The 56,875-nt window shown below is 65.7% G+C and carries 51 protein-coding genes and 1 tRNA gene (2 of these 52 only partly in view); 24 read left to right on the top strand and 28 right to left on the bottom strand.

Features of this window, described 5'->3' with window-relative positions:
• Positions 1–783 carry the 3' portion of an amidohydrolase gene (locus QM672_RS12690; RefSeq protein ID WP_415082967.1) on the top strand. The gene continues 660 nt to the left of window position 1, outside the view, so 783 of the gene's 1,443 nt are visible here — the last part of the coding sequence; its start codon lies off the left edge, out of view; its stop codon occupies positions 781–783.
• Positions 784–819: 36 nt separating this feature from the next.
• Here the strand turns inward: QM672_RS12690 and QM672_RS12685 are convergent, their stop codons facing one another.
• The 3 genes from QM672_RS12685 to QM672_RS12675 all read right to left on the bottom strand — a co-directional run bounded on the left by QM672_RS12685 (position 820) and on the right by QM672_RS12675 (position 2,910).
• A complete protein-coding gene (locus QM672_RS12685; protein WP_415082965.1) occupies positions 820–1,521 on the bottom strand; it encodes a uroporphyrinogen-III synthase in 702 nt (233 codons plus the stop codon).
• Between the two features lie 66 nt (positions 1,522–1,587).
• Positions 1,588–2,511 carry a hydroxymethylbilane synthase gene (gene hemC / locus QM672_RS12680; RefSeq protein ID WP_311939174.1) on the bottom strand — a complete coding sequence of 308 codons (924 nt, stop codon included), beginning with the start codon at positions 2,509–2,511 and terminating at the stop codon, positions 1,588–1,590.
• Between the two features lie 162 nt (positions 2,512–2,673).
• Entirely contained in the window at positions 2,674–2,910 is a 237-nt protein-coding gene (locus QM672_RS12675; protein ID WP_311939003.1) for a hypothetical protein, read from the bottom strand.
• Positions 2,911–3,366: 456 nt separating this feature from the next.
• On the opposite strand from QM672_RS12675, the gene QM672_RS12670 reads away from it, so the two are divergent.
• From QM672_RS12670 to galE, 3 genes are all read left to right on the top strand, one after another.
• On the top strand, positions 3,367–4,311 hold the full coding sequence (locus tag QM672_RS12670) for an alpha/beta hydrolase (protein ID WP_311939001.1): 945 nt from the start codon (positions 3,367–3,369) through the stop codon (positions 4,309–4,311).
• A gap of 101 nt (positions 4,312–4,412) precedes the next feature.
• On the top strand, positions 4,413–5,543 hold the full coding sequence (locus QM672_RS12665; RefSeq protein ID WP_311939000.1) for a serine hydrolase domain-containing protein: 1,131 nt from the start codon (positions 4,413–4,415) through the stop codon (positions 5,541–5,543).
• 304 nt (positions 5,544–5,847) lie between these two features.
• Positions 5,848–6,828 (top strand): UDP-glucose 4-epimerase GalE, encoded by a 981-nt coding sequence (gene galE, locus QM672_RS12660; protein ID WP_311938998.1) that lies wholly within the window; start codon positions 5,848–5,850, stop codon positions 6,826–6,828.
• Between the two features lie 41 nt (positions 6,829–6,869).
• Here the strand turns inward: galE and QM672_RS12655 are convergent, their stop codons facing one another.
• Together QM672_RS12655 and QM672_RS12650 are read right to left on the bottom strand one after the other, a co-directional pair.
• Entirely contained in the window at positions 6,870–7,856 is a 987-nt protein-coding gene (locus QM672_RS12655) for a 3'-5' exonuclease (protein WP_415082962.1), read from the bottom strand.
• 117 nt (positions 7,857–7,973) lie between these two features.
• Complete coding sequence (locus tag QM672_RS12650; RefSeq protein ID WP_415082960.1) at positions 7,974–8,951, bottom strand: GlxA family transcriptional regulator; 978 nt, start codon at positions 8,949–8,951, stop codon at positions 7,974–7,976.
• 126 nt (positions 8,952–9,077) lie between these two features.
• Here QM672_RS12650 and QM672_RS12645 point away from each other — a divergent pair, with 126 nt between their 5' ends.
• The 4 genes from QM672_RS12645 to QM672_RS12630 all read left to right on the top strand — a co-directional run bounded on the left by QM672_RS12645 (position 9,078) and on the right by QM672_RS12630 (position 12,382).
• The gene (locus tag QM672_RS12645) at positions 9,078–9,716 is read left to right on the top strand and encodes an HD domain-containing protein (RefSeq protein ID WP_415082958.1); all 639 of its coding nucleotides are present in this window, start codon (positions 9,078–9,080) and stop codon (positions 9,714–9,716) included.
• A 202-nt stretch (positions 9,717–9,918) separates the two neighbouring features.
• Positions 9,919–11,013 carry a tRNA (adenosine(37)-N6)-threonylcarbamoyltransferase complex transferase subunit TsaD gene (tsaD, locus tag QM672_RS12640; protein ID WP_311938991.1) on the top strand — a complete coding sequence of 365 codons (1,095 nt, stop codon included), beginning with the start codon at positions 9,919–9,921 and terminating at the stop codon, positions 11,011–11,013.
• A complete protein-coding gene (locus QM672_RS12635) occupies positions 11,010–12,005 on the top strand; it encodes an NAD(P)H-dependent glycerol-3-phosphate dehydrogenase (protein ID WP_415082956.1) in 996 nt (331 codons plus the stop codon). The genes tsaD and QM672_RS12635 overlap by 4 nt, the downstream gene beginning before the upstream one ends.
• Positions 12,006–12,031: 26 nt before the next feature.
• Positions 12,032–12,382, top strand: coding sequence for a RidA family protein (locus QM672_RS12630; RefSeq protein WP_068292912.1), 351 nt, complete (start codon positions 12,032–12,034; stop codon positions 12,380–12,382).
• 142 nt (positions 12,383–12,524) lie between these two features.
• Here the strand turns inward: QM672_RS12630 and QM672_RS12625 are convergent, their stop codons facing one another.
• The 3 genes from QM672_RS12625 to QM672_RS12615 form a co-directional block, all read right to left on the bottom strand.
• A complete protein-coding gene (locus QM672_RS12625) occupies positions 12,525–13,490 on the bottom strand; it encodes a tyrosine recombinase XerC (protein ID WP_311938986.1) in 966 nt (321 codons plus the stop codon).
• 53 nt (positions 13,491–13,543) lie between these two features.
• Positions 13,544–14,830: a multidrug effflux MFS transporter gene (locus tag QM672_RS12620; RefSeq protein ID WP_068292901.1), complete on the bottom strand. Its 1,287-nt coding sequence runs from the start codon at positions 14,828–14,830 to the stop codon at positions 13,544–13,546.
• Positions 14,831–14,984: 154 nt separating this feature from the next.
• The gene (locus QM672_RS12615; RefSeq protein ID WP_415082953.1) at positions 14,985–15,920 is read right to left on the bottom strand and encodes a helix-turn-helix domain-containing protein; all 936 of its coding nucleotides are present in this window, start codon (positions 15,918–15,920) and stop codon (positions 14,985–14,987) included.
• Between the two features lie 192 nt (positions 15,921–16,112).
• Between QM672_RS12615 and QM672_RS12610 the strand changes: the two genes are divergently transcribed.
• From QM672_RS12610 to QM672_RS12585, 6 genes are all read left to right on the top strand, one after another.
• Complete coding sequence (locus QM672_RS12610; RefSeq protein WP_415082951.1) at positions 16,113–17,393, top strand: ABC transporter substrate-binding protein; 1,281 nt, start codon at positions 16,113–16,115, stop codon at positions 17,391–17,393.
• Between the two features lie 240 nt (positions 17,394–17,633).
• The gene (locus QM672_RS12605) at positions 17,634–18,494 is read left to right on the top strand and encodes a sugar ABC transporter permease (protein ID WP_311938981.1); all 861 of its coding nucleotides are present in this window, start codon (positions 17,634–17,636) and stop codon (positions 18,492–18,494) included.
• Positions 18,491–19,324 carry a carbohydrate ABC transporter permease gene (locus tag QM672_RS12600; protein WP_311938979.1) on the top strand — a complete coding sequence of 278 codons (834 nt, stop codon included), beginning with the start codon at positions 18,491–18,493 and terminating at the stop codon, positions 19,322–19,324. The genes QM672_RS12605 and QM672_RS12600 overlap by 4 nt, the downstream gene beginning before the upstream one ends.
• Positions 19,325–19,344: 20 nt before the next feature.
• Positions 19,345–20,433 carry an ABC transporter ATP-binding protein gene (locus QM672_RS12595; RefSeq protein ID WP_415082948.1) on the top strand — a complete coding sequence of 363 codons (1,089 nt, stop codon included), beginning with the start codon at positions 19,345–19,347 and terminating at the stop codon, positions 20,431–20,433.
• Between the two features lie 43 nt (positions 20,434–20,476).
• A complete protein-coding gene (locus tag QM672_RS12590; protein ID WP_415082946.1) occupies positions 20,477–22,486 on the top strand; it encodes an aldo/keto reductase in 2,010 nt (669 codons plus the stop codon).
• A gap of 324 nt (positions 22,487–22,810) precedes the next feature.
• A complete protein-coding gene (locus QM672_RS12585; RefSeq protein WP_415082944.1) occupies positions 22,811–24,529 on the top strand; it encodes a VanW family protein in 1,719 nt (572 codons plus the stop codon).
• An 18-nt stretch (positions 24,530–24,547) separates the two neighbouring features.
• On the opposite strand, the gene kdgT is transcribed toward QM672_RS12585, so the two are convergent.
• The 4 genes from kdgT to QM672_RS12565 form a co-directional block, all read right to left on the bottom strand.
• A complete protein-coding gene (kdgT, locus tag QM672_RS12580; protein ID WP_415082942.1) occupies positions 24,548–25,546 on the bottom strand; it encodes a 2-keto-3-deoxygluconate transporter in 999 nt (332 codons plus the stop codon).
• Between the two features lie 197 nt (positions 25,547–25,743).
• Positions 25,744–26,514 carry a 2-dehydro-3-deoxy-D-gluconate 5-dehydrogenase KduD gene (gene kduD / locus QM672_RS12575; protein WP_415082940.1) on the bottom strand — a complete coding sequence of 257 codons (771 nt, stop codon included), beginning with the start codon at positions 26,512–26,514 and terminating at the stop codon, positions 25,744–25,746.
• An 11-nt stretch (positions 26,515–26,525) separates the two neighbouring features.
• Positions 26,526–27,371: a 5-dehydro-4-deoxy-D-glucuronate isomerase gene (gene kduI / locus QM672_RS12570; RefSeq protein WP_415082938.1), complete on the bottom strand. Its 846-nt coding sequence runs from the start codon at positions 27,369–27,371 to the stop codon at positions 26,526–26,528.
• 33 nt (positions 27,372–27,404) lie between these two features.
• Positions 27,405–28,166 (bottom strand): GntR family transcriptional regulator, encoded by a 762-nt coding sequence (locus QM672_RS12565; protein ID WP_415082936.1) that lies wholly within the window; start codon positions 28,164–28,166, stop codon positions 27,405–27,407.
• Positions 28,167–28,356: 190 nt separating this feature from the next.
• On the opposite strand from QM672_RS12565, the gene QM672_RS12560 reads away from it, so the two are divergent.
• Entirely contained in the window at positions 28,357–29,397 is a 1,041-nt protein-coding gene (locus QM672_RS12560; RefSeq protein WP_415082934.1) for an alpha/beta hydrolase family protein, read from the top strand.
• A gap of 12 nt (positions 29,398–29,409) precedes the next feature.
• On the opposite strand, the gene QM672_RS12555 is transcribed toward QM672_RS12560, so the two are convergent.
• From QM672_RS12555 to acs, 3 genes are all read right to left on the bottom strand, one after another.
• Entirely contained in the window at positions 29,410–31,206 is a 1,797-nt protein-coding gene (locus QM672_RS12555; protein WP_311944919.1) for a chloride channel protein, read from the bottom strand.
• 127 nt (positions 31,207–31,333) lie between these two features.
• Positions 31,334–32,071 carry a DUF4241 domain-containing protein gene (locus QM672_RS12550; RefSeq protein WP_415082932.1) on the bottom strand — a complete coding sequence of 246 codons (738 nt, stop codon included), beginning with the start codon at positions 32,069–32,071 and terminating at the stop codon, positions 31,334–31,336.
• 22 nt (positions 32,072–32,093) lie between these two features.
• Positions 32,094–34,040 (bottom strand): acetate--CoA ligase, encoded by a 1,947-nt coding sequence (gene acs, locus QM672_RS12545; protein WP_415082930.1) that lies wholly within the window; start codon positions 34,038–34,040, stop codon positions 32,094–32,096.
• Positions 34,041–34,395: 355 nt separating this feature from the next.
• On the opposite strand from acs, the gene QM672_RS12540 reads away from it, so the two are divergent.
• The gene (locus tag QM672_RS12540) at positions 34,396–35,223 is read left to right on the top strand and encodes a class I SAM-dependent methyltransferase (RefSeq protein ID WP_415082928.1); all 828 of its coding nucleotides are present in this window, start codon (positions 34,396–34,398) and stop codon (positions 35,221–35,223) included.
• 12 nt (positions 35,224–35,235) lie between these two features.
• Here QM672_RS12540 and QM672_RS12535 read toward each other — a convergent pair whose 3' ends face one another.
• The 7 genes from QM672_RS12535 to QM672_RS12505 form a co-directional block, all read right to left on the bottom strand.
• Positions 35,236–38,415, bottom strand: a complete 3,180-nt coding sequence (locus tag QM672_RS12535; RefSeq protein ID WP_415082926.1) for an efflux RND transporter permease subunit — start codon at positions 38,413–38,415, stop codon at positions 35,236–35,238.
• A gap of 2 nt (positions 38,416–38,417) precedes the next feature.
• Entirely contained in the window at positions 38,418–39,725 is a 1,308-nt protein-coding gene (locus tag QM672_RS12530) for an efflux RND transporter periplasmic adaptor subunit (protein ID WP_415082924.1), read from the bottom strand.
• Positions 39,726–40,029: 304 nt separating this feature from the next.
• Entirely contained in the window at positions 40,030–41,457 is a 1,428-nt protein-coding gene (locus QM672_RS12525) for a DHA2 family efflux MFS transporter permease subunit (protein ID WP_311934720.1), read from the bottom strand.
• On the bottom strand, positions 41,454–42,116 hold the full coding sequence (locus QM672_RS12520; RefSeq protein WP_311934721.1) for a TetR/AcrR family transcriptional regulator: 663 nt from the start codon (positions 42,114–42,116) through the stop codon (positions 41,454–41,456). Before QM672_RS12520 ends, QM672_RS12525 begins: the two co-directional genes overlap by 4 nt.
• 154 nt (positions 42,117–42,270) lie before the next feature.
• Positions 42,271–43,083, bottom strand: coding sequence for a molybdate ABC transporter substrate-binding protein (gene modA, locus QM672_RS12515; RefSeq protein ID WP_311934722.1), 813 nt, complete (start codon positions 43,081–43,083; stop codon positions 42,271–42,273).
• 241 nt (positions 43,084–43,324) lie between these two features.
• The gene (gene msrA, locus QM672_RS12510) at positions 43,325–43,978 is read right to left on the bottom strand and encodes a peptide-methionine (S)-S-oxide reductase MsrA (RefSeq protein WP_311934723.1); all 654 of its coding nucleotides are present in this window, start codon (positions 43,976–43,978) and stop codon (positions 43,325–43,327) included.
• A gap of 119 nt (positions 43,979–44,097) precedes the next feature.
• Positions 44,098–44,418 (bottom strand): hypothetical protein, encoded by a 321-nt coding sequence (locus QM672_RS12505; protein WP_311934724.1) that lies wholly within the window; start codon positions 44,416–44,418, stop codon positions 44,098–44,100.
• 260 nt (positions 44,419–44,678) lie between these two features.
• Here QM672_RS12505 and QM672_RS12500 point away from each other — a divergent pair.
• Positions 44,679–44,768 (top strand) — tRNA-Ser (locus QM672_RS12500).
• A gap of 29 nt (positions 44,769–44,797) precedes the next feature.
• On the opposite strand, the gene QM672_RS12495 is transcribed toward QM672_RS12500, so the two are convergent.
• Positions 44,798–45,691 (bottom strand): LysR family transcriptional regulator, encoded by an 894-nt coding sequence (locus QM672_RS12495; protein ID WP_311934739.1) that lies wholly within the window; start codon positions 45,689–45,691, stop codon positions 44,798–44,800.
• A gap of 142 nt (positions 45,692–45,833) precedes the next feature.
• Here QM672_RS12495 and QM672_RS12490 point away from each other — a divergent pair, with 142 nt between their 5' ends.
• From QM672_RS12490 to QM672_RS12480, 3 genes are all read left to right on the top strand, one after another.
• On the top strand, positions 45,834–46,781 hold the full coding sequence (locus tag QM672_RS12490) for an alpha/beta hydrolase (protein WP_311934740.1): 948 nt from the start codon (positions 45,834–45,836) through the stop codon (positions 46,779–46,781).
• Between the two features lie 54 nt (positions 46,782–46,835).
• On the top strand, positions 46,836–47,798 hold the full coding sequence (locus QM672_RS12485; RefSeq protein ID WP_415082919.1) for an alpha/beta hydrolase: 963 nt from the start codon (positions 46,836–46,838) through the stop codon (positions 47,796–47,798).
• Positions 47,799–47,951: 153 nt separating this feature from the next.
• Positions 47,952–48,587, top strand: coding sequence for a class I SAM-dependent methyltransferase (locus QM672_RS12480; RefSeq protein WP_311934742.1), 636 nt, complete (start codon positions 47,952–47,954; stop codon positions 48,585–48,587).
• A gap of 80 nt (positions 48,588–48,667) precedes the next feature.
• On the opposite strand, the gene QM672_RS12475 is transcribed toward QM672_RS12480, so the two are convergent.
• Positions 48,668–49,054: a YybH family protein gene (locus QM672_RS12475; RefSeq protein ID WP_415082917.1), complete on the bottom strand. Its 387-nt coding sequence runs from the start codon at positions 49,052–49,054 to the stop codon at positions 48,668–48,670.
• Between the two features lie 401 nt (positions 49,055–49,455).
• Between QM672_RS12475 and QM672_RS12470 the strand changes: the two genes are divergently transcribed.
• Positions 49,456–50,862 carry a purine-cytosine permease family protein gene (locus tag QM672_RS12470; RefSeq protein ID WP_415082915.1) on the top strand — a complete coding sequence of 469 codons (1,407 nt, stop codon included), beginning with the start codon at positions 49,456–49,458 and terminating at the stop codon, positions 50,860–50,862.
• 247 nt (positions 50,863–51,109) lie between these two features.
• On the opposite strand, the gene QM672_RS12465 is transcribed toward QM672_RS12470, so the two are convergent.
• Positions 51,110–52,018, bottom strand: coding sequence for a LysR substrate-binding domain-containing protein (locus tag QM672_RS12465; protein ID WP_415082913.1), 909 nt, complete (start codon positions 52,016–52,018; stop codon positions 51,110–51,112).
• 163 nt (positions 52,019–52,181) lie between these two features.
• Here QM672_RS12465 and QM672_RS12460 point away from each other — a divergent pair, with 163 nt between their 5' ends.
• The 3 genes from QM672_RS12460 to QM672_RS12450 are packed head-to-tail and all read left to right on the top strand — an operon-like array spanning position 52,182 to position 54,411.
• On the top strand, positions 52,182–52,832 hold the full coding sequence (locus tag QM672_RS12460) for a DsbA family protein (protein WP_415082911.1): 651 nt from the start codon (positions 52,182–52,184) through the stop codon (positions 52,830–52,832).
• A gap of 26 nt (positions 52,833–52,858) precedes the next feature.
• Complete coding sequence (locus QM672_RS12455) at positions 52,859–53,755, top strand: MBL fold metallo-hydrolase (RefSeq protein ID WP_415082909.1); 897 nt, start codon at positions 52,859–52,861, stop codon at positions 53,753–53,755.
• Between the two features lie 47 nt (positions 53,756–53,802).
• Positions 53,803–54,411 carry an NAD(P)-dependent oxidoreductase gene (locus QM672_RS12450; RefSeq protein WP_415082907.1) on the top strand — a complete coding sequence of 203 codons (609 nt, stop codon included), beginning with the start codon at positions 53,803–53,805 and terminating at the stop codon, positions 54,409–54,411.
• A 155-nt stretch (positions 54,412–54,566) separates the two neighbouring features.
• Here QM672_RS12450 and QM672_RS12445 read toward each other — a convergent pair whose 3' ends face one another.
• The 3 genes in view from QM672_RS12445 to QM672_RS12435 are tightly spaced (at most 3 nt apart) and all read right to left on the bottom strand, a layout consistent with a single transcriptional unit that may run on beyond the window.
• On the bottom strand, positions 54,567–55,661 hold the full coding sequence (locus QM672_RS12445; RefSeq protein ID WP_394314854.1) for a hypothetical protein: 1,095 nt from the start codon (positions 55,659–55,661) through the stop codon (positions 54,567–54,569).
• A 3-nt stretch (positions 55,662–55,664) separates the two neighbouring features.
• A complete protein-coding gene (locus tag QM672_RS12440; protein ID WP_415082906.1) occupies positions 55,665–56,450 on the bottom strand; it encodes an ABC transporter ATP-binding protein in 786 nt (261 codons plus the stop codon).
• On the bottom strand, positions 56,447–56,875 hold the 3' end of the coding sequence (locus QM672_RS12435; protein ID WP_311934751.1) for a hypothetical protein. It continues 828 nt past the right edge of the window; only the last 429 of its 1,257 coding nucleotides appear in the window; its start codon lies beyond the right edge, outside the window; its stop codon occupies positions 56,447–56,449. The genes QM672_RS12440 and QM672_RS12435 overlap by 4 nt, the downstream gene beginning before the upstream one ends.

Below are 56,875 nucleotides of genomic sequence, written 5' to 3'. Positions count from 1 at the left end.
ATGAACATCGCCGTCAATTATATGCGCGAACATATGCCGGCAGAGGCACGCATCCACTACGCCGTCACCAATAGCGGCGGCATCGCGCCCAATGTTGTACAGGCCAATGCCGAGGTGCTCTACCTGGTGCGCTCGCCCGATATCGCGGAGACCAAGCGCCTGTTCGAACGGGTCAGGAAGGCGGCCGAGGGCGCCGCTCTGATGACCGAGACGCAAGTCCGTTACCAGGTGACCGATGCCGGGCTCAATCTGGTGCCCAACGAGACCCTGCTCGAAGCCATGCACGACAATATGGTCCGCATCGGCGCCCCGACTTTCGACGGCGACGACCGCGATTTCGCCGACCGGCTGCGCCGGGCCAGCCTGTCGGACGAGGACATCGCGGCCAGCGTGGCCTCGCATGATCCCACCCTGGCCGCCCACAGCCTGCACGAAGGCATCCTGCCCCTGGCCAGGCATGCCAGCGTGCAGATGGGCAGCACGGATGTCGGCGATGTCAGCTGGATTGCGCCGACGGTACAGTGCCACACCGCCTGCTTTGCGATCGGCACCCCGTTCCACAGCTGGCAATTGGTGACGCAGGGCCTGGAACCGGCAGCCCACAAGGGCATGGTCGCGGCCGCGAAGGCGCTTGCCAGCACGGCGGCCGACTGCCTGAGCAAGCCGGACCTGATCGCCAGGGCGAAGGCGGAACTCAAGCGGCGCACCGGTGGCCGGCCCTTCGAAAGCCCGATTCCGCCGGAAATCCTGCCCGAGCACCTCCATTCGAGCCAGGGCCGCTGATCGCAGCTTACTCCAGCGCGCGAGCCTGGGAAGCGCTCAGATCAACGCCAGCAGCGCATCCTCCTCCGGACGCGCCGGAAAGACGACCCCGGCGGCACCGGTGGCCGATATCACTTCGGCCACCTTGCGCGACAGACACAGATGCCGCACCGGCAGGCGCGCCACAGCCTCGGCGCCACCGGCGCAGGCGATGAAGGCCTCCGCCGTGCGCGCGGAATAATGCAGCACGCCATCGAGCTTGCCCTGAGCCAGCGCGGCCGCGATCTCGGGCCGGAATCGCGCCGCCTGGTGCGCGGTGTAGACGACGGCAAGGTCGATGCGGTGCCCCATTCCCCCCAACGCCCCGACGAGATCGCCAGTGCGGTCGGCCCCGGCCAGATAGAGAGCCCGATGCGGTTCACGCCAGGCCTGCCGGACATGGGAGATCAGGCTGGCGACGTCGCGCCCGAAGGTCTCGACATCCTCAAAGCCCATGGCGCGGGCGACGGCCCCGGTGCGACGCCCCACCGCGATCAGCGGCGTTGCGGTCAGCCCATGGAACTCCGGCCTCTCGTAAAGGGCTGCCAGGGCATTGCCGCTGGTGACGATGAGGGCATCGAAGCGCCCCGCCGGCAAGGCATCGCCGCCGAACACGATCTCCAGCATCGGCTCGATCACCGGCTCATGGCCCAGAAGCGCAAGGGCCTGCGCCGTCTGCCTTGCCTCCTCGATCGGCCGGGTGACGAGTATGCGCGCCATGATCATCCCTCCGCCGAAAAGCCGCCGGTCGCGCGGTCTGCGCGGCAAGGGGGGCCATTTCGGCAATCAGCCGGCAAAGAATCCTTCGCCGCCCAATGCGCGCAGCTCCTCGCCGGCCGAGCGTCCGAGCGCCTCCGCATCGGCGACGCTACCGCTGCGCCGGGCCTCGTGCACCTGGCTGCCGTCCGGCTTGAGGATGAGGCCGCGGAAGCGGATGGCATCCCCCTCCACCACCGCGTGGCCGGCGATCGGCGTGCGGCAGGACCCGTCCAGCACGGCGAGGAAGGCCCGCTCCAGCCTCACGGCGAGATGGGTGTCGCGGTGATCGATGCCGGCGACATAGCCGTTGGTCTCGCCATCATCGGCCCGGGTTTCCAGGCAGATGGCGCCCTGGCCGACGGCCGGCAGGAAATCCTCTTCGGACAGGATGGCGCTTGCATGGGCGATGAGGCCGAGCCGCTTCAGGCCGGCCACGGCCAGCAGCGTGGCATCGGCCTGCCCCTCGGCAAGCTTGCGCAGGCGCGTCTCGACATTGCCGCGGAACAAAACGGTCTGGAGATCGGGCCTGAGATGTTTGACCTGGGCCTGGCGCCGAAGCGCCGCCGTGCCGACCACGGCGCCCTGCGGCAACTCGGCGAAGGAGGCGATGCCGGGCGCGATCAGCGCATCGCGGACATCCTCGCGTTCCAGGAAACCCGCGAGCATGAGGCCGTCGGGCAGCACGGTCGGCATGTCCTTGGACGAGTGCACGCCGATATCGATATCGCCGTCTTCCAGCGCCCGCTCGATCTCCTTGGTGAACAGCCCCTTGCCGCCCACTTCCGACAGCGGCCGGTCACGGATCATGTCGCCGGAGGTCTTGATCACCCGGATCTCGATACGCTCGGGCGCGATCGCCAGGAGACCGGCCAGCAGGGCCTGCGTCTGCCGGGCCTGCGCCAATGCAAGCGGACTGCCTCGCGTGCCGAGGCGCAACAGAATGGACACGATCGATATTTTTCCCAAAAAGCTCGCGGCTGCTTAGCGCCGGAGGTTGGGGGAGTCAAAGGCGACCTCACGGAAGAAGATCACAATGCCCGCATGACGGTGGCCGATATGCCCTGGATATCAACCGGCGCGCCGAAGTCCGCGAGAGGCTGAATAGGGTCTGCGCTAGTGACGCACCGGCGGGGGCGCCCCGGTGGTGGCGAGCCAGAGGCCGAGGGCGGTGTGCAGGGCCTCGGCGGCCTCGGGCGAGAGAGGCACCTTCAAGACGGCGTCCCCATCGAAATGAAACTCGGCGAGCACGAAACGACCGCTGGGGGGCGAGGCGAGGCGCAGCAGGCTGGTCAGCACCGGTGCTTCGATCGCTCCGCTCTTGCCCTCGAGGTCATCGATATCATCCATCATGTCGACCTACCTTGTTCCCCGGCCCAGGCACGTTCCCGCGGCACTGTCTGCGTTCGGCGTGAGATCAACGTGAAACACCGGCCTGCGTCAGCGGCCTGCATCACACGAATTTTGGTCTTGACCAAGCCGCTCGCCTTGCTTCGAGCCGGCTATTTCACTTAACCGGATCGGAAACAAAAAATTCAACAGAGCCATACAGTTAGCATCTTGTACGGATTTATAACACCGCTTGTCGTTCCTTCGATAGAGCAAAATCGCCACAGTCCTTTGCAAATCGACTCACCCCCCCGCATTCCTCTCCAGCCGGCCGGCTGCGCGACGCAAAAAAATCGCTCGTCCAATGTCGGCCAGGCCCACCTGCCGGCGTCCTCTGCCCGACACCTCGCGAGCGAAGAACGGCTCGCGCGGCGAAATCGGAACCATCGACCCCACCCGTCGAGACAGGAGTGACGAACCATGCCGAAAGCCTCCATCCTCAAATCCCTGCTGGCCGCCCTGGTGATCGGCGCCGGCAGCCTGGCCGCCACCGCAGGCGCCGCCATGGCTGCGCAGGCAGCGACGAACGACCAGGCCCCGGCCAAGAGCGGCCATGTCGAGGCCGGCGGCGTGAATTATTACTACGAGATACGGGGCAGCGGCGAACCGCTCCTCCTGCTGCATGGCGGCCTCGGCTCGATCGACATGTTCCAGCCCGTCATGCCGGTGTTCACAGCCCACCGCCAGATCATCGCCGTCGATCTCCAGGGCCATGGTCGCACGCCGCTCGGCACGCGCCCGATAGACCTCAAGGCCATAGGCGACGACATGGGCCAGATCCTCGCCAAGCTCGGCTACGGCCAGGTCGACGTCTTCGGCTATTCCATGGGCGGCGGCGTCGCCTTCCAGCTCGCCGTCCAGCATCCCGACAAGGTGCGCCGGCTGGTGCTGGTCTCCGCGGGCTTTGCCCAGGACGGCTTCTATCCCGAAATGCTGCCGATGCAGGCCCAGGTCGGCGCCGGCATGGCCGAGATGATGAAGGCCACGCCGATGTACCAGTCCTATGTCAAGGTCGCGCCCGATCCGGCCGAATTCCCGCGCCTGCTCGACGCCATGGGCACGCTGATGCGCAAGCCCTATGACTGGTCGTCCGACGTGCCGAAGCTGACCATGCCGGTGATGCTGATCTTCGGCGACAGCGACATGTATCGTCCCGAGCATGTGGTCAAATTCTACCAGCTGCTCGGCGGTGGCCTGCGTGATGCCGGCTGGCAGCGCGAGCACATGGCCAAGAACCGCCTCGCCATCCTGCCGGGCCTGACCCACTACGATATCTTCCTGTCGCCGCAGCTCACGGCAGCCGCCCTGCCCTTCCTCGACGGCAGGAGCGAGAACGCCAATTGGAGCGACCAGGCCGGCAAGTGACCGCCGCGGAGTGACCGCCGCGGAGCGCCCTCCGGAAAGGACTTGTACGAAGCGGGATTGTTGCCGATTGTCCGGCACTATCCCGCTTCGGAGCTTCCCTCATGCACGGCCAACCTTCCCCCACCCTCGACCAAGCCCGTACGGAGCGCCTCGATGCCGTGATCGACGCCGCCATCGCCGAGGAGCGCATCGTCGGCACCGTGGTGCTGGTGGCCGAGGCGGGCGAGATCGTCTATCGCCGCAGTGCCGGCCATGCCGATCGCGAGGCGGGCACGCCGATCGCGGAGGACACCATCTTCCGCCTCGCCTCGGTGACCAAGCCGATGGTGGCCGCTGCCGCCCTGGCGCTGGTCGAGGCCGGGCAGCTCCGGCTCGACGACCCTGTGACCCGCCATCTTCCGGCTTTCCGACCCAAGCTCGCCGACGGCAGCGAGCCGGTGATCACCGTGCGCCATCTCCTCAGCCACACGGCCGGCCTGCGCTATGACTACGATGACGCCGCCGACATCTCCAGCGGTCTCGACCGGCCCGGCCGCGGTATGGCGGAGAATCTCGAAAAGATCGCCGCGCAACCGCTAGCCTTCGCACCCGGCAGCGCCTGGCGCTACTCGATGGCGATCGACGTGCTAGGCGGGCTGATGGAGAAGGCTACCGGCAGGAGCCTGCCCGAGATCGTCGCCGAACGCGTCACCGGGCCGCTCGGCATGGCCGACACCGAATTCGTGGCCGGCAAGCCCCATCGCCTGGCGACCGCCTATGCCGATGGCGAGCCCCGGCCCGTGCGCATGGGCGAGATCCAGCGTGTATGCCACAATGGCTGGTGGCTCACCTTCGCGCCGCAGCGGGCTTTCGACCCCACGGCCTTCCCCTCCGGCGGCGCCGGCATGGTGGGCACGGCCGGCGACTTCCTCACCTTTCTGGAAGCGGTCCGCAGCGGCGGGGCACCGATCCTCTCGCCGGAGAGCCAGCGCCTTCTGAACGAGGATGCGGTCGCCGATCTCGACATCGAGGACCCTGGCTGCGGCTTCAGCCTCGGCTGGTCGATTCTGCGCGATCCCGCCATTGCCGGCCTGCCCGGCTCGCCCGGATGCTGGCAATGGGGCGGCGTCTATGGTCACAGCTGGTTCGTGGATCCCGCGCGCAGGCTTTCGGTGGTGATGTTCACCAACACGGCGGTCGCCGGTGTCGGCGGTGCCTATCCCGAGGCCCTCCGTGCCGCGGTTTACGGCTAGAAGCATCCTGCGGCCTGGCGTTCCACCACGCCTCGCCGGCACGGCTGGCCTTCCTGCCCGGTGGGAGGTCGGTCCCATCGCCGCCGTCGAAATGAGCGGGTGGCTCAATCTTTTGGGAGGGGGGACGGGCGGGCAGCCCCTTATCCTTTCGGTGCGGCGATACCGCTCATTCCCAGCTAGCCGGGCCGGCGATCTGGGGGTACATCTTGGTTAACAGCAGTGACGCACCTGACAGGCCAATCGCAGTGAGAAGTCCCGATACGCGGGACCGGGCCGATTGAGCCCTGCAAGTATGGGAACCAACATGACTCGTGTTCTGGTAACGGGTGGCGCCGGCTATATCGGCAGCCACGCCTGCAAGGCCTTGGCCCTGGCGGGTTACGACCCCGTCGTCGTCGACAATCTCTCCCTGGGCCATGCCGATGCGGTCAAATGGGGTCCGCTGGAAGTCGGCGACATCCGCAACAGCGCCTTTCTCAACAAGGTGATCACCCACTACAAGCCCGAAGCGGTGATGCATTTCGCGGCCAGCTCCACGGTGGGCGAATCGGTCGCCGATCCCGCCAAATACTATTCCAACAATGTCGTGGGCTCGCTGACCCTGCTCGAGGCCGTGCGCCAGAACGAGATCGAGACCTTCATCCTGTCCTCGACCTGCGCGACCTATGGCGTTCCCACCTGCCTGCCGATCCTGGAGAACGCCCCGCGCAACCCGATCAGCCCCTATGGCGCGACCAAGCTGGCGGTCGAGCATGCCCTGGCCGACTACGGCACCGCCTATGGCTTGAAATGGGCGGCAATGCGCTATTTCAATGCCGCCGGGGCCGATCTCGACGGCGAGCTGGGCGAGCGCCATGAGCCGGAAACCCATGTCATCCCGCTCGCCATCCAGGCCGCCCTCAGCCATCGGCCCATCTTCAACGTGCTGGGCCGGGACTATCCCACGCCCGACGGTTCGGCCGTCCGCGACTATGTGCATGTCGCCGACATCGCCGACGCTCATGTGCGGGCGATCGACTATCTCAAGGCCGGCGGCGAAAGCTCGGCCTTCAATCTCGGCACCGGCATCGGCACCTCGGTGATCGAGATCCTCGAGGCGGTGCAGCGCTGCACCGGCCGCAAGCTCGACATCCGCTTCCAGCCGCGGCGGCCCGGCGATCCCGCCAGTCTCTACGCTGCCGCCACCAAGGCCGCCGAATTGCTGGGCTGGCATCCCCAGCACCGCGGGATCGATACCATTGTGGGCAGCGCGGTTTCCTGGTTCCGGCACAATCTGGCGGCCTGAACGCTCCGAAGACAGGCGGCCGGAGGAGCAAGCCCACCCGGCTACGCCTTGAACCGATCCGTCGCGGCCAGGCGCTGCGTCAGGGGCCTGGCCTCCGGCCATTGATAGATCTCGGCGCGGAGGAATTTCAGCTCCGCCTCCGCGTCCTCTTCCCCGACTTCGGTCCACCAGCTCTTGGGCTGGCCATTGCTGCCGTCGTTCCAGCGATAGCCACGCGCCTTGAGCCGATCCTTCATGTCGAAAGGGCTGTTGGTCGCCGAGATCCTGATCCGGGCGCGTTCCGAGGCCTTCAAAAGTTCGGCGAAAGGCGCGGTCTTGCCCGGCCCGCTCGGCCGGACAAGCACCTCCAGCAGCGCATGGCAATCGTCGACCGCGCGATGCCCGTTGTGGAAATAGCCCGATTGTCCCAGGAGATAGCCGAGCTTGGTACCCTCGAAGCCACGGTCGGACCAGGCGATCTCCACATTCGAGCAGGCCCAGGGCTTGGGCGAGAACCCCGGCGCGAAGCGTTCGCAGAAGGGGCGATCGAACCGCGCATTATGCGCAATGACCAGGTCCGCGGGCTCGATGAAGGCCTCGACTTCGGCCGGCGAGATATGCTTGCCGGCCACCATGGCGTCGGTGATGCCGGTCAGCCTGGTGATCTCGGGCGGGATCGGTTCCCCGGGCTGGCGTAGGGCATTGAAGACGCCCACGACGTCACCGACCTGGCCGGCCGGATCATAGGTGACCGCCACCATGCCGAGCTCGATGATCTCGTTCTTCTCATGGTCGAGACCGGTGGTCTCGGTATCGACGACGACCGCCAGGCGCGAAAACCGGCTCCTGTCCCGTGGGATGACGGGGCGCGGCTCCAGCTTGCGCAGGATGCGGTAGCGGCCGGTTGCTTCGAGCATGCTGACCAGGGCAGCCTCGTCGAGCGCCTCGTGCTGGCGGGCCGGTGCGGGAAGGGCACGCTTGGCCCGGGTGGCCGGTGGACGCCTCTCCGGCAGCGCCTCGGTCCGAAACATGTCGAATTGTTCGCCCATGCTTCCCCCTTTCTCGCCGACTCAATGATCCGGCAGTGGTGAAACGTTTAGCGTTTCCGACGGCAGCCAGGCAAACCCCGGCCGGCCGTTTTCCCCCGCCAAGGCCGATGGCGCCGGTCAATCCTCCGGCGTGAAGCGCCGGCGATAATCGGCAGGCGTGACACCGACATGCCGCATGAAGGCCCGACGCAACACGTCGGCATTGGCGAACCCACAAGCCGCCGCCACCTGTTTGGGCGGGTTTTGACCTGTCTCGAGCAGGCGCCGGGCCACGGAGATACGAGCCGCCTCCACCCAACCCGCCGGCGTCACGCCGACCTCCGTGGCGAAGAGCCGGGCGAAATGACGCGGGCTCAGATTGAGGCGCCTGGCCATGCTGGCGACGCTGTGCCGCTCGGCAGGATTGGCGGCCACCCAGCGTTGGAGCTCCTGTAGGGCCGAGCGCCCGGCGGGAAGGGCTTCCTCGCGGCGGCTGAACTGCATCTGGCCGCCGGGCCGCTTGAAGAACATCACCAGTTGCGCGGCGACGCGCATGGCGATGTCCCGTCCCAGATCCTCCTCAACCAGCGCCAGGGCAAGGTCGAGCCCGGCCGTCACGCCGGCCGCGGTGCGCAGGCGCCCGTCGCGGATGTGGATGGCGTCGGGGTCCACGGCAATGTCGGGATAGGCCCGGGCCAGCCGATCCGCCACGGCCCAATGGGTGGCGACCCGCCGGCCCGCCAGCAACCCGGCAGCGGCCAAGACGAAGGCTCCGGCGCAGACCGACCCATAGCGCCGCGTCGTGGCGGCCACCCGCTTCAGCCAGGCGAGCACGGCCGCATCGGGTTCGGTCACCGCTGCGTTGGGGCTGCCGGCGACGAGAAGCGTGTCGACGGGCTCGCCGCCATCCGCCCCGATCACGATGTCGGGCAGCAGGCGGGCGCCCGAGGAACTGCGGATCGCCTCCTCGCTTCGGGACGCGACAAGGAGGCGATAGACCTCCCGGCCGGCCTGCGTATTGGCCTCAGCGAACACATCCATCGGCCCGGATACGTCGAGCAGCTGCACGCCCTGCAGGGCCAGTATCGCAATGGTCCTGGTCTCGTTCCCAGACATGAGCATTCCTGACATCGGCGTCCGCTTGCAACCGGCTTTGGCAGAAATCGGCGTAATACATCAATTGAAGACATACCTAGGGTGAGCCTAGGCTCTGCGCCAGCGAAATCCACTGGAGACATCGAAATGACCGCCATTTCAGGCATCGAAATCCCGGACAGCCGCCTGTGCCGCGACATCACCGCCTTCATCCGCGATACCGAAACCCCGCTCCTGTTCCACCATTCCAGCCGGGTGTTCTATTTCGGCGCGCTGGCCGGCAGGCGCCGCGGGCTCAATTTCGATCCCGAGCTCCTCTATGCCGGCGCCATGTTCCACGACATCGGCCTGATGCCAGCCCATAGCAGCGCAACCGAGCGCTTCGAAGTCGACGGCGCCAATGCCGCCCGCGACTTCCTGGCGAGCCGCGGCATCACGCCTGCCGACATCGACCTCGTCTGGGCGGCGATCGCGCTGCACACCACGCCTGGCATTCCCGAGCACATGCATCCCGTGGTCGCCCTGGTGACGGCGGGCGTCGAGATGGACGTTCTCGGCTTGACCTATCATCAATATGGCGATGCCGAACGCGAGGCCGTGGTCGGTGCCCATCCGCGCACGCCGCATTTCAAGGAGGACATCATCCAGGCCTTCTACGAAGGTATCCGGCACAAGCCCCAGACCACCTTCGGCAATGTCAAAGCGGACGTGATCGCCGACAAGGAGCCGCATTTCGAGCGCGGCAATTTCTGCTCGGTGATCCGCTGCTCGCATTGGCACGGCTGAAACGGGAGCCTCCCGTGCTGGGCGGGCATGGCCTCGCCCCTATCCCGGCGGGCGGATCGTGCTATAGGGTGGACCATCAGCTCCAAAAGCAAGGGCACGTTTCGGCGTAAGCGTATCTTTGCTGTGGCTTTCCTTTGCAACGCGTCTTTGCGATTCCTGGTGATCCATCACATCGCAAAGCACTTAGGTACCCGCCCGCCCCATGCTCGTTCTCGGCATCGAAACCACCTGCGACGAAACTTCCGCCGCCATCGTCGCACGCAATCAGGACGGCGAGGGCGAGATTCTGTCCAATGTCGTGCTGTCGCAGATCGCCGAGCATGCCGCCTATGGCGGCGTGGTGCCGGAGATCGCCGCGCGCGCCCATGTCGAGGTGCTCGACCACATCATCGAACAGGCCCTTGAAGAGGCCAATGTCCGCTTCGACAAGCTCGACGGCATCGCCGCCGCAGCGGGGCCGGGCCTGATCGGCGGCGTGATCGTCGGCCTCACCACCGCCAAGGCGCTCGCCCTCTCGCTCGGCAAGCCGCTGGTCGCGGTCAACCATCTGGAGGCGCATGCGCTGACGCCGCGCCTCACCGACCAGGTTACCTTCCCCTATCTCCTGCTGCTCGCCTCCGGCGGGCACACCCAGCTCCTGGCCGTGCGCGGCCTCGGCGACTATGTCCGGCTCGGCACCACCATTGACGACGCCATCGGCGAGGCCTTCGACAAGACCGCCAAGATGCTGGGCCTGGGCTATCCCGGCGGCCCCGCCGTCGAGGCGCAGGCGATGAGCGGCGATGCCGCCCGCTTCGCCTTTCCGCGCCCGCTGCAGGGCCGGCCGGATCCGAATTTCTCGCTGTCGGGCCTGAAGACGGCGGTCCGGCTCGAAGCCGAGAGGCTGGCGCCGCTCGCCGCCAAGGATATCAGGGACCTCTGCGCCTCCTTCCAGGCGGCGGTGGTGGACATGGTGGTCGACCGCACCCGCGTCGGCCTGAGGCGATTCCGCGACACCGCGGGACAATCCCCCAGCGCCCTGGTGATCGCGGGTGGTGTTGCCGCCAATCTCGCCATCCGTCGCGGCCTGCAGCGCCTCGGCGCGGAGACGGGCCTGCGCATCGTCATGCCGCCGGCTGCCCTGTGCACCGACAATGGCGCCATGATCGCCTGGGCGGGGGCGGAGCGCCTCTCCGCCGGCATCACCGACGGCCTCGACGTCAGCCCGCGGGCGCGCTGGCCGCTCGACCCCAACGCACCGGGAGCGGGCAAGCAGGGCCTCGGCAAGGCCGGCGTCGGCAAGGGAGCCAAAGCTTGAGTGCCTCGGGATTGAAGAGCATCGGCGTGATCGGCGCCGGCGCTTTCGGCGCCGCCTTGGCTTGCGCCGCCGCACGCGCCGGCCGTGATGTCAGCCTGTGGGGGCGCGATGCCACGGCCATGGCCGAACTGGCGGGGACGCGCCGGCTGCCAAGGCTCGACGGCCTTGCCTTGCCCGAAGCCATCCATCCCACCGCCGATCTCGCAGAAGCAGCGCGCGCCGATGCCCTGATCCTGGCAGTTCCGACCCAGGCCTTGCGTGACGTCTGCGGGCGGCTGGCTGGCATGGTTGCAGCTAATCTCCCGCTCATCCTGGCCGCCAAGGGCATCGAGCGCTCGAGCGGCGAATTCGTCTCGCAGATCGCCACCGAGATCCTGCCGGGCTGCGTTCCCGCCGTACTCTCCGGGCCGGGCTTTGCCGCCGACATCGCCAAGGCCTATCCGACCGCCCTGACGCTGGCCTGCGCCGACGGTTCGCTCGGCGAGCGCCTTGCCCGGCTGATCGGTTCCCCGACCTTCCGGCTCTACCACACAGACGATCTGCGCGGCGTCGAGATCGGCGGAGCGGCCAAGAACGTGCTCGCCATCGCGGCCGGCATCGCCGCCGGGCGTGGCTTCGGCGAAAGTACGGTGGCCGCTCTCCTTGCACGCAGTTTCGCAGAGCTCACCCGTTTCGGCCTCGCCTTCGGCGCCCGCCCGGAGACGCTGGCGGGCCTGTCCGGCCTCGGCGACCTCATCCTCACCGGCACATCCTCGCGCTCGCGCAACCGGCGCTTCGGCGAGGAACTCGGCAAGGGCATCGGCCTGGAAACGGCGATCGCCGATGTCGGCCTGGCCGAGGGCGTCTGGACCGCCCCGATCCTGGCCGATATGGCGAGGAAGAGGCATGTCGACATGCCGATTGCCGCCGCCGTCTCCGACCTGGTGGCCGGCAAGGCCAGCATCGACCAGGCCATCAAGCAATTGCTGTCGCGCCCTCCGCGCGCGGAGTAACCCGTTCAACCAAACTGGAGACTGACATGACCCTGAAGCGTATCGGCGCCGGCAACCGCATGAGCGATGCCGTCATCCATGGCGACAAGATCCACCTGTCCGGCTATGTCGCCGAGACCACGGTCGGCAAGTCGGTCAAGGAGCAGACCGCCGACATCCTGGCCCAGATCGACGAGACGCTGAAGCAGGCCGGCACCGACAAGACCAAGGTGATCAAGGCCAATATCTGGCTCACCGATATCGGCACCTGGGCCGAGATGAACGAGGCCTGGGACGCCTGGGTGGTCGCCGGCCAGGCCCCGGCCCGCGCCACGGTGGAAGCCAAGCTCGCCGGCCCCGGCCTCGACGTCGAGATCATGGTCGAAGCAGCGCTGTAAGCAGACTATTCCCGGGTGCACGGACATCCTGCCCGTGCACCCGGAGCAGCTCAACTTCGCGCTCCATGGTGTTTTGCGATCGGGCGTAATCGCCAAGAATCGCAAAGACGTGTCCAAACAAAGAGCGACAGCAAATAAGCGTTCACACTTGAACGCGTTTTGCTCGAGGATGGGCCGACTGGTAGACCCGCATCAACTCGGTGGCGTCGACCTTGGTGTAGATCTGCGTGGTCGACAGGCTGGCATGGCCAAGCAGTTCCTGGATGGACCGCAGGTCGCCGCCGCGCCCGAGCAGATGGGTGGCGAAGGAATGGCGTAGCGCATGCGGCGTGGCGCTGTCCGGCAGGCCCAAAGCCCCCCGAAGATGCTGCATGGCATATTGGATGATGCGGGGCGACAGGGGGCCACCCCGCGCGCCGACGAAGAGCGGATCGTCCGGACCGCCCGGATAGGGCAGTATTTTCAGATAATCCTCCACAGCCTGCACCACCGGCGCGATCACCGGCACCGAGCGCATCTTGTTGCCCTTGCCGATGACGGTGAGGCTGTCGCGCCCGCTGACCGGCGCATCCTTGCGCGTCAGGCCGAGAGCTTCGGAAATACGCAGGCCTGCGCCATAGCACAGCGCCAGCACGGCGGCATCGCGGGCCAGGATCCAGGGCTCGCGCGCCTCGCCCAGGCGCGTATCGGCGGAAGCCACCTTGCGGGCGGCCTCGGGCGACAGTGGCTTGGGCAGGCTTTGCGGCAGCTTGGGACCACGCACCGCCGACAGCGCCGCGCTGGCGCCATGGCCCTGGCGCTCGAGGAAGCGGGCAAAGGCCCGCGTCGCCGCCAGGGCCCGCATCAACGAGCGCGGCTTCAGCCCATCGGCCCGGCGCGCGGCCAGGAAGGCCCTGACGTCGCGCGGAGCGAGGGAAGCGATGTCGTCGAGCCCCGGCGGCTCGCCGAAATGGCCGGTCAGGAAGCGCAGGAAGGTGGTGACGTCGCGGTCATAGGCCTCCACCGTCTTGGGGCTCATGCGCCGCTCGACGGCAAGATAGGCCAGCCATTGCACCTTGGCGGCAGCAAGGTCGGCGGCGGCGACGAGGATGGGCGGCGAAGCGTTCATTCCGCCAGTGTGGCTGGAAAAGATGAGCAGGAGGTTAGGACCTCCCGCTCTGCTCACTCCCCCGCCACCAGCGCCGGGGTCGCTGCCGGATCGGGAACCGCCGCCTCGCGTTCGCTCGACCACACCAGCACCAGCATGCACAGGCTGGAGAGGCCGAGATAGCCGCAGGCGAGCGGGAAGATGGTGCCGTCATAGGCTTCGCCGATCACCGCGCCGATCACCGCGCCCATCAGCGTGGTGACGCAGCCGATGAAGGAGGAAGCGGTGCCGGCGATATCGCCCACCGGTTCCATCGCCAGCGCGTTGAAATTCGGCATGGTGAGGCTAAGCAGGAAATGCGCCACACCCATGACGATGCCGAAATAGATCAGCGGCGGCCGGCCCTGGAACAGCACGGCGAGGCCGAGCAGCAGCATCGCCATCAGCCAGAAGCCGACCATGCCGAAGCGCGACAGCCGGTGCATGCCGAGCCGCCTCACCAGGCGGGAATTGGCGAAGGAAGCCAGGCCCATGCAGATGGCGATCAGTGCGAAGGCCAGCGGGAAGAGCGGGCCGAGCTTGTAGATGTCGGTCTCGAAGATCTGCTGGGACGAGCCGAGATAGGTCATCAGGCAGCCCATGGCCAGGCCCATCGCCAGCATGTTGGCGAAGGAGGCGCGTGTGGTCACCACCCGGCGCATGCCGCTGGCGACGGCGGGCAGCGACAGCGGCCGGCGATATTCGGGATGCAGCGTCTCGGGCATGCGCAGGCCGAACCAGAACACCACCACCAGCACCAGACCCAGCATGCTCATGAAGATGGTGCGCCAGTCGCCCAGCATCAGGAAGGCGCTGCCCGTGGCCGGCGCGATCACCGGCACGATGATGAAGATCATCAAGGTGAGCGACATCACCCGCGCCATTTCGCGGCCCTCGTAGCGGTCGCGCACGATGGCAATGGAGAGCACGCGCGCCGAGCCGGCGCCGAGGCCCTGAATGGCGCGGGCGGCCAGCAACACCTCATAGCTGGGGGCGAAGATCGCCAGGAGCGTGCCGGCCGTATAGATGCCCAGGCCGATCATCAGCACCTTGCGGCGGCCGATCGAATCGGAGATCGGCCCCCAGGCCAGCTGCATGATGGCAAAGCCCGCCATATAGGCGGTGATGATCAGCTGCATGCGGTTGGCATCGGCAATGCCGAATTCCGACCGCACGGCGGAGAAGGCTGGCAGGAGATTGTCGATGGAGAGGGAACTGAGCCCCATCATCAGGGCAATCACGAGAACAAACTCGGCGAAGGACGGCTGGGGCTCCCGCCGCACGGCAGGCTCCAGCGCCGCGCCGGCAACGGGACGGGGCATGGAAAACTCGGAAATGTGAAAATCTATAACCGGCGGGGCAATAAAGCGGCGCTCAGATGAGGGATCTGTAGCATATCAATCGTGACGAAAAGGTGATTTTTTCGCCACAGAGGGCAAATATTTCAAGTGAATTGACGAATTTTGATGGGAAACGTCAGGCCTGAGGCGCCGTTCCCGGTTCGACCGGAGCAAGTATGGGGCGCTCGCCCTGTCCGCTGCGCCGGAAATCGGAGGGCGACATGCCGGCGATCTTGCGGAAGCTCTTGTTGAAGCCCGAGAGGGAACCGAAGCCCGACTCCATCGCCACCCGCAGGATATTGCCGTCGCCGCTGATCAGGCGCGCCTGCGCATAGGACAGGCGCAGCAGGCTGACATAGTCGTTCAGCGTCATGCCCGTGCATTTCTTGAACAGGCTCATGGCATATTTGGGATGGAGGTCGGCGGCCGCCGCGATGTCGGCGCTGTCGATGTCGTCGAGGAAATTGTCGGCGATGAAGTCGCACAGGTTGCGCACATGGCGCAGGGCCTGCGGATCGGCGGCGCTGGCCTGGCCGGCATGGGCATCGAGGCTGGGCAACAGGGCATAGGGCTCGAACCGCACCCGTTCCAGCCGCAGCAGCAATTCGCTCACGGCGTGCTGCGCACGCACCATGTCGCCCGAGCGGGTGTAGCCGTTCCAGCGTGCGAAATTGGCGCCATCCGACGAGTCGGTCTCGCGGATGAGCAGGGTCGCGCCGGCCATCAGCCGGGCCGGCACCTCTTCGGGCAGCCGCAGCCGGAAGAAATGCACCAGCGGCAGATGCGCGCCGGCATAGATGGCCTCGTCGGAGGCATCGTCCATCTGGTGCGGCAGGCCGCCCCAGAACAGCACCATGTCGCCCGCCGCCAGCCTGAGCTCGTAGCCGGCCATGCGATAATGCACCCAGCCCTGGACGATGAAGTTCACCTCGACCTGGGCGTGCCAGTGGGGCGAGAGCATGACGCGCGGCGTATTGTGGAAGGTCTGCAGCACCGTCGGCAGGTTTTCGACGCTGTTGGCCGTCGGCTGATAATAGGAGCGTTCCTGCATCTTACTTTCAGGCAAGTCCATCTTCCCTTTATCGCAGACAGACCGCGCTGCCTGCCTAAAGTAGCTTCCCGCCACACAAGAGCAAATGAAAAGGGGAGGAATGGAATGCGCAAGACGATCGGCTGCGCCGCGCTGGCACCTAGCGGAATTGCCCGACTTTGCGAACCAGTTCGTAAAATCGGGCAATTCCGCGGATATTTAACGCTTTGCAGAGTGCGGTGGATCGCATCCACTGCACTCTGCTTGGCCGCGGGCCTTCATGCGTCGACGGCCTTGGCCCAATCGGGGGAAATCCGAGTCTGGAGCTGGGACATTGCCGCCGCCTCGCTGAAAGCCAATATCGAAGGCTTCAACAAGCAATTCCCCAATGTGAAGGTCACGGTGGAGGATCTCGGCAACGCCCAGGTCTTCTCCAAGACCCAGGCCGGCTGCGCCGCCGGCGGAGCGGGCCTGCCCGACGTCGTCTCGATCGAGAACTACAAGGCGGAGAGTTATTGGAACCAGTTCCCCGACTGCTTCGCCGATCTCAAGCCGCTCGGTTACACGGCGGAGGTCGCCGGCAAGTTCGCCGATTTCAAGCGGGCGGAACTCGAAAAGGGCGAGGCCGCCTATGCCATGCCCTGGGATTCGGGCCCGGTGGTGATGTATTACCGGCGTGACTTCTACGAGAAGGCCGGCGTCGATCCGGCGAGCATCAAGACCTGGGACGATTTCATCGCTGCCGGCAAAAAGGTGGCGTCAGCCAATTCCGGCGTGACCATGAGCGCCACCGATCTCGACGGCGACGGCACTACCGAATGGTTCCGCATGGTCGGCAACGAGCAGGGTTGCAACTACTTCGCCGCGGACGCCAGCGCCGTCACGGTCAATGCGCCCGCCTGCATCGCCGTCTACGACAAGCTCAAGCAGCTCAAGGACGCGGGCACCATCATCTCGGCCGGCTGGTCCGACAAGATCCAGGCCCTGAAGGCCGGCAAGGTCGCCACCATCATGTTCGGCGGCTGGTACGAAGGCACGATCCGCACCAACGCCCCCGAGCTTGCCGGCAAATGGGGAGTCTACCGCATGCCGAGCCTCACGGCGGACGGCCCGCGCGCCGCCAATATCGGCGGCTCGTCGCTGGCGATCCCCACCGGCTCGAAGAACAAGGAAGCGGCCTTCGCCTTCGTCAAATACGCCCTCTCCACCGATGAGGGCCAGGTCACCATGCTCAAGGCCTATGGCCTGGTGCCCTCGCTGAATTCGGCGCTGGAGGACCCCTATGTGAAGCAGGGCCAGCCCTATTGGGGCAACCAGGCGATCTGGACCGACATTCTTGCCACCCTGCCCAAGATCAAGTCCACCCACGGCACCGCCTTCCTCAACGATGCCGAGGCCGCGCTGAAGACCGTGCAGACCAAGTTCCTGGGCGGCGGCTACCCCGACGCCAAGGCGGCGCTGGATGATGCCGCCAACCAGATCTCGTCAGCCTCGGGCCTGCCGATGGCGCAGTAGCGGGGAAGGGCGCGACCTACCTTCTCCCCTTGCGGGAGAAGGTGCCCCGAAGGGGCGGATGAGGGGAGAAACGCATCCCTTGTTGGTTGATCACCAACACCCCTCATCCGTCATTGCTCCGCAATGCCACCTCTAGTCAACTCAAGAGGGTTGACGACACCCGCAAGGGGAGAAGGCTGGTCGTGCCACATTCTGTTTAGCCTCCGGTCAAACGTCCTCTTCCCCAGCGGAGTCCCTCCGATGCAGCGGCACAATCGCGCGGCCTATGGCTTCCTCGCGCCCTATCTGGCGATCTTCCTCGCCTTCTGGATCTGGCCGATCATCTCCTCCTTCGTGATCTCGCTGCATCAGACCCGGGTGTCGCCCTGGCAGTTCAGGCCGGCAGCCAATTGGGGGCGCCTGATCTCCGATCCCGCCTTCTTCAACGCCCTGAAGAACACGCTGATCATCCTGGTCATCCAGGTGCCGGTGATGATCGGCCTCGCCACCGTGATCGCCGTCTTCCTCAACTCGCCTTTGCTCAAGGCCAAGGGCCTGTTCCGCTTCGCCTTCTTCGCCCCCGTCGTGGTGGGCGAGGTCGCCTATTCGGCGGTGTTCCGGCTGATCTTCGCCCAGGATTTCGGCGTGGTGAACAAGCTCGCCGCCGCCATCGGCCTGCCCGCCATCGACTGGCTCTCCAATCCGACGGCCGCGCTGGCCCTGGTGATGATAGCGCTGACCTGGCGCTGGACCGGCTACAACGCCATCATCATCCTCGCCGGCCTGCAGTCGATACCGGGCGACGTCTACGAGGCGGCCACGCTCGACCGCGTCTCCAAGCTGCGCCAGTTCTTCCACATCACCTTGCCGCTCCTGAAGCCGGTGATCACCTTCTGCGTGATCCTGTCGATCTCCGGCACCATGCAGCTCTTCACCGAGCCCTTCCTGATCACCAATCACGGCGGGCCGGGCGGGGCGACCGAGACCCTCGGCCTGCTGCTCTACCGCCAGGCCTTCCTCTCCGGCAATGTCGGCTATGCCTCCGCCATCGCCTACACCATCGCGGCCCTGGCGGTGATCGTCTCGCTGGTCCAGCTGCGCCTGTCGAGGGAACCGCGATGACCCGCTCCAACCGCCAAAGGCTCAACGCCGTCATCCTGCACGCCTTGATCGCACCGATGGCGCTCGTCTGGCTGTTTCCGCTCTGGATGATGGGCGTGTTCGCCACTATGCCCGACTACGGCATCTACGCGCCAGGCCTGTCGTTCTGGTTCGGCGCGAATTTCCTCGACAATCTCGCCAATCTGCAGCGCACGACCAACTTCCTGCATGCCATGACCGTCTCGATCGTGGTCGGGCTCGCCTATACCGTGCTCTCGGCCGGGCTGACCGCCATGGCCGGCTGGGCCCTCGCGCGCTACCGCTTCTTCGGCCGCGGCGCGGTGCTCGCCATCATCCTCGGCACCATCTCCCTGCCCTTCTTCGTGGTGATCATCCCGCAATTCATCCTGGTCGCGCGCGACCTCGGCATGGCCAATAGCTGGTTCGGCCTGATCGTGCCGCCCCTGTTCAATTCGCTCGGCGTGCTGTTCATGCGCCAGGCCTTCACCATGATGCCGGTGGAGCTGTTCGACGCCGCGCGGGTGGAAGGCGTCAGGGAGTGGCGCATCTTCCTGTTCGTGGCCCTGCCGCTGGCGCGCCCGACCCTGGCAGCGCTCTGCATCATCCTCTTCCTGACGAGCTGGAACAACTATCTGTGGCCGCTCCTGATCGCCGGCGACAAGGCGATGTTCACCGCGCCCGTGGCGCTGGGCAGCCTGATCGGCATCTCCAATGTCAGCTGGGGCGGCATCATGGCCGGAGCCGTGCTGCTGACCGCGCCGATGCTGGCCGTCTTCCTCCTCCTGCAGCGCCATTTCATCGCCGGCATCGCGGCCGGCGCCGTGAAATAAACAAAAGAAGAGCGACCGATATGGCAGGCCTTGCGCTCCGTTCCGTCACCAAACGCTATGGCAGTTTCGAGATCATCCACGGCGTCGACCTCGACATCGCCGATGGCGAATTCGTGGTCTTCGTCGGCCCTTCGGGCTGCGGCAAGTCCACATTGCTGCGCATGATCGCCGGGCTCGAGGACATTTCCGGCGGCGAGATCAGCATTGGCGGCCAGGTGGTCAACGAGGTCGAGCCGGCCGATCGCGGCATCGCCATGGTGTTCCAGTCCTACGCCCTCTATCCGCATATGACGGTGGAGCGAAATCTCTCCTTCGGCCTGAGGATGAACGGCAATCCCAAGGCCGACACCGACCGGCGGGTGACACGGGCGGCCGAGATCCTGCGCATCACCGATCTCATGCAGCGCCGGCCCAAGCAGCTCTCGGGCGGCCAGCGTCAGCGCGTGGCGATCGGCCGGGCGATCGTGCGCGATCCCCAGGTCTTCCTGTTCGACGAGCCCCTGTCGAACCTCGACGCCGAATTGCGGGTGCAGATGCGAGTGGAGATCGCGAGACTCCACCGCGAACTCGGCGTCACCATGATCTACGTCACCCACGACCAGACCGAGGCGATGACCCTGGCCGACAAGATCGTGGTGCTGCGCGGCGGCAATGTCGAGCAGGTCGGACGTCCGCTCGAGCTCTACGAGGATCCTGCCAACCGTTTCGTCGCCGGCTTCATGGGCAGCCCCAAGATGAACTTCCTGGCGGGCCGCACCGTCGCGGCCGAAGCCGGCGGCGTGACGGTCGAACTGGTCAACCAGAAAGGCGCGCGCCTTGCAGTGCCGCTCTCCGGCCCGGCGCCGGCAACAGGCGCCGAAGTCAGCATCGGCATCCGCCCCGAACATTTCGGGCCTGGAGGCAGCGGCGACGCCGATCTCGCCATCGAGGTCGACATGGCCGAGCATCTGGGCGCCACCTCCTATGTCTATGCCGGCACCGCCTCCGCCGAGCCGCTGATCATCCAGCGCGACGATTCCCGCCAATGGGCCGAGGAGCGCCAGCTCACCGTCGCCATCCCCCGCCACCGCGCTCTGCTGTTCGACAAGGACGGCCGGCGCCTGCGCTGAAGCGCAGCATCCCCATGTCCTGAAAGTGTTTGGAAAGACCGACATGACCGAGAAAGACAAGATCCGCTGGGGCATCATCGGGCCCGGCGCCATCGCCAAGGCCTTCACTGCCGGCCTGGCCGATTCCGAGAGCGGCGTCCTCGCGGCGATCGGCACCCGCGATCCCGACCAGCCGGGCCTTGCCGAAGCCTTCTCCGGCGCCCGCATCCATCGGGGCTATGAGGCCTTGCTGGCCGATCCCACGATCGATGCCGTCTATATCGCCGTACCTCATCCCGGCCACGCGCAATGGGCAATCAAGGCAGCCGAGGCCGGCAAGCATGCGCTGGTGGAAAAGCCCATGGGACTGACGGCCTTCGAGGCCGACGCCATGATGCATGCCGCCCGCAAGGCCGGAACCTTCCTGGGCGAGGCCTTCATGTATCGACAGCACCCGCAGACCCTGAAGCTGGTGGAACTGATCCGGTCAGGCACGATCGGCGAGATCAGGTTGATCCGCTCCAGCTTCGGCTTCGCCATGCCGGCGTTCAAGCCCGAGCACCGGCTCTATGCCAACGATCTGGCGGGCGGCGGCATCCTCGACGTCGGTGGCTATCCCGTCTCGATGGCGCGGCTGATCGCCGGTGCCGCCTCGGGCAAGGATCTCGCGGAACCCGACAGCGTCTCCGGCGCCGGCCATCTCGGCCAATCCGGCGTCGACGAATGGGCCTCGGCCCTGCTGCACTTCCCCGGTGGCATCCTCGCGGAAGTCTCCTGCTCGATCTCATTGAAGCAGGACAATGTGCTGCGCATCCTCGGCACCAAAGGCCGCATCGAGGTGCAGGACTTCTGGTTTGCCGGCGGCGTGCAGGGCGGCACCGGCGAGATCCGCATCATCGGGCCCGATGGCACGAGCGAGACGGTGACAGTCGAGGAGACGCGGCATCTCTATGCCTTCGAGGCCGACGCCGCGGGCAGGGCCATTCGCGAAGGCCGCCAGGAATTCGCCTGGCCGGGCATGGACTGGGCAGACAGCCTGGGCAATCTGCGCGTGCTCGACAAATGGCGCCAGGCGATCGGGCTCGAATACGGCATCGAGAAGCCCGAGCGGCGGAAGGAGACCCTGAAAGGTGGAGCGCTCAGGCAGGGCAGCGGGCCGATTCCCCGGCGCCGCATCCCCGGCCTCGAACCGGCCGCCTCCGCCGTGGCGCTCGGCTTCGAGGATTTCAGGACCTTCTCCAGCGCCGCCATCCTGCTCGACGCCTTTTTCGAGAAGGGCGGCAACCTGTTCGACACCGCCTTCGTCTATGGCGCCGGCATCACCGAAAAGCTGTTCGGCGACTGGCAGGCCTCACGAGGCGTGCGCAAGGAGAGCGTGGTGATCGGCAAGGGCGCGCATACCCCGCTCTGCCGCCCCGAATTCATCGGCCAGCAGCTCACTTTGTCACTCGAACGGCTGAAGACCGACCATGTCGATGTCTATTTCATGCATCGCGACAATCCCGACGTGCCGGTGGGCGAATTCGTCGACGCCATGGACGCCGAGGTCAGGGCCGGCCGCATTCGCGGCCCGTTCGGTGGCTCGAACTGGACACGCGAGCGTTTCGACGAGGCGGTCGCCTATGCAGAACGGACAGGCAAGCAGAAGCCGGGAGCGCTCTCCAACAATTTCGCCCTCGCCGAAATGCAGGACGTGATCTGGGCCGGCTGCGTCTCGGCCTCGGACGATGACTGGAAGGCCTGGCTTGCCGCCCGGCAGGTCCCCAATTTCGCCTGGTCGAGCCAGGGGCGCGGCTTCTTCACAGACCGGGCCGGACGCGACAGGCAGGATGACAAGGAGCTCGTGCGGGTCTGGTATTCCGAGCGCAATTTCGCGCGCCGGGACCGGGCGGTCGAGCTGGCGCGCCAGCTGGGCAAGCGCCCGATCCATGTCGCCCTCGCCTATGTGCTGTCGCAGCCCTTCCCGTCCGTACCCCTGATCGGGCCGCGCACGCTCGCCGAGCTCGATGACAGCCTCGAGGCCTTCGACATCACCCTGACACCGGAACAGGTCGCCTGGCTTGATCGGGGATAGAGGCCGCGATAGCAGCTTATGAGGAAGGGCGCGCCGCCGACCACCCCTTCTCCCCGTTCTGACGGGGAGAAGGCCGGGATGAGGGGCAGCGCAACACGTAGAAAACTGAACTCTGCGAAGCCCCTCACCCTTACCCTCTCCCCGCAAGTGGCGGGGCGAGGGGGCTTGAGCGTCGCGGCCTCACGTCACCTTCATCACCCAGCCCAATCCTTCATTCTGTTCCCGCGACAGCCAGAATTGCCCTCCGCGTGCCAGCGCGCACGGCGGGCCTGGCGGGGGTCCGTTAAGGTCTCGGCAAGTTCTCAGCCGAGCCAGGATCCCGCCATGATCGCCCTCCCGCAGCGCCGCGTCCCCGATTATGCCGACAGCCTCGCCTTCGAGGCCAAGGCGATGGCCTTGCGGGGCCTGCGCTTCCTGCGCGAGAAATTCACAGCCGAACCCGTGGCCCGCCATGGCCGCTCAGCCCGGCTGGCCGCCGCGCCCGTGCTCGGCCGGGCCGGCTCGCCCCTGTGGACCCATCTCGCTGGGGCCAGGGACCGCGAGCTCACCGCCGGCAAGGTCCAGAATTTGCGCATGGCCCTGAAGGGGCTCGACGGCGTCGAGGTGCCGGCCGGCGCCATACTTAGTTTCTGGAAGCAGGTCGGCCGGGCCAGCCGGGCGCGCGGTTACGTCCCCGGCCGCGAGCTGCGCGAAGGCTGCCTGATCACCAGCGTCGGCGGCGGCCTCTGCCAGCTTTCCAACGCCCTCTACGAGGCCGCCCTCGCGGCCGGGCTGGAGATCGTCGAACGCCACGCCCATAGCCGCGTGGTACCCGGTTCGCGTGCCCAGCTCGGCCGTGACGCCACCGTGTTCTGGAACTATGTCGATTTCCGCATCCGCAGCCCCCACGCCTTCCGCATCGAAGCCTCGATGAGCCGGGACAGGCTGGAGATCGTGCTGCGCGGCCATGGCCGCGCCAAGGCCGCCGAGCTGCCGGTGGAAAAGCCATCCGCCGAGCCGGTGGTGCATGACTGCACCCAATGCGGCCAGGAAGATTGCCATCGCAACGATCCCGAACGGCCCTTGCGCGCCGGCGTGCCGACGGCCTGGCTCGTCGATGCCTGCTGGCCGGAATTCGCCGCCCTGCTGAAGCAGAGGGCCGGCAGCGAGGATGCCCTGTTCCTGCCCTCCCGCCATCTCGGCGCCGCGCGCTATGGCTGGCCGGCCGGTATTGCCGGCAGCGAGACCACGGCCACCATCGCTACCCTACGCCGCTCGCTGGCGCTACGGGGCGCCACGGGCGGCAGCCTGCAGGCGAAGGCCCTGCAGGGCGATGCCCGGCTCGCCGCCGCCTATGCCGCCAGACTGTCGCACCGGCACACGCATCTCGTGGTCTCGCAGAACCTGCTGCCGCATCTGTGGCTGTCGGGTGCCCTGCAGGGCCGCAGCTTCGAGGTGCTGATGGAGCGCCTGCCGCTCGCGGTCCTGCAGGCAAGGCTCGATGCCGCTGCTGCACACCACCCGGAAAGCCCCACCTTGGCCGACTTCCGGGCGCCGGAAGCGATCGTGGCAGCCGAAAGCGCCGCCCTGGCCGCCGCCGACCGGCTGCTGACGCCGCATGCGGAGATCGCCGCCCTCGCCCCCGGCAGAACCCATCTGCTCGACTGGTCCCCCGCCCGGCCACTCCCGGCCGCGAAAGGCGGCCGCACCCTGCTTTTTCCGGCCTCGGCCCTCGGCCGCAAGGGCGCCTATGCCCTGCGCGAGGCGCTTTACGGTCTGCCCATCGAGCTTGCCGTCAAGGGGCGTGCGCGCGAGAGCCTCGGCTTCTGGGGCAATATGCCCGTCCGCCTGTTGGCGCCGGGCGAGATGCCCGCCACCCTTGCCGGCGTGGTGCTGCCGGCCGTGGTCGAGCACCAGCCGCGCCTGCTCCTCGCCGCCCTTGCCGCAGGCCTGCCGGTCATCGCGACTCCGGCCTGCGGCCTCGCCGCGCGTCCCGGCTTGACCCTGGTGCCGGAGGAGGATCCGGCGGCCCTGCGCCGGGCCATCGAAACGCTGTTCGGCTGAGGCGAAGCAACGGCCGCCTCAGATCGGCTCCACGCCAGGCCGGTGCACGGCTTCCGCCTGCGGGGCCGGGAACCTGCCCATCCGCTTGGCCCACAGCGCCGTCAGGATTGGCACCAGGATCGCCGTCACCAGGCAGGCCGTGGCCACCAGGGCGGTGGCTGCCGGCACCACGGGCTTGAAACTCGGGATCATCTCGCCGATCAGCGTCGGGTTGGCGATCGCCGCCCCCGCCGTGCTGGAAGCCGCCAGCCCGGCCGTGCCGTTGCCGCCGCCGATGAACCTGTCGGCCAGCATCAGGGGAATGCCGGTGACCACGATCACCCCGAGGCCGAGCAGCACGCCGGCAAGGCCGCTCTGCGCGATGACCTTGAGATCGATGCCGTTACCGAGGGCGAAGCCGAAGAACGGGATCAGCGGATGGACGCAGCGCCCGAACAATTCGCGCAGGTCGCGGTCGAGATTGCCCAGGGCAAAGCCGATCAGGAAGGGCAGCACCGCGCCGACGAACAGGCGCGGCTCGAACACGGCCACGCCGGAGGCACCGAGGATCAGCATACTGACCAATGGTCCCGATTCGACCGACATCAGCACGAAGGCGCCGGCCTCCTCCCTGGTGCCGTATTGCTGCATCACCGCGGCGTAGAGGCCGCCATTGGTCATGTCCATCGAGGCGGTGATCGCCAGCACCGACAGGCCCGCGAACAGGCCGGAGGTGATGCCGCCATCGGGAATGAAGCGCGCCGCGATCATGGTGGCGACCCAGGCCACGATGATCTTGGTGACCAGGAGCGTGCCCGATTTGCGCAGCACCACGCCGGTCGCCCTCAGGTCAATGGTGGCGCCCATGCAGAAGAACCAGACGGCGAGGATCGGCACGGTGCCGGTGATCAGCCCGTTGCTGAACGACCCCAGATAGCTGCCGGCTCCCGGCGCAAAGGTCTTGCACAAAGCGCCGAGCACCAGCGGCACCAGCATCAGCCCGCCGGGAATCCTATCGATGACCTTCAATATCTTCATGGACTGCCTCCCAGATTGTATTTTTGGCGAACGGCCAGACGTGGCCGCTCCGCAAATTCCTTCTCCCCTTGCGGGAGAAGGTGGCATTGCGAAGCAATGACGGATGAGGGGTGCTGGCGAACACTCGTGGGGTTTGTGCATCTCCCCTAATCCGCCCCTTCGGGGCACCTTCTCCCGCAAGGGGAGAAGGAAATCGCTCAGCGCGCCAGCCAGCCGCCATCCACCGGGATGGTGATGCCGTGGACATAGGCGGAGGCCTCGGAGGCCAGGAACACGGCAGCGCCGCCGAGATCGGCGGGGGCGCCCCAGCGCCCGGCCGGAATGCGCGCCAGGATCTGGGCATTGCGCTCGGCGTCGGCCCGCAAGGGCGCGGTGTTGTTGGTCGCCATGTAGCCGGGGGCGATGGCGTTGACGTTGATGCCCTTGGCGGCCCATTCGCAGGCGAGCAGCTTGGTCAGCCCCATCAGCCCGCTCTTGGCCGAGGTGTAGGAGGCGACGCGGATACCACCCTGGAAGGACAGCATCGAGGCGATGTTGATGATCTTGCCGCCGCGTCCGCCCGCAAGCATGACGCGGGCCGCCGCCTGGGCCAGGAAGAAGGCCGATTTGAGATTCACGTCGACGACGGCGTCCCAATCCTCTTCGGTGAAGTCGAGGGCGTCGGCGCGACGGATGATGCCGGCATTGTTGACCAGGATATCGAGGGCGCCGAAACGATCGAGCGCGGCCTGGACGATGGCGGGCAGGCCCGCAGTGGTCGCGAGATCGGCGGTCACAGGCAGGAAGATGCCGCCCTGCGCCTCGATCGCCGCACGGGTTTCGTCGGCGGGGCCGCGATCGACCCCGACGATGCTGGCGCCAGCCTGCGACAGGGCGATGGCGATGGCCTGCCCGAGCCCAGTGCGCGATCCCGTCACCATCGCCACCTTGCCGGTGAGATCGAAGGGATTGGCGAAAGCCGTGTTCATCGTGGCCGGACTCATCGCAGATCCGCCGTCGCGACCATGTCCATGTCGGCATAGTCCTGGTTGTCGCCGGCCATGGCCCAGATGAAGGTATAGGCGCCGGTGCCGACGCCGGAATGGATCGACCAGGGCGGCGAGATCACCGCATCGCCCTCGCCCACCACCAGATGGCGGGTCTCCTGCGGCTCGCCCATGAAATGGAAGACGCGCGCCTCGGGCGCGAGATCGAAATAAAGATAGACCTCGTTGCGCCGATCATGGGTGTGGCAGGGCATGGTGTTCCACACCGAGCCCGGCGCCAGCGTGGTCATGCCGAAGACGAGCTGGCAGGACTCGACGGCGCCCGGGATCAGCATCTGGTGGATGCTGCGCTCATTCGCGGTGCTCTTGTCGCCGAGTTCCAGGATGCGCCCGACCGAGGCGTCGATCCGGCGCGTCGGATAGCTGCGATGGGCGGGCGCCGACAGAAGATAGAAGCGCGGCGGCACAGCGCCATTCCCGGCTTCGAACACCACCTCGCCCGCCCCCATGCCGACATAGAGAGCCTCGCGGGTGCCGATGTCATGAACCTCGCCGTCGACACGCACGATGCCCGGACCGCCGATATTGATGACGCCGAGTTCACGCCGGGCCAGGAAGCTCGACTGCCCGACCTCCTTCGGCGTCTGCAGGGCCAGGGGCGCATCGACCGGGCAGGCACTGCCGATGATCATGCGCTCGACATGGGAATAGACCAGCTTGATGCGGCCGGCGGCGAACAGGTCGGGGATCAGGAATTCGCGGCGCAAGCCCTGCGTATCCAGGCCCTTGGCGGCCTCGGGGTGGCTGGCGTGGCGAATTTCGAGGGATTGATGGGACATGAGAACTTTCTGGATTGTCCAAGTCGCGAGGCGCTAGCGAAACAGCAGCGTCTCGAAGGCGGCGGAGATGCCGGCGGCATCCCCCGAGAAATAGTCGGGGTTGTGATCGCGGATGGAGGCCAGGCTCCGCCGCAGCCCATCGAGATGATGGTCCATGGCAAGGCCGGCCTTCTCGGCATCGTGGGCCTCGATGGCGTCGACGATGGCACCGTGCTCGTCGACGACGCGCAGCATGCGCCCGGCCTCCGGCAGGGTCAGCCGGCGGTAACGGTCGAGCTGGGTCTTGACCTCACGCACCATGTCCCAGGCGCCAGGCCGGCCCGCCGCCATGGCGAGCGCAGCATGGAAGGCTTCATCCGCCTCGTGAAAACCGTTGGTGTCGCCGGCCCCGAGGCTCTCGCGCTGGCGTTCGATCAGGCCGCGCAGCAGGGTGACGCTGCTGCCTCGGGCCTGGTGGGCGGCGGCGCGCGCGGTGGCGTGCTCGACGGCCGAACGCACGAAGATCGCATCGGGCAGGATGGCGGCGGGAATGCGAGCCACGCGGGTGGCGGAGCGCGCCGCGATCTCGACCAGTCCCTCGTCGGCCAGGCGCAGCAGCGCCTCGCGGACCGGCGTGCGGCTGACGGCATGCGCCGTGGCGACCTCCACCTCGGCGATCTTCTCGCCGGGCAACCTGACCATGGAGACGATCTCGTCGCGCAGTGCCCGATGCACGACCGCTGCCGTCGTCATGCCCGGCTGGGCCGCAAGCGGCCGCCCACCGGTACGGTCCTGGAAATGGCCAAAGGCGCTCATCACTCTCACCATATCTGATATATCAGATATCCTAGCTACTCATGAAGGCGACGTCAATCGCCTGGGATGGCCCCCTCGACAGAGCGGGTCCCCCATCGCCTTTCGGTACGACCTCGAACATGTTCCAGGTCGCAAGCCCCGGCCACCGCGCAGCAGGAAGGCGGCGTCAACCGCATTTCTGGAGAGTTTCATGCGCCGTTTCGCTGTCCTTCTCGCCCTCGTCGCCTGCCTGGCAGGACATGCCGCCTTGGCCGGCGAGCCCGTCGGCTCCAAACAGATCGGCATTCCCGACCCGGCCGGCGAGCGGCCGCTCCAGGCCCGCCTCTGGTATCCGGCCGGCACCTCCGGGCCCTTGACGTCGATCGGCGGGCGGGAGGGCAGCTTCCCGGGTATCGAAGTGGTGGAGAATGCCCCGCCCGCCGCCGGCAGCCATCCGCTCGTGCTGCTCTCGCACGGCTTCGGCGGCAATTGGCGGAACCTCAACTGGCTGGCGAGCGAACTCGCCGGTCGCGGCTATGTCGTGGCGGCACCGGATCACCCCGGCACCACCACCTTCGACAAGCGGCCGGAACAGGCCGCCCGCCTGTGGGAACGGCCCCACGATCTCAGCCGGGTTCTCGATGCCGTCGGCACCGATCCCGGCCTCGCCGGCCCCATCGAGGCGGGCCGCATCGCCGCCATCGGCCATTCCCTCGGCGGCTGGACGGTGATGGCGCTGGCGGGCGGGCGCTATGATGCGAGCCGTCTTCCCGCGATTTGCTCGCCCGCGCCTTTTTGCGAAGCGCTCACGGCCGTCGGGCTGCGCGATGGCGGGACCGATCCCGCCAGGCTGGGAGCCGATCTTCGCGACGCCAGGATCGGCGCCGTCGTCTCGCTCGATCTCGGACCCGCGCTCGGCTTCACGCCGCAAAGCCTGGCGGCTGTCAGGATACCCGTGCTGGCGCTTGCGGCGGGAACGCCTGTGCCCGGCATCGCGGCCCTGAAGCAGGACTCCGATTACCTCGTCAGCGCCCTGCCGCAGGCGACCACCCGCTACCTGCCCATCCCCGATGCCACCCATTTCAGTTTCATGCAGCTCTGCCTGCCGGACGCGGACGCCGCCATCGAGAAAATCGCCCCGGGCGAGAGCTTCGTCTGCCGGGACGGCGGCACGCGCGACCGAACGGCCCTGCACCGCCAGATCGCCGACGAGATCCTCGCCTTCCTGGCCCGGGTGCAGCCCTCGCGGTAGGGGCTGTAGCGCCTAAACCCCGCCCGCCAGATCGCGGCGGGCGCGGTCGGCGGCTTCGGCATAGCGGCGCAGGGCATGGGCTTCCGACAGCAGGCCGATGACATGGCCGGCCTCGTCGACCACCGCCAGCGCCTCGGCCTCGCAGCCTTCCATGCGCTCGGTCGCCTCCTTCAGCGTCATCCCCGCCGTCAGCACCTCGTCGCGATAGAGCGCCAGGCTACCAACGGGATTGGCGCCATCCTGGATCTCGGGGCTGACCTGATAGGCATCGGCGACCCGGATCAGCCCGGCATAGCGATTGGTGAGGGTGTCGACGGCCACGATGTAATGCGTGGTGCCGAGCGGATGGGCGTTGCGGAAGACTACCAGGGAGGCGTCCTTGTCTACCGTCGGCGCGGGCTTGCGCATCACCCGGCCGACGGTGAGATCGCGGGCCCAGCCGATGTCGTGGGCGCTGCGGATCGCCTCGCCGCGCAGATGGAAGCGCCAGGTGGCGAAGGAGTAGCCGAAGGTCTCGCGCACGGTGATGCTGGCGATGATCACCGCCAGCAGCACGGCGGCGGTGAGCTGGAAATCACCCGTCATCTCCAGCACCAGGAAGCTCATGGTCAGCGGTCCGCCCATCACGGACGCGGCCAGCGCCGCCATGCCGGTCAGCGCCGCCGCGTGGGGCGTCAGCCCCGTATCCAGGGAGAAGAGATGGATGCCGCCGAGATAGAACTGGCCGATCAGCGCGCCGAGGAAGAGCGAGGCGAAGAATAGGCCCCCGCGAAAGCCCGAGCCGAGCGAGATGGAAGAGGCGAGCCCCTTCAGCAGGATCAGCCCGCCCAGCATCAGCATCGGCAGTTCGCCGCCGGCGAGCATCTTCACCAGCGCACCATGCCCCGACGACAGCACCTGCGGCGTGATCAAGGCAAGTCCACCAACCATCAGGCCGCCCAGCCCCGGCATCAGCCAGATCGGCAGGGGCAGGCGACGGAAGCCCTTCTCGGTCATGGCGACGCCCAGCATCACCAGGATGGCGACGGCGGCGCTGAACAGGCCGAGGCCGACCAGGGCCATGAAGGACGAGGCCTGCGGCTTGTAGCCGACATCGATGACGAAGGCGTAGGAATCGATCCCGAGCAGATGGGTGACGATGGTGCCGGCAATGGCCGCTGCTGCCACGGGCGCCAGATGCGAGACGGCGTAGGTACCGATGATGATCTCGAAGGCGTAGAAAGCACCGGTCAGCGGCGCACTGAAGGCACCGGCGATGGCCCCGGCCGAACCGCAGCCCACCAGCAGGCGTAAATCCGCGCGGCGCAGATGAAAGCCGAGGCCGAGCCGTGAGGCGATGCCGGAGCCGATCTGCGAATAGGCGGCTTCGAGCCCCACCGAGGCACCGAAGGCGTTGGAGATCCAGGTCTGGATCACCACGATGATGCTGCCGGTGAGCGACAGGCGCCCGCCATGCAGGGCATTGGCCTCGATCGGATCGACCGGGCGGGGCGAGCGGGTCCGCGCCAGAACCAGGTTGAACAGGCCGAGCAGGAGGCCGCCGATCAGCGGCATGGAGACGGCCAGGATCACCGGCAGGCCGAGGGTCCCGCTCAGCCTCTCCTCCGCCTGCAGGCCGAAAAACAGCTCATGGGCGAGCTGTGCGGTGGCGGCGACGCCATAGACCGCTACGCCGGCCAGCGCGCCCACCACGGCCGCGAGTGCGACCATGCCGCTCTCGCTGCGTCGCACCAGCAGGCGCATCCAGCCAGGGATGATGCGGTCGAAGGCGAGGTTGAGAGCCTGGCGGGAAAAACGCTGATGGAACATGGCAAGCTGGCCCGCCTCTGGTGGAGGCGGGAATAAGGGGAAGGCCGATCCATCCTGTTTAGACGCTTGTTGTGAAAGGCAAAAGTCCGCAAGCGACGAAAATTGGCGCGATCGGGGATGCCAGGCACTATTCTCGCCTGCCAGGCGGGTCATCCACCACGCGCAGATCGGTCAGCAGCATCGCCACACTGCCATCGGCCGCCAGGCCGAACCAGGATGGATAGGCGCCATCGCCCCAGCCGCTCGAGAACAGCACGAGGGAATGGGGAGCTCGGGTGGTCGAGAGCGAATAGGGCAGGCCATGCTCCTTGCCGTAGCTCTCACCCAGACGGATCCAGTCGTCATAGATGGCCTGCACCTGATCGGTCGACAGGGCTGCGATATCCTTGCCGACGGCAGGATCGAGGAAGGCGCCGGTGCCGGCATCGACCGGAAAGCCGTAATATTCATCCTTGCCAAGCTTGGCCGGATCCTGGCCCGGCACCAACGCCCGTTCCCAGGTCACGACCGGCGCCTGTGAGAATTCGACGCGCGCAAAGGCGATGCGATCGCCGAAACGCTGCGAACGCATCACCGCGATGCGTACGGGAAAGCGCCCCGTCGGCACGGTGCGAATGAAGGGCCTGGCCTCGATGAAGACAAAGGGATCACAGGCCACGATCTGGCCTGTGGACACGGTGACCTCACCGAGAAGGCGACTGTCGAGCGGCACCGGCGCGCCATTGACCGTGGCCGTCGCGCCGGGCTTGAACGCCGCCTCGAAGCGGGCTGCGTCCGGGCGCAACGGCCCCTCCTCCGCCCCGGCCGGCGCGATCATGCCGAGACAAAGGGCGAGCGCGATGGAAAGCGCCCGCCGCATCGTCATCCGCTCCCTCAGCCTCAGCCCCTCAACCCTTGGGCTTGTTCTGGCGGTTGGCGATGAGATCCTCCACCACCGTCGGGTCGGCCAGGGTGGAGATGTCGCCGAGCGAGCCGAAATCGTCCTCGGCGATCTTGCGCAGGATGCGCCGCATGATCTTGCCGGAACGGGTCTTGGGCAGGCCGGGCGCGAACTGGACGAGGTCGGGCGAGGCGATCGGCCCGATCTCGCGGCGCACCCAGCCGACCAGCTCCTTGCGCAGGGTCTCGTCGCCGCTGGTGCCGGCCATCAGGGTGACATAGGCATAGATGCCCTGGCCCTTGAGGTCGTGGGGATAGCCAACCACGGCCGCTTCCGACACCAGTTCATGCGCCACCAGCGCGCTCTCGACTTCGGCCGTGCCCATGCGATGACCGGAGACGTTGATGACGTCATCGACGCGGCCGGTGATCCAGTAATAGCCGTCCTCGTCGCGGCGGCAGCCGTCGCCGGTGAAGTACTTGCCTTTATAGGCGGCGAAATAGGTGTCGAAGAAGCGCTGATGGTCGCCATAGACGGTGCGCATCTGGCCCGGCCAGGAATCGGCGATGACGAGATTGCCCTCGCAGGCCCCCTCCAGCACCTTGCCCTCGGCGTCGACGATCTCGGGGCGCACCCCGAAGAAGGGGCGGGTGGCCGAGCCCGGCTTGAGCCGGGTGGCGCCCGGCAGCGGCGAGATCAGGATGCCGCCCGTCTCGGTCTGCCACCAGGTGTCGACGATCGGGCAGCGATGGTCGCCGACCACCCGGTGATACCATTCCCAGGCTTCCGGATTGATCGGCTCGCCCACGGAGCCGAGCAGGCGGAGCGAGGCGCGCGAGGTCTTCTTCACCGGCTCCTCGCCGGCACCCATCAAAGCGCGGATCGCGGTGGGCGCGGTGTAGAAGATGGTGACCCGGTGCTTGTCGATCACCTCCCAGAAGCGCGACATCGACGGGTAGTTCGGCACGCCCTCGAACATCAGCGTGGTGGCACCGTTACACAGCGGGCCGTAGACGATGTAGGAATGGCCGGTGACCCAGCCCACATCGGCAGTGCACCAGTAGATGTCGCCCTCGCGGTAGTCGAAGACATATTGGTGCGTCATCGCGGCATAGACGAGATAGCCCGCCGTGGTGTGCAGCACGCCCTTCGGCTTGCCGGTGGAACCGGAGGTATAGAGGATGAACAGCGGGTCCTCCGCCGCCATCTCCTCGCAGGGGCACTCGTCGGAGACATTGGCGGCGAGATCCGCATAGAAATGATCACGGCCGGTGACCATCGCCACCGGGGCGCCCGTGCGCTTGACCACGATCACCGAGGAGACCCCGCCCACCTTGGCCAGGGCCGCATCGACATTGGCCTTGAGCGGCACGCGCTTGCCGCCGCGCAGGCCTTCGTCGGCGGTGATCACCACGGTCGAGCCGCAATCGGTGATGCGGCCGGCGAGGGAGTCGGGCGAGAAGCCGCCGAACACGATGGAATGAACCGCGCCGATGCGGGCGCAGGCCAGCATGGCGAAGGCCGCTTCGGGGATCATCGGCAGATAGATGGTGACCCGGTCGCCCTTCTTGACGCCCTCGCCCTTCAGCACATTGGCAAAGCGCTGCACTTCGCTGGCGAGTTCGCGATAGGAGATGTGCCGGCTCTCGGAGGGATCATCACCCTCCCAGATGATGGCGGTGCGATCGCCGTGCTCGGCAACGTGACGGTCGACGCAATTCCAGGCGACGTTGGTGGTGCCGTCCTCAAACCAGCGGATCGAGACATCGGGTTCGAAACGGGTATTCTTGACCCTGGTATAGGGTTCGAACCAGCCGATCCTTTTGCCGTGCTCGCCCCAGAAGGCCTCGGGATCGCTGACGGAGGCCTCGTATATCGCCTGGTAGCGCGCATTGTCGACATACGCTTCCTCGGCCCATTCGCGCGGAACGTCGTAGATCTTGGCCTCAGACATGCCTTCCTCCCATCGGCCGGGATCGTGCCGCGGCCTTGAACCCGCGCCGGCTTCGGGGCCGGCGTTTCCTCTGGAGCAAAGCGCGTCTTCGCGAAACGCCCTTTCCCTCCAGCTCCGTGTTTCAAGCCAACCTGATGGCTTAGCTTGGGCGTCCTTGCGACTCCTGGCAATTCCGCCAAAAATCACAAGACGCTTTCTAGAACGCTTATGACAAAGCGCGTGCACAGGGCAAGTCCCCCGCGCGCTCCAGCCGATACTGCGGCGTGTCTGTCATTGCTTGGCCGCCCGCGGTATAGTGGGTGCCGAACTTACGATGCCACCGCTTAATACCATCCCGCCAAGAAAGGATGTGGCCATGGACATCGAAGGCGCCGTCGCCAGCCACTACACGCAAGGTTCGCTCGAACGCACGCTCTTCGCGGCGCTGGAGGCGGCCGGCAAGGATCCGGACCACCTGACCACCGGTGATCTCGCCGGCATCGACGAGTTCCATCTCGGTTGGGCAGCCGCCACGGAAGAGCTCGCCGAGGATCTCGGCTTCACCCACGCTATGCATGTGCTCGATGTCGGCTCGGGTATCGGCGGGCCGGCGCGGCATCTGGCACAGGCGCTCGGCTGCAGTGTCACCGGTATCGACCTCACCGCCGAATTCGTCACGGTGGCTGAGGCGGTGACCCGGCGCTGCCATTTGTCGGGGCGGGTCTCCTTCGTGCAGGGCAGCGCCCTCGCTCTGCCCTTCGAGACCGCGAGCTTCGACGGTGCCACCCTGTTCCATGTCGGCATGAACATCGCCGACAAGGATACGCTCTTTCGCGAGATACGCCGGGTGCTCAGGCCGGGGGCACGCTTCGGCGTCTACGACATCATGCATCAGGGCAAGGGCGACCTGCCCTACCCGATGCCCTGGGCGATGAGTTCGGCCACCAGCTTCGTGGAACCGCCCAGCCGCTACCGCCAGGCCCTGGCCCAGGCCGGCTTCAGCCTGGAGCTCGAGCGCAGCCATCGCGACCTTGCCCTTCGGCTCGGCCGCGAGATGAGGGAGAAGGTCGCCCGCGACGGCCCCTCGCCGCTCGGGCCGCAGGTCCTGATGGGCGAGAACGCCGCCCTGCGCATCGGCAATGTGATGTCGGCCCTCGCCGACGGGCTGATCGCGCCCATCGAGATGGTCGTGCGGGCCGGCTGAGAAAGCTCGCTTTCATCGCATCGCCACCGCGCGCGGCTCGGGCAGGACCAGATCCTGGTCCTCCCTCGGCTCTCCCGCCAGGACGGCTTCCGGCGGCTCGCTCGGCTCGCCTGAATCACGGCCGCTTCTCAGCCATTTCGAAAAGCCGTCGAGGTAGAGATAGATCACCGGCGTGGTGAACAGCGTCAGCACCTGGCTGACGATGAGGCCGCCGACCATGGCATAGCCGAGAGGCTGGCGGATCTCCGAGCCGGTGCCGGACCCCAGCATCAGCGGGACGCCGCCGAGCAAGGCGGCCATGGTGGTCATCAGGATCGGCCGGAAGCGCAGGAGGCAGGCCCGCCTTATCGCCTCCACCGCGCTCATGCGGTGGTCGCGCTCGGCGACGATGGCAAAATCCACCAGCATGATGCCGTTCTTCTTGACGATGCCGATCAAGAGGATGACCCCGATCAGGGCGATCAGGCTGAAGTCGAAATGGAACAGCAGCAGCGTCGCCAGCGCCCCCACGCCCGCCGAAGGCAGGGTCGAGAGGATGGTGAGGGGGTGGATGAAGCTCTCATAGAGAATGCCGAGGATCAGGTAGACCACCACCAGGGCCGCCACGATCAGCATCGGCACCGAGGCGAGCGAGTCCTGGAAGGCCTGCGCCGTGCCCTGGAAGGTCGAGCCGATGGTGGCCGGCAGCTCCATGCGCCTTTCCAGAGCCTCGATGGCAGCCGTCGCCTGCCCGAGCGCCACGCCGGGTGCCAGGTTGAAGGAGATCGTCACCGCCGGGAACTGGCCCTGATGGTTGATGGCGAGCGGGCGGACCGGATCGGTGCTCCATTTCGCAAAGGCCGAGAGCGGCACCTCGCCGCCGGTGGTCGGCGAGCGCAGATAGATCTGCTGCAGCGTCGCCGTGCTCTTCTGCAGCGAGGGCAGCACCTCCAGGATGACGTAATAGGTCGAGAGCTGCGTCGAGAACTGCGCGATCTGGCGCTGGCCGAAGGCATCGTAGAGCGTGGCGTCGATGATGTCGGGCGTCAGCCCGTAGCGGGCGGCCTGGTCGCGGTCGATCGACAGGGTCAGGGTGGTGCCGGATGCCTGCTGGTCGGAGGCGACGTCGCGCAGTTCCGGCATCGCCTTCATCGCCTCCAGCAGCTTGGGCGCCCACTGGTTGAGCTGGTCGATGTCGGTGCCCTGCAGGGTGAACTGGAACTGCGTGCGCGAGGGCCGGCCGCCGAGGCGCACATCCTGGGCCGACTGCAGGTAGAGCCGCGCTCCCTCGACCTTGGCGGTCTGGCGCTGCAGGCGGCGGATCACCTGGTCGGCCGAGGCGCCGCGCTCGTCGCGCGGCTTCAGCGTGATGTACATGGTGCCGTCATTGAGGGTATTGCCATTGCCGCCCATGCGCATCGCCATATGGGCGATGGCCGGATCCTTGAGCACGATGGCGCCGAGTTCCTCCATATGGCGCGCCATGTCGGCCACGGAGGTATCCTGCGCCGCCTCGACGACCCCGGTGATCAGGCCGGTATCCTGCTGCGGGAAGAACCCCTTGGGTATGATCACGAACAGGTAGCCCGACAGCGCCACCGTGGCGAAGAAGGTCAGCAGGGTGATGAAGCGAAAACGCAGCACGAGATCGAGGCCGCGCTCATAGGCGTTCACCAGGCCCTCGAAGAAGGCCTCGCTGAGCTTGTAGAGCCTGCCGTGATGCTCCTCGTGAATCGGCTTGAGGAAGCGCGAGGCCATCATCGGCGTCAGGGTCAGCGATACGAAGGCCGAGACCACGATGGTCATGGCGAGCGTGATCGCGAATTCCCGGAACAGCCGCCCGATGATACCGCTCATCAGCAGGAGCGGTATCAGCACGGCGATCAGCGAGATGCTGATCGACAGGATGGTGAAGCCGATTTCGCCCGCTCCCTTGAGGGCGGCGGCCATCGGCCTCTCGCCCTCCTCGATATGGCGGGTGATGTTCTCCAGCATGACGATGGCGTCGTCGACCACGAAGCCCACCGCGATGGTCAGCGCCATCAGCGAGAGATTGTCGAGGCTGTAGCCCGCCAGCCACATCAGCGCACAGGCACCCAGCAAGGCCAGCGGCACGGTGATCGAAGGGATCACCGTAGCCCATACGCTGCGCAGGAAGACGAAGATCACCATGACGACGAGGCCGATGGTGAGCAACAGCGTGAACTGCACGTCCTTCACGGCGGCGCGGATGGTCTGGGTACGGTCCGACAGCACCGAGATCTTGATGGCGGGCGAGATGCCGGCCTCCAGGCGGGGCAGCACCTTCATCACATTGTCGACGGTGTCGATGACGTTGGCGCCGGGCTGCTTGAAAATCACCAGGAACACGCCGCGCTTGCCGTCGGCCCAGCCGGCCTGGGTGTCGTCCTGGGGGGCGCTCACCGCCTGCCCGATATCGCGCACGCGCACCGGGCTGCCATTGCGATAGGCGATGATGACGTCGTTCCAGTCCTTGGCGTCGGTGAGCTGGTCGTTGGCATAGATGGTGTAGGAGCGGGTGGCGCCGTTGAAGGTGCCCTTGGGATTGTTGACGGTGGTGACGGCAAGCGGGGTCCGTACGTCCTCCAGCGACAATCCCTTGGCCACCAGCTTGGCCGGATCGACCTGGACGCGGATGGACGGGGTCTGCTGGCCGCCGACATTGACCTGGCCGACGCCGCCGATCTGGCTGATGGCCTGGGCCAGCTTGGTGAGCGCCTGATCGGAAACCTCGGTCAAGGGCAGCGTGTCTGAGGTGGCGCCGAGCAGGAGGATGGGGGAATCGGCTGGATTCACCTTCCGATAGGTCGGCGGGCTCGGCATGTTCTTGGGCAATTGTCCGTTGGCGGCATTGATGGCCGCCAGCACGTCGGCACCGGCGCCATCGATGTTGCGGGAGAGGTCGAATTGCAGGGTGATCTGGGTCGAGCTCGTCTGGCTCGACGAAGTCATCTCCGAAATACCGGGGATCAGCGAGAACTGCGTCTCCAAGGGCTGGGCTACCGACGAGGCCATGGTGGCGGGATCGGCACCGGGCAGGCTGGCGGAGACCTGGATGGTCGGGAAGTCCACTTCCGGCAGCGGTGCCACCGGCAATTGCGGATAGGCGATGATGCCCACGAACAGGATGCCCACCATCAAGAGCGTGGTGGCGACCGGATAGCGGATGAAGGGGGTGGAAATACCGGGCATGGTCAGTCCGCCTTCCCTGCATCGCCGCCCGTCGGCAAGGCGGCCTGATCGGCAATCTTGCCGTCCGGGGACGGCAACTGCCGCGCCTCGACCTCCGCACCGTTCTGCAGGCGCGCCTGGCCGGAGACCACGACCTTCTGCCCCACCGTCAGGCCCTGGCTGACCACGGCACGGCCATTGCCGCTCATGCTCACCTGGATCGGTGTCGCCACGGCCTTGCCGTCGTTGCCGATCACATAGGCAAAGAGGCCCGACGGCCCGTGCTGGACGGCATCCTCGGGCACCACGAGGACCTGCCTGAGCGTGTCGACGAGCAGGCGGGTATTGACGGACAGGCCGGGCCAGAGCGCGTTGTCGGCATTGTCGAAGCGTGCCTTCAGGCTGATCGTGCCCGTCGCCTGGTTGACGGTATTGTCGATCACCGCCAGCGTGCCGTGGGAAAGAATGCTCTGGCCATCGGAGCTCAGGGCTTCGACCGGGGCCGGCCCGCGCTCGAAGGCCCTAGAGCGATTTTCGATCCCATTGGATCGAACATCGCTCGTCGTTTCAGAAGGATTGACGCGTTTTTCCGATCCGGTCGGATCGGAAAACGCTTTGGTGATGGCCGGCAACAGATCCTGCGGTTCGGTGAACTGCACCGCGATGGGCTGGAGCTGGGCAATGGTGACGATGCCGTTCTGGTCGGCGGCATGCACGATGTTGCCCGGATCGATCTGGCGGAAGCCGGTGCGACCCGTGAAGGGTGCCTTGATGGTGGTGTAGTCGAGATTGGTGCGCGCATTGGCGATGGCCGCGTCGTCGCCCTCTATCTGCGCCTTGACCTGGTCGACCAGGGCCTGCTGCGTATCGACGGCCTGCTGCGACTCAAAGCTCTTCTGGGCGAGGTTCTGGAAGCGCTGCAGGTTCAACTGGTCGTTTCGAAGGCTGGCCTCGTCCTGGGCCTTCTTGGCGACTGCCTGGTCCAGCGCGGCCTGGTAGGGACGCTTGTCGATCTCCACCAGGGCATCGCCCTGCTTGACCATCTGGCCCTGCTTGAAGAACACCCGGGTGATCTCCCCGTCGACCCGGCTTCTGACCGTCACCGTCTTGAAGGGTGAGACCGTACCCAGTCCGTCGACCTCGACCGGATAGTCGGCTTTCGCCACCGGTGTGAAGGTCACCGGCACCTTGGCGGCGGGTGCGGCCTGGGCCTGGGGTGCCGGCGCCGCCTGTGCGAGGTGACGCCAGGCCACATAGCCTCCCAGCCCGACCATCAGGACTGCCAGTCCGGCGGGCCAGCGGCGCCGTCTGCGTTCACGTTCGATATTCATGGGTCCGATCCGTCGAATCGCGCCTGCCTGCAAGCGCGCATGCTCTGAGTGGAACTTCCCGGCGAGGCCCGCGGACGAGCCTCGCCGGGAAGCGCCGCAAATGTCGGCGCCTTGCCGCTCCCTCTCGGTCGGGCCGTGACTCGATCGAGAGGAATCGGCTTGGGGTTCGAACCCGATTTGGGGCGGTGATGACGACGGAAGTGTGGGCCAGTGTTAAGGGATGTTTCTGCCCGCTTTCGATTGGTGTCTGGAGGGGCCGGATCACCCCATCGTGATACCCCGTGATGGGGTCAGACCCGCCGTTTCACTCCGCTGCCGCAGGTGTCCGCGGCACCGGCGCAGGCGCGAGCAGCTCGCTGCCGACATTGCGCGGCAGGGTGAGGAAGATCAGGCCCGAGGTCATGGCGATCACGCCGATCATCAGGAACACGGGCGGGAAGACCGGCGCGGTGAGATGGCTGGCCCCGTTGAGATGCATCGAGGTCTCCAGCGCCAATGCCGCGATGGAAACGCCGACCGATCCCGCCAACTCCTGCAGCACCGAGGTCATCGAGGTGACCCGGCCCATCAGCTCGGGTGGAATGTCCGAGACGCCGGCAGTGTTGATCGAGGTGAATTGCAGCGAACGGGTGAAGCCGGCGGCAAGCAGGGTGAGCGAGATCAGCAGCACCGGCATGCCGGCATGGAACAAAGCGGGGGCGGCCACCAGGCAGGAAGACAGCACGGCGTTCCAGGTCAGCACCCGGCGGAAACCGAGCCGGCGCAGGATCGGCCCGGCCAGGGCCTTCATCGCCATGGCGCCGGCACCGGTGGCAAGCGTCAGCAGGCCCGACTGGAACGGGCTGAAATCGAAGCCGAGCTGGAAATAGAGCGCCAGCAGGAAGGGCGTGGCGCCGACGCCGATGCGGAACAGGAAGCCGCCGCCGATGGCGGCGCGGAAGGTCGGAAAGCGCAGCAGCCTCAGTTCGATCAGCGGGTTGGCGACCCGCCCGGCATGGTGGACATAAAGGCCGATCAGGGCGAGCCCCGCCACGGCCAGGCCGATATTGACGCTGGCCGGCACCACATCGAGGCCCGACAGCGTCGCCCCGCCCATCAGGGCCACCAGGCCCGGGGCCAGGATGAGGAAGCCGACGAGATCGAAGGGCCGGCGCTCGTCCTCGCGCACATTCGGCACGTAGAGGCTGGCGAGGACGATGCCGAGCACGGCGATGGGAATGTTGATCCAGAAGATCAGGCGCCAATGGAAATAAGTGGTGATGAAGCCCCCGAGCGGCGGCCCGCTGAGCGGGCCGAGCAGGGCCGGCAGGGTCAGCCACATCATGGCGTTGACGAGATCGTGCTTGGGCGTGGTCTTGAGGATGATCAGCCGGCCCACTGGCGTCATCATCGCCCCGCCCATGCCCTGCACGATGCGGGAGGCCACCAGCTCGGTGAGGTTGGAGGACAGGCCGCAGGCGATCGAGCCGAGGCCGAACACCACGATGGCGGCACGGAACACGGTGCGGGCCCCGAAGCGGTCGGCCATCCAGCCGGAGGTCGGGATGAAGATGGCGAGCGACAGCAGATAGGAGGTCAGGGTAAGCTTGAGATAGATCGGGCTGGTACCGAAATCGCGCGCGATCGTGGGTAGCGCCGTCGACAGCACCGTCGAGTCCAGGTTCTCCATGAACAGGCCGGTAGCGATGATCAGCGGCAGCAATCGGCCCTGCGATTTCAGCCCCTCGCTCACGAGGGCACTCTCCCCTTGCGGCCGCGCCTGCCAGGTTCGAGCCGGGTGACCCGTCCTTCCGGCACCGGCCGTCCCTGGGCAATGCCGTTGAGCGCCATGTCGACCACGTCGCGCGTCACCTCGATGTCGGAGAGGTAGTCGGCGCCCACGCCGATCCAGGCCATGCCGATCAGCAGCCGCGCCGCCATGTCGGCGTCATAGATCCGGGCCTCGCCGCGGCGCTGGGCCTCCTCGATCACGGTGATCAGGCGCTGGGCGATGGCGCCGCGGCGACGGCGAAAGATGCGCCGCTTGGAGTTCTCGCCCTCGTTGAGGTCGCGGATGGTGCTGAGATGGGTACGCACAGTGGGCACGATCTCCGCGACGAGATAGGTCAGGCGCTCGCGGAAATTGCCCTCGCGCAGCAGGGCCGTGTCGAGCCGAACCTCGAGATCGTCGAGCGTCTGGGCAAACACCGCTTCGAACAGGGCTTCCTTGCTGGTGAAATAGCGATAGACGGTGGCCTTGCCGATGCCGGCCTCGAAGGCGATGTCATCGACCGAAGCGGAGTCATAGCCCTGCCGCGCGAAAATGCGCCCGGCGGCGTCCAGCAGATTGTTGCGCCGAACGTCACGCCAGTGCTCTTCTCCGGAGGACTTGTCGTCCGTGCGCTGCTCCATGATGGCCCCGAATCAAAACCCGCTGGTTACGGATAAAACCAGCGAGTCTCATTTCTTGCCCGAATTCCGGCAAAATTGGGAGAGGGGGAAGCGGGAGATAGGACACAATCGAGTGAGGATTGTTGCCGGACGATGAAGCAGGTCCCTCCCGGCCCTACTCCTTCAGCAGCGTGAATCCGGCCTTGGCGAAGGGTTTCTGCCCATCCGCCGTCTTGAGATAGTCCAGAAAGCCCGCAGCATCGGCATTGTTGGACGACGCCGTCAGGCCGAAGGGATAGACGATCGGCTCATGCGAATCCTCGGGGAAGGTGGCGACGACCTTCACCTTCGGATCGGCGGCCGCATCGGTGGCGTAGACCACGCCGAACTTGGCCTCGCCGCGCGCGACCAGCGCAAGGGCAGCGCGGACATTGTCGGTCTGCGCGAATTTCGGCTCGACGGCCTTGAGGATGCCGAGTTTTTCGAAAGCGGCCCGGGCATATTTGCCGGCCGGCACCGTCTTCACTTCGCCCACCGCGATCCTGCCCTCGCCGATGGCGCCGGCGAGATCGACCCCGGGCTTGAGTTCGACCGTCGTAGCGGCATCGGCCGGCGCGATCAGCACCAGGGCGTTGCCGAGCAGCTTCACCACGCTGCCTTCCTTGATCAGCTTCTTGTCGACGCCGTATTTCATCCAGTCGAGGTCGGCGGAGGCGAAGACTTCGGCCGGCGCGCCCTGCTCGATCTGCTTCATCAGCGCCGAGGAAGCGGCATAGGAGATCACCACCTTCTTGCCCGAGCTTGCGGTCCAGGCCTTGGCTGCTTCGTCGAGCGATCCCTTGAGGCTGGCGGCGGCGAAGACCGTGACGTCACCGCCCCCGGCCTGCGCGGCCTTGGCGGCGGAAGCGTCCTCGGCCCGCGCCATGGCGGGCGCGAAAACGAGACTGACGGAAAGAGCCAGAAAAGCCCGGCGGGCAAAGCGAAGCATGGTGAGATCCCCTAAAGCGTTTTGCGATTTGGTGGAGTCACCAAGAATCGCAAAGACGCGTCGAACCAAAGAGTTAGAGCAAACAAGCGTTCATGCTTGAACGCGCTTTGCTCTAGCAGCCATGATGGTTATATATCAAGGGATATAGCGACGAGGGAGAGAGCGCAAGGCGGGCCGGCAGGCGCGAATGTCGCGCCTGCCGCGTGTTGGACGCAAGTGGCGGGCAGATTGCCCGCCCCCTTCAAGCCGCGACGCCCACGCCGATCGGACAGGAGACGCCGGTACCGCCCAGGCCGCAATAGCCTGCCGGGTTCTTGGCGAGATATTGCTGGTGATAGGCTTCCGCATAATAGAAGGGCGGTGCCTCCAGGATCTCGGTGGTGACGGCGCCATAACCCTTGGCCGCCAGCGCCTCGTTGTAGCGCGCCTTGGCCGCCTCGGCCGCCTGGCGCTGCGCCTGGCTGGTGACATAGATGCCCGAGCGATATTGCGTGCCGATATCGTTGCCCTGGCGCATGCCCTGGGTGGGATCATGCGCCTCGAAGAACACCTTCAGCAGTTGGTCGTAGGAGATAGTCTTGGGGTCGAACACCACCTTCACCACCTCATTGTGCCCGGTGAGGCCGGAACAGACCTCCTCATAGGTGGCATTGGGGGTGAGGCCGCCGGCATAGCCCACCGCCGTGACCAGCACGCCCGGAGTCTGCCAGAATTTGCGCTCGGCGCCCCAGAAGCAGCCGAGGCCGAAATAGGCCGTCTCGCTGCCCTCGGCATAGGGCCCCTTCAGGGCCGCGCCGTTGACGAAATGGGTATCCGCCGTCTCGATGGCCTCGCCGCGCCCCGGCAGGGCTTCGTCGGCGGAGGGAAACGCCGTCTTCTTGCGAAAGCCGAACATGGTTCTTCCTTCCTGTTCTTATGGTCAAGTTCTATGGCTACCTGGCCAATATGGGGGTGCGAACCGCCCTTGTCAGGGGCCCTTTCATCACGGATGCGTCAGCCCGGCGACACTGCCCCTCACAGATGCGAGACATAGCCGATCCGGCTCGCGGGCGGACGTCCCAGCCAGAAGAACAGGGCCGAGGCCAGCGCCAGAACCAGGGCGAAGGGCAGGCCGAGCAGGGGCGAAACCAGATTGTTCCACAAGAAGACCGAGAGCGAGGCCTCCACCCAGGCGCGCATGCGGTCGAAGCTGGCCGGGCCGAGCCAGAGCCAGACCGCACGCACCGGCAGGAAGACGAGATGATTGTCGGCGATCGAACGCGTACCGTCGACCACCGCAGCCACGAAGGCGGCGGCGGCCAGGAACAGGCCGAGCGAACGAGCCAGGAAACGCATCACGCACTCCAACACTGCACGCGCCTGCCGAGGAGGGCAGGACTCGCAGCAGTCTAGCGCAGGGCCTCCCCCGCGCGTAGGAAATTCGGGCTCGAAGGTGAACGGTCTTTCCAGATGCGAGCGGGAGGTCTGCATCCGGCCCAAACCAAGCCTGTGTCGGCGCACAGGGCCTGCGGACCGAATGAAAGCGCTTTCCCTTTCAAAAAACTGCAATCCCCCGTTTACAAACTGCGCCGACATCGCCATAAGCACCGCTCGACGGAAGGGTGGCCGAGTGGTTGAAGGCGCACGCCTGGAAAGTGTGTATACGGGAAACCGTATCGCGGGTTCGAATCCCGCCCCTTCCGCCACTTGACCCGAGTTTTCCAGGACTTGGTCTTCATTCCCGAAAGCGCAGAGTCTCTACGAACAGAGTGAACGCAGCAGATGCGTGCCGTCTGTGCGGATAGTAGAGATGGTAGCCCGGCAGGTCGGGGGTGAATTTGCCCAACACCCGCACCAGGCGACCGGAATCCAGGTGAGGCTGAACCTGATCCAGCGGCAGATAGGCAAGGCCATGGCCATCCAGCGCAGCGTCGAGGATCAGGTCTATGGTGTTGAGGACGAGCGGCCCGTCGATCCGCACCCGCGTTTCCCGTCCGCCACGCATCAGCCGCCAGCCGTTCAGCGTGCCGGAGGTCGGCAGGCGCAGATTGATGGCGCGATGGTCGATCAGTTGTCCCGGTGACGCCGGAGCCGGATGCAGGCGAAAATAGCCGGGGGCGCCGACGATCGCCATCGGAGTATCCGGGCCGATACGCGTGGCGATCATGTCCTTGGCAATGTCTCCTCCCAGCCTGACACCCGCGTCGAAGCGGTCGGCGACGACATCCGCCAAGCCGTAGTCGATGGTGATCTCGACCGTGATGTCCGGATTGTCGGGAAGCAACCGCTTCATGGCCGGAACGATGATCGTCTTGGCCGCGTGCTCGACCGTGGTGATGCGGATCGTACCGGAAGGCCGGTCGCGCAGATCGCGGAGCGAGGTCACCGCGGCATCGAGATCATGCAGCATGGGTCCGAGGGTGGCGATCAGGCGCTCACCGGCCTCGGTAGGCGCCACGCTGCGCGTCGTGCGCGACAGCAGCCGCATTCCCAGCCGTTCCTCGATCCGCCGAACGATCTGGCTCAGCGCGGATTGCGCCATGCCGAGACGCTGCGCCGCCTTGGTGAAGCTGCGCTCCTCGGCAACGACGACAAAGGCCGCCAGGTCGGCGATCTCATCCCGTCGCATTCATCACCTCGATGATAGGCCCAATAAGAATTATCCGTCTAATCCACACAATCTTTCTGGCCTAGATTCACGGCATCGGCAAGGCGCGCTTCTGAAGACCCGCGCGCCGGACCACAAAAGCTTCAATGGAAGGAGAGTGGAGATGGGCAAGATCAGCTTCGCCAATTCGAACAACAAGACGATCGCCATGGCGGCAGTGATCGATTTTCCCGAAGGTTTCGACGAAAAGAAGCGCTATCCGGCCATCGTGGTCTCGCATCCAGGCGGCGGCGTGAAGGAACAGACCGCCGGCACCTATGCCAGGAAACTCGCCGCGCGGGGTTTCGTCGCCATCGCCTACGATGCCTCCTATCAAGGCGAAAGCGGCGGCGAACCCCGCCAGCTCGAAAACCCCTATATCCGCACCGAGGACGTCAGCGCCGTCATCGACTATCTGACCACTCTGCCTTACGTCGACAAGGAGCGGATCGGTGCCATGGGCATCTGCGCCGGCGCCGGCTACACGGCCAATGCCGCGATCCAGGACCGCCGCATCAAGGCGATTGGCACGGTCAGCGCTGTCAACATCGGCTCGATGTTCCGCAATGGCTGGGAAAACAACGTCAAGTCGATCGATGCGCTGCCCTATGTCGAGGCCGGCTCGAACGCGCGCACGGCGGATGCTGGCAGCGGCACGATCGCCACCATGCCGCTCGCTCCGCTGAAGGAAGCGGACGCACCGAACGAAGAACTGCGCCAAGCCTGGGAATATTATCATACCCCCCGTGCGCAGTGCTCGACGGCACCCGGCGTAGCGACACTGCGCAGCCTGAACCAGATCATCACCTACGACGCCTATCACATGGCGGACGTCTATCTCACCCAACCAATCCAGATCGTGGCCGGCAACCTGGCAGGCAGCAAATGGATGAGCGACGACCTCTACGACCGCGCAGCCAGCACCGACAAGCAGTTCCACCTCGTCGAGGGCGCCAACCATATGGACCTCTACGACGGTGAGAGATTCGTCGACGAGGCCGTGTCCGTGCTCGCGCCTTTCTTCCAGGCGAAACTTTCAGGCGACACCGCCGCGAGACAGGCCGCCGAGTAACAAGGAAGTACAGACATCGGGCGCACAGCCCGCCCGATCCGACAGGAGAGACCCATGGAAACCGTGCGCATTCGCAATCCCGGCATGTATTGGGACATCGCGGCAAATCTGCACTTCCCACCCAATTTCGATGCCAGCAAGCACTATCCGGCGGTGGTTTCAAACCACCCCATCGGTAGTTGCAAGGAACAGACCTCCGGCAACATCTATGGCGCAGCGCTAGCGAAGGCTGGTTTCGTGGTCATCGTCCCCGATGCCAGCTTCCAGGGCGGCAGCGGCGGTGAACCGCGCTGGATCGAAGATCCCGAACAGCGCGTGAAGGACTATCGCGACGTCATCGATTATCTCCAATCCCTGCCCTATGTCGACGCCGACCGGATCGGCATTCTCGGCATCTGCGGCGGTGGCGGCTATTCGATCAAGACCGCGATCATCGACAAACGGATCAAGGCACTGGTCAGCATCACCGGCGTGAACTTCGGGCGGCTGATGCGCGAAGGCTTCAGCAATTTCGATCCGGTCGGTGCACTCGAAGCGATGGCTGCGCAGCGCAGCGCCGAGATTGCGGGTGCAAGCCAGCGGATCGACATCTTCCTGCCCGCCAGTGTGGAACAGGGGAAGGCCGCCGGCATCACGGACATCGACGTGCTGGAGGCGACCGACTACTATCGCAACCGTTGCCCAGCCGAAGGATCGGGCACGAGGATGCTGTTCTCACACGCCGCCCCCGCGATGGCGTGGGATGCTTTCGCCTTCGCCGAAACGCTGTTGACTCAGCCAATGATGGTGGTGGTCGGCGACAAGCCCGGCGGGTTCGGCGCCTATCGCGACGGCATGGAAATCTATGGCCGCGCCGCCTCCAAGAACAAGCAAATGGTCGTGGTCGAAGGCTGGTCGCATTATGACCTCTATGACCATCCGGTGCCGACCGGGGTTGCGTTGGAGCGCGTCGTTCCCTTCCTCGTACAGCATCTCGGCGAAGCCGCGGTCTCCCGCGTGACGAAACCCGCCGCGTGAGGCCATAGGGCACAATCCCCGCAAGGCAGGTTATGCCCGCGCTTTCGTTTTCCGCCCTTCGCCTTCTTGCCGCCATCGAACGGCGCCATGAAAACCGGCCATCCGCACCATGGCGTTTCTCCGGCAAGGATCTCGGGCGAGGAGCTTTCCATCATGAGCCTGGCCAGCGACGCGCGTTTCTGGGACCGGAGTTCGCGTAAATACGCCAGGAGCGCGGTTGCCGATCAGGCCGGCTATGAGCGCACGCTGGAGCGGACCCGGGCCCTGCTGGAACCGGGCGACAGGGTGCTGGAACTGGGGTGCGGCACGGGCACGACGGCCCTTCGGCTCGCGGGGGGCGTTCAGGCCTATCTCGCGACCGATATCTCCACCGGCATGATCGCCATCGCCGAAGAGAAACACGCCGCCGCCTCCATCCCGGCCCTGGCTTTTCGCGTCGCGACCGCCGAGGCGCTCATGCCCGATGCCGGCGCGTTCAACGCGGTTCTCGGTTTCAACTATCTGCATCTGGTTCGCGACCTTCCCGGCACACTGGGCTGCATCCATGCCCTGCTGGCGGCAAAGGGCCTGTTCATCGCCAAGACGCCCTGTGTCGGTGAGATGAATCCGCTCATCCGGCTTGCCTTGCCCCTCATGCGTGTGGTCGGCCAGGCACCTTATGCCGGCGTGTTTCGGGCTTCGGAACTCAGCCGGTGGATATCCGCTGCCGGCTTCGAGATCCTTGCCATCGAGAACCATGCAGGCAAGGGGGACGACAACCGCCCCTATATCGTGGCGCGCAAGGCCTAGAGCAAAGCGCTATGGGCGCAAAGCGAGGCTGCTCCCATCCGATTTCGGCCAGACAGCCATTTCAGCCCCGCCGAGGCGCCTCAGCCCGATAACGTGGCCAGGAGATTGGCGTCGCGCGCCAGGCGCCACCGGCCATCGGCCTCCCTGCGCAGCAGCGTGAGCGTATAGCCTGATCGGCGGATGGCGCTGCCGCCGGGCGGCGTCGCCGTGATGTTGATATGGTTGCGGATAAAGGCCCAGTCGCCCAGCAGCTTCAATTCGGCAATCTCGCTGCTGCCTTCCATCTTCACCCCGTCGAGCCCCTTGAATGCCGCCACGAAGGCTTCCTTGCCGAAGGGTTCCCGGCCCGGGACCATGAAGACGACATCGTCCGTCATCAGGTCGAGGATCGCGGCGAGATCGCCTCGCCTGCTTGCCTGCATCCAGCCCTCGACCACGCTCCGAATGGCTTTCTCGTCATCGCTCATGCGGAATTCCTCGGCGTTTTGGTGCGGCACGGGATTGCAACATTCTGCCCCGGCAGAACAACGCTCGGAGCCAGGATGTTCCCATGTCTGCGCCAGGGCACGACGGGCATCATCCTTCTTCCGACTATGGTCTGCCGCTGCACGGCCATCACCCTGATCGGGATGGAGGAAAGAGGCATGCTCAGGCCCGTCCGTCACGCGATGTCGGTCGAACAGGGGCACCTTTGTTACGGCCCCCCGCCTTGCGCACGAGAACCATCGCCGACGGGACCCGCGCCCCGCAACGCGCGGTTTCTGCCGCAGAATCCCCCTTGACTCTGCTCTTTCCCGCGCGCATTGAAATAACTTGTATATACATATTCTATCATAGTGTTTGCACATCAGCTCTTGGGAGGGGCGGCATGGCGGCAGAGACGGGTGCGATCGAAAAACGGACGATCGACCGGATTCCGGAGGGCGAGCGGCATGGCTCTCCCTTCAACCAGTTCACCTTGTGGTTCGGCGCGAATCTGCAGATCACCGCGGTGGTCGACGGCGCGCTCTCGATCGTGTTCGGTGCCGAAGCGCTCACGGCCATCATCGGCCTGGCTATCGGCAACCTCCTCGGTGGCGCGGTGATGGCCCTGCATTCGGCGCAGGGTCCGCGGCTCGGCCTGCCGCAGATGATCTCCTCCCGCGCCCAGTTCGGCGTGAAGGGCGCCACCCTGCCACTCCTCCTCACCGTGGTGATGTATCTGGGCTTTGCGGCCACCGGCACCGTGCTCTCCGGCCAGGCCATCAACCTGATGTTCGGCGTGGAGAACCCGGCCTTCGGCATGATCGCCTTCGGCGTCATCACCGTGATCGTGGCGGTGATCGGCTACAATCTCATCCATGTGATCGGCCGGATCGCCACCGTGGTCGGCATCCTCGGCTTTGCCTATCTCACCTTCAAGCTGTTCGGGCAGTACAATGTCGCCGATGCCTTCGGCCAGAAGCCCTTCACCATGGCGACCTTCCTGCTCGCCATCGCGCTCGGCGCCGGTTGGCAGCTGACCTTCGCACCCTATGTCGCCGATTATTCGCGCTACCTGCCTTCCTCCACCCCGGCCTCGGTAACCTTCTGGTCGACGCTGCTCGGCTCGGCCGTGGGCGCCCAGATCGCCATGACCTTCGGCGCCGTGGTGGCGGCCCTCGGCGGCAAGTTCCTGGCCAATCAGGTCGGCTTTCTCGGCGAGCTCGCCGGCCCGGGCGTGGCCGTGCTGGTCTATGTCGTCATCGTCACCAACAAGCTGACGGTGAACTGCCTCAATGCCTATGGCGGCTCGATGACCCTGCTCACCACCGTGAGCGCCTATGCTGGCCAGCGCAGCGTGTCGCAGGCGGCCCGCATGGCCTATATCGTGCTGTTCGTGGCCGGCTCTGTGGCGATCGCCTTGTTCGCCAGCGCCCACTTCCTCTCGGCCTTCAAGAACTTCATGCTGCTGCTGCTGGCCGTGTTCGTGCCCTGGAGCGCGGTGAATCTCGTCGACTACTATTTGATCTCCAAGGAGAAGGTGGACGTTCCCGCCCTCTACGATGCCTCGGGCCGCTACGGCGCCTATAACTGGACGGCGCTGGGCTGCTACCTCTTCGGCGTGCTGATCCAGATCCCGTTCCTGAACCAGGCGCTCTATGAAGGGCCGATCGCCAAGATGCTCGACGATGCCGACATCTCCTGGATCGTCAGCCTGGTGGTGACCTCGGTGGTTTACTACGCCCTGGCCCGCGGCGGCGCCAACGTCCCCAACGAGATGATCCTGCCGGAAGAAAAATCTGCACGGGCGTGAGGGGTGCATTCCCCACGTCAATAAACTTGCGCCGTCCCTCACCCTTACCCTCTCCCCGTAAACGGGGCGAGGGACGCACAAGTGTCGCGAGTAATCATCAGATCTCTCATCTCGATCGACGGTTGGGCGAGATGAAGCTGTTTCAATACAGGCGCATCGCCAAAGCCCCCTCGCCCCGCTTCTTGCGGGGCGAGGGTAAGGGTGAGGGGCGGCACGAAACGATGCTGATTGCGGCCATTTCCGTCACCTACGGCTTGCTCCGTGCCCGCTCGAGGCCCTTGAGGATCTCCACGAACAAGCGCACCTTGGCCGGGCGGAAACGCGCGGCCGGGTAGACCACATGGATGCCGCCCGCGGGCAGTGTCCAGTCGGCCAGCAGGCGGACGAGCCGGCCGGTGGCGATGTCGCCGGCAACCAGGAAATCCGGAAACACCGACAGGCCCGCCCCCGCCAGCACCATGGCATAGGAAGTGGGCGTCTTGTCCGCGTCGACGACGGCGGTGACCTCCACCGTCTCCCGCTCCCATTCTCCGCGCGAGAAGAGCCAGCGCGTCGGCGTGCGCAAGGCATGGTTTGCCACGAAGGGCAGCCCTGCCAGGCCCTTCGGGTCGAGATCGGCGGGCAGGCGAGCAGCAAGCGCCGCCGAGCAGACCAGATGCTGCTGGAACGTGCCGAGCCTCTGGGCCTGGTTCGAGGAATCGGCCAGCCAGCCGACGCGCACGGCGACATCCACCTGCGCATCCACCAGATCCACCAGGGTATCGTCGAAGGCGACCGCCACCCGCATATGGGGAAAGCGCTCGCGAAAGGCGGCGATGGCGGGCGCGACCACCGCGCCGCCATAGTCGATCTGCGCCGCCAGGGTGAGAGTGCCGGTCGGCTCGGCTGCGTCCTTGGAAATCTCCCCGAACGCGGATTCGGCCTCGCGCAGGATCAGGGCGGCGCGGTCATAGAAGGCGCGTCCCGCCTCCGTCGCCTGCAGGCGGCGGGTGGTGCGCAGGATCAGGGTGACGCCGAGCTCCTCCTCGAGCTTGCCGACCTGGTGGCTGACCACCGCCTTGGCAACGCCGAGCCTCTCCCCCGCTGCCGTGAAGGAGCCGGTCTCGATCACCGCGGTGAAGAAGGCGAGCCGGTTGAGATTGAGAAGCTCGGACATCGTCTCCTGCACCTGAGCGCCTGTCTCCGGCCTTGCTGGCGGCGGACCAAGGGGATGCGGTGCGCATCACGCCCATTGTCTGATTCAATCAGACACTCTGTCAAATTGTTCGGTATTTTTCTGACGCAATTGGCAGCCCATGTTTCGTGGCGAGGAGATTTCGATGTCCACGCCGCTTTCTTCCGACCCGACCGTGACCTATCTGTTCGATCCGCTCTGCGGCTGGTGCTATGGCGCCTCGCCGATGCTGCAGCGCCTGCGCGCCGCGGGCGTCTCCATCAGCCCTGCACCGACCGGCCTGTTCACGAGGTCGGGCGCCCGGCCGATGGATGCGGGCTTTGCCGCCTATGCCTGGTCCAATGACCAGCGCATCGAGCGCCTCACCGGTCAGCCTTTTACCGAGGCCTACCGCAATCAGGTGCTGGATGCCGAAAACGGCCTGTTCGATTCGGGCCCGGCCACGCTGGCGCTATCAGCCGTGGCCCTGGCCGAACCGGAGCGCGAACTCGACGCCCTCGCGGCCATCCAAGCCGGGCGCTATGTCGAGGGCCTGGACACGACGTCCCTCGCCTGCCTCGTCGCCGTCCTGCGCGAGGCGGGCTTCCCGGCCGCCGCCGACCGCCTCGCCACGCCGGACGAAGCGCTGCTCGCCGCCAACCGCGCCCGCATCGCGCAAGGGCGAGCCCTGATGGCCAGCCTCGGCGCCCAGGGGGTGCCGGCCCTCGTCACCCGGCAGGACGGGCGGCAGCGGCTGATCGCCTCCAACGCCCTGTTCGGCAGTTTCGACAATCTCGTTTCCCATCTCAACGCCTGACCGACATCGACCGGAGAGACAGACCCGTGATCAGCAGACGCGACACAATCAAGCTTGCCGCCCTCTTCGGCGCCGGCGCCCTCTTCCCCCTCGCCCCGGCCGAAGCCGCCGGCGGCAAGCTCGCCTGGCGTGCCTTCCAGGCCGACGAGGCAGGCTTTTCGCGCATGCCTGTGCTGCTGACGGGCCGCAAGGAGGCCATCCTGCTCGATGGCGGCTTCACCCTCTCGGATGGCCGCAAACTGGCTGAGGCCATCAAGGCCAGCGGCAGGACGCTGACCACCATCTATGTGAGCTGCCCGGACCCCGATTATTATTTCTCGCTGCGTCCGGTGGTGGAGGCCTTCCCCGCCGCCAAGGTGATCGCCAAGCCGGTGACGGTCGCCTCGATCAAGGCCAGCGTCCAGGGCAAGCTCGAGGTCTGGGGCCCCAAGCTCGGCGACAACGGCCCGCGCAACCTGGCCGAGGTGGTGATCCCCACCCCATCCGACCTCACCGCGCTCGACCTCGAGGGCCATCGCATCGAGATCGTCGAAGTGCCCGACATGCATGACCGGCGCTATCTGTGGGTACCCGACCTCAAGGCCGTGTTCGGTGGCGTGCTGGTCAGTTCCGGCGGCCATGTCTGGCTGGCCGACAATGCCGACGCCGGCTCCCGGCAGGCCTGGGTCCGGGGCCTCGATGCCATCGCCGCCCGCAAGCCCAGGATCGTGGTGCCAGCCCATCACGCCGAAGGCGCTCCCGAGGGTCTCGCCGCGGTCAAATTCACCCGCGACTATATCGCCGCCTTCAACCGCGAGGCCGAGAAGGCCAAGGACAGCGCGGCGCTGATCGAGGCGATGAAGGCGCTCTATCCCAAGCTCGGCGGCCTCGACTCGCTCGATCTGAGCGCCAAGGTCGTCAAGGGCGAGATGAAATGGGGCTGACCGCCCCGCCTCGCACCAAGAATTCCCGCAACCGAAAGGAAAGCCAGATGAAAATCGCCCTGATCGGCGCCACCGGCAATGCCGGCTCGCGCATCCTCGCCGAACTCGTCAGCCGCGGCCATGAGGTCACCGCCATCGTCCGTCATCCCGAAAAGGTGCCTGCTAACCCGAAGGTCACGGCCCGCAAGGGCGACGTCCACGACAAGGTCGGCCTTGCCGCTTTGCTCGCGGGCCATGACGCGGTCATCTCGAGCGTGCACTTCACCGCCAGCGATCCCCATACCCTGATCGAGGCAGTGCGCGCTTCCGGCGTGAAGCGCTATCTCGTGGTCGGCGGCGCCGGCAGCCTGGAAGTCGCCCCCGGGGTCACCCTGGTGTCGACGCCCGAATTCCCGGCCATCTACAAGGAAGAGGCGACCAAGGGCGCCGAGTTCCTTGGCATCCTGCGGGCGGAGAAGGATCTCGACTGGACCTTCCTCTCCCCCTCGGCCCTGTTCGTGCCGGGCGAGCGTACCGGCAAGTTCCGCCTGGGCAGCGACCGGCTCCTGACCAACGACAAGGGCAGCAGCATCTCCTTCGAGGACTATGCCATCGCTTTGGCCGACGAAATCGAAAAGCCCGCCCACAGCCGGGCGCGCTTCACCGTCGGCTACTGACGGGCGGGGTCGCTAAGCGGCAGTGCCGGCAAGCTGCATGCCCAAAGGACGGCCGGCGGCGCACTCGATCACCACCATCGAAGGCGCCGCCGCTCCGTACATCATTGTGAAGCTGGTGGCGGAGCAATGGGGTCGGTGCCGAAATCGGGTGGTTGTCAATGCGGTGAGGGAGAACGAAGCCCGTCATCGCCTGGACCCGATGCAGCATCCGAAGAATCGGAAGCCGCCGGAACGAGCTGCACGGAATTGAGGATGAAGTAGCCTTCAATCGCCCCCTCCTTCAGATGAAAGCGCAACTCGATCGGCTTGAAGGGATCATCGACGACAAAGGAGAGCTCAAAGGAGAAAAGTCCCTGTGGCGGAAGCTTCATGATGCCGTGGTCAAGAAGTCCTTCAGAGAAGATATCGACCACGATCCGGTTCTGGGACTGACATTCGCCGACCTCTATCTCCACCTCAGCAGTCCACTTGCCGGCCGGAAGATGCAAATAGGGGCCATGAATGAGTATTCGTGCCGGACCCGCAAGGTCGATCCGTGCCGAGAGCGTCTGAAAATTCGGAGCCTCCAAAAACAGTTCCCTGGGCCAGGAAATTTTTGGAAGGCTTTCGCTATTGATCAACGCATCATAGGCATTGGATAATTTTCCGAGTAACTCCTCATTCTGAGTTTGAATTGCATTCCCGGTTTCAGCTTCTACAATTTTTGGAAATTGGCTTTTTACGTAGTCTTCGAGTTTTGGATTTGCACAGCTTGGAACAGACAGGCGAGTGAGGATGTTCTGGAACTGCTCTGTTGAGCAATTTAGTCCATAGTGATTCACCAGCGCCTCAACGAACGCAAAGAGTGACTGGCTGTATCTCTGGCTGGACAGGAATAAAATATTAGGACTTCTTGTGCTTAAGCAGATCATGCATATAGCCCGACTGGCCAATCTTATCGCACTTATGAAATCTGCCTGCCGGTCCGCCATAATATATCGAACCAAAACAGCAAAAGCGTCCGTGGAAATTACAATCGGGGTATGAGGGCGCGTGAATAGGCTCACCACATGCGATGATGGCAGGTCAGAAAAGAAAGTTACATTTTCCTTCCGTGCTTCATCCAGCTGGTCCCAGCGGTTTTTGAGATCCTGAATGGAAACCGCATAGATATGCGCATGACCGGGAGTAATTTCGCTGGAAATGCTTTCGATAATACGCTCGACGGCGTAAGAAAGCGCGGAAGGCGTTCCAAATGATATAACAATCATATCTTACAGCGTCTCGTATATTTTCAACGCCTCTTCGACATCCGAGAATAATCGGCCACGACCATTCTTGAGAACCAAAGCCTTGTCACAGAACTCCCTGATAATATTGACATCATGGCTTACGAGGATCATCGCGCAATCACGCCGGGTATGAAAAAGCGCATCATGGCATTTGCGGTGAAAGCGCTGGTCTCCGACTGAAAGAACCTCATCGATGAGGAAACACTCGAAATTGATCGCCAATGTCAGCGCAAATGCCAATCGCATGCGCATACCCGAGGAATAATTCCTCACCGGAATCTCGATCTGGCGCCCCAGCTCGGCAAAATCGTCCACAAAGGACATGACATCGCGAAAAGGGCGGTTGTAGAGGCGCGCGATGAAACGCACATTGTCGATCCCGGTCATCAAACCTTCCACGCCCCCAGAGAAGGCGAGAGGCCAGGACATGAACATGTTTCGGACGATGTCGCCGGACGTCATCGGCTCCACACCGCTGATCAATTTGACCAATGTCGACTTGCCGGAACCGTTTCGCCCCAGGACCGCAACCTTCTCGCCGGGAAGAACATCGAAGGAGATACCGTCAAGCACCCTCCTTCTTCCGATGGGCGTGTGATATTCCTTCACCAGGCTCTGGACATGGATGCCGCGTCTCGAAGCGATCGACGCAGCAGGGCGATCGCTTTCGGGCCGAGGCGCGAACTCCGCCTTGCTGGAGACCGGCAATCGGCCGGTCGGGACGATGGATCGACCGGCTATTTTTACGGAGCGGGGCAGCAAGGTCATACGGCATGCTCCTCGATCATCTTCCTCAACGACCGCAATGACACGAAAATCGCCCCAAAGACCAGGAAGCATGCGCCCAGCAACAGGAATCGCTGAGGAAACGCAGCCTGATCCGGTGCATTCGGCTCGACGATACGCTGGAGATAGAGGTGTTGTTTCTGCGCGTCCTGCCGGGCCCTGTCGCGATTCGCTTCCGCGCTGGCCAACGCACGCGCTGCAATGTCCCGTTCCAGAGTGAACTGCTCGAACTTCGCCATCTTGGCAGCAATGGATGTCGTACCGCCGGCCATGAGCTGCTTCTGATTGTCGATCTCACCCGTCAGGGCCCGGATACTCTCCCTCAATTTCGACACCGCCGGACTGTTCGGCGTGAGCGCGAGCTGCAGACTGAGATTGATCTGGGCCTTGGACAGTTCGGTCGACAG

The sequence above is a fragment of the Labrys sp. (in: a-proteobacteria) genome (assembly GCF_047605565.1).
Classification (GTDB): domain Bacteria; phylum Pseudomonadota; class Alphaproteobacteria; order Rhizobiales; family Labraceae; genus Labrys; species Labrys neptuniae.
The sequence above is the reverse complement of the archived record's forward strand: the minus strand, read 5'-3'. Positions and strand labels throughout refer to the sequence as shown.

Bases quoted from the DNA above. Each gene is read 5' to 3' on its own strand.
- QM672_RS12685 (WP_415082965.1), bottom strand. From the start codon at position 1,521: ATGGCGCGCATACTCGTCACCCGGCCGATCGAGGAGGCAAGGCAGACG.
- QM672_RS12675 (WP_311939003.1), bottom strand. From the start codon at position 2,910: ATGATGGATGATATCGATGACCTCGAGGGCAAGAGCGGAGCGATCGAA.
- QM672_RS12670 (WP_311939001.1), top strand. From the start codon at position 3,367: ATGCCGAAAGCCTCCATCCTCAAATCCCTGCTGGCCGCCCTGGTGATC.
- QM672_RS12665 (WP_311939000.1), top strand. From the start codon at position 4,413: ATGCACGGCCAACCTTCCCCCACCCTCGACCAAGCCCGTACGGAGCGC.
- galE (WP_311938998.1), top strand. From the start codon at position 5,848: ATGACTCGTGTTCTGGTAACGGGTGGCGCCGGCTATATCGGCAGCCAC.
- QM672_RS12655 (WP_415082962.1), bottom strand. From the start codon at position 7,856: ATGGGCGAACAATTCGACATGTTTCGGACCGAGGCGCTGCCGGAGAGG.
- QM672_RS12650 (WP_415082960.1), bottom strand. From the start codon at position 8,951: ATGTCTGGGAACGAGACCAGGACCATTGCGATACTGGCCCTGCAGGGC.
- QM672_RS12645 (WP_415082958.1), top strand. From the start codon at position 9,078: ATGACCGCCATTTCAGGCATCGAAATCCCGGACAGCCGCCTGTGCCGC.
- tsaD (WP_311938991.1), top strand. From the start codon at position 9,919: ATGCTCGTTCTCGGCATCGAAACCACCTGCGACGAAACTTCCGCCGCC.
- QM672_RS12630 (WP_068292912.1), top strand. From the start codon at position 12,032: ATGACCCTGAAGCGTATCGGCGCCGGCAACCGCATGAGCGATGCCGTC.
- QM672_RS12625 (WP_311938986.1), bottom strand. From the start codon at position 13,490: ATGAACGCTTCGCCGCCCATCCTCGTCGCCGCCGCCGACCTTGCTGCC.
- QM672_RS12620 (WP_068292901.1), bottom strand. From the start codon at position 14,830: ATGCCCCGTCCCGTTGCCGGCGCGGCGCTGGAGCCTGCCGTGCGGCGG.
- QM672_RS12615 (WP_415082953.1), bottom strand. From the start codon at position 15,920: ATGGACTTGCCTGAAAGTAAGATGCAGGAACGCTCCTATTATCAGCCG.
- QM672_RS12605 (WP_311938981.1), top strand. From the start codon at position 17,634: ATGCAGCGGCACAATCGCGCGGCCTATGGCTTCCTCGCGCCCTATCTG.
- QM672_RS12600 (WP_311938979.1), top strand. From the start codon at position 18,491: ATGACCCGCTCCAACCGCCAAAGGCTCAACGCCGTCATCCTGCACGCC.
- QM672_RS12595 (WP_415082948.1), top strand. From the start codon at position 19,345: ATGGCAGGCCTTGCGCTCCGTTCCGTCACCAAACGCTATGGCAGTTTC.
- QM672_RS12590 (WP_415082946.1), top strand. From the start codon at position 20,477: ATGACCGAGAAAGACAAGATCCGCTGGGGCATCATCGGGCCCGGCGCC.
- QM672_RS12585 (WP_415082944.1), top strand. From the start codon at position 22,811: ATGATCGCCCTCCCGCAGCGCCGCGTCCCCGATTATGCCGACAGCCTC.
- kdgT (WP_415082942.1), bottom strand. From the start codon at position 25,546: ATGAAGATATTGAAGGTCATCGATAGGATTCCCGGCGGGCTGATGCTG.
- kduD (WP_415082940.1), bottom strand. From the start codon at position 26,514: ATGAACACGGCTTTCGCCAATCCCTTCGATCTCACCGGCAAGGTGGCG.
- kduI (WP_415082938.1), bottom strand. From the start codon at position 27,371: ATGTCCCATCAATCCCTCGAAATTCGCCACGCCAGCCACCCCGAGGCC.
- QM672_RS12565 (WP_415082936.1), bottom strand. From the start codon at position 28,166: ATGAGCGCCTTTGGCCATTTCCAGGACCGTACCGGTGGGCGGCCGCTT.
- QM672_RS12560 (WP_415082934.1), top strand. From the start codon at position 28,357: ATGCGCCGTTTCGCTGTCCTTCTCGCCCTCGTCGCCTGCCTGGCAGGA.
- QM672_RS12555 (WP_311944919.1), bottom strand. From the start codon at position 31,206: ATGTTCCATCAGCGTTTTTCCCGCCAGGCTCTCAACCTCGCCTTCGAC.
- QM672_RS12550 (WP_415082932.1), bottom strand. From the start codon at position 32,071: ATGACGATGCGGCGGGCGCTTTCCATCGCGCTCGCCCTTTGTCTCGGC.
- acs (WP_415082930.1), bottom strand. From the start codon at position 34,040: ATGTCTGAGGCCAAGATCTACGACGTTCCGCGCGAATGGGCCGAGGAA.
- QM672_RS12540 (WP_415082928.1), top strand. From the start codon at position 34,396: ATGGACATCGAAGGCGCCGTCGCCAGCCACTACACGCAAGGTTCGCTC.
- QM672_RS12535 (WP_415082926.1), bottom strand. From the start codon at position 38,415: ATGCCCGGTATTTCCACCCCCTTCATCCGCTATCCGGTCGCCACCACG.
- QM672_RS12530 (WP_415082924.1), bottom strand. From the start codon at position 39,725: ATGAATATCGAACGTGAACGCAGACGGCGCCGCTGGCCCGCCGGACTG.
- QM672_RS12520 (WP_311934721.1), bottom strand. From the start codon at position 42,116: ATGGAGCAGCGCACGGACGACAAGTCCTCCGGAGAAGAGCACTGGCGT.
- modA (WP_311934722.1), bottom strand. From the start codon at position 43,083: ATGCTTCGCTTTGCCCGCCGGGCTTTTCTGGCTCTTTCCGTCAGTCTC.
- msrA (WP_311934723.1), bottom strand. From the start codon at position 43,978: ATGTTCGGCTTTCGCAAGAAGACGGCGTTTCCCTCCGCCGACGAAGCC.
- QM672_RS12505 (WP_311934724.1), bottom strand. From the start codon at position 44,418: ATGCGTTTCCTGGCTCGTTCGCTCGGCCTGTTCCTGGCCGCCGCCGCC.
- QM672_RS12495 (WP_311934739.1), bottom strand. From the start codon at position 45,691: ATGCGACGGGATGAGATCGCCGACCTGGCGGCCTTTGTCGTCGTTGCC.
- QM672_RS12490 (WP_311934740.1), top strand. From the start codon at position 45,834: ATGGGCAAGATCAGCTTCGCCAATTCGAACAACAAGACGATCGCCATG.
- QM672_RS12485 (WP_415082919.1), top strand. From the start codon at position 46,836: ATGGAAACCGTGCGCATTCGCAATCCCGGCATGTATTGGGACATCGCG.
- QM672_RS12480 (WP_311934742.1), top strand. From the start codon at position 47,952: ATGAGCCTGGCCAGCGACGCGCGTTTCTGGGACCGGAGTTCGCGTAAA.
- QM672_RS12475 (WP_415082917.1), bottom strand. From the start codon at position 49,054: ATGAGCGATGACGAGAAAGCCATTCGGAGCGTGGTCGAGGGCTGGATG.
- QM672_RS12470 (WP_415082915.1), top strand. From the start codon at position 49,456: ATGGCGGCAGAGACGGGTGCGATCGAAAAACGGACGATCGACCGGATT.
- QM672_RS12465 (WP_415082913.1), bottom strand. From the start codon at position 52,018: ATGTCCGAGCTTCTCAATCTCAACCGGCTCGCCTTCTTCACCGCGGTG.
- QM672_RS12460 (WP_415082911.1), top strand. From the start codon at position 52,182: ATGTCCACGCCGCTTTCTTCCGACCCGACCGTGACCTATCTGTTCGAT.
- QM672_RS12450 (WP_415082907.1), top strand. From the start codon at position 53,803: ATGAAAATCGCCCTGATCGGCGCCACCGGCAATGCCGGCTCGCGCATC.
- QM672_RS12445 (WP_394314854.1), bottom strand. From the start codon at position 55,661: ATGATTGTTATATCATTTGGAACGCCTTCCGCGCTTTCTTACGCCGTC.
- QM672_RS12440 (WP_415082906.1), bottom strand. From the start codon at position 56,450: ATGACCTTGCTGCCCCGCTCCGTAAAAATAGCCGGTCGATCCATCGTC.